This is a genomic window from Mesorhizobium sp. FG116, from assembly GCF_057809835.1.
In genome coordinates this window covers 285,219-342,889 of record NZ_JBMDKS010000002.1, presented here as the reverse complement: position 1 = coordinate 342,889, position 57,671 = coordinate 285,219, and the positions used below count along the sequence as shown (strand labels likewise).

Below are 57,671 nucleotides of genomic sequence, written 5' to 3'. Positions count from 1 at the left end.
ATCGTGCAGGCGCCGGATTTCGAAACGCATTTCCTCTCGCAGATTGGCGTCAAGATTGGACAATGGCTCATCGAGGAGCAGTATTTCAGGTTTGACGACCAGTGCCCGCGCCAACGAAACACGTTGCTGCTGGCCCCCTGAGAGTTCTCCAGGGTAGCGCCCCTCAAGCGGAGTAAGTTGTGTCGCGGCCAGAATTGTACGGACTCGCGCGGCCGTCTCGTCGCCAGGAACCTTACGCAGCTTCAGGCCATAGGCGACGTTCTGGAACACTGTCATGTGAGGCCAAAGCGCATAGCTCTGAAAAATCATGGACATGTTCCGGGCTTCAGGAGGAACTGTCGAATGCGCGGAGGATACCGTCTGTCCTCCAACCCGGATTTCCCCCTCATTTGCCGGAACAAAGCCTGCAATGAGCCGAAGAGTGGTGGTTTTGCCGCAGCCTGATGGCCCAAGCAGGCACACAAGTTTCCCTTTATCGACCGAGAGATTGACGTTTTTGACGACAGTCAGGGAGCCATAGCTCTTGGCCAAGCCATCCAGTTCGAGAAACGACATCACACCTCCCCGTGTGACGGAGTCCGATTAGGACTGCTCCGTCGTATTTTAAAAAGCCTATGGTTCAAATTGCAGATTGTCAACAGATTACCAATCACGAAAACTACCTGGCTGAAGGGTAGCCAACACTATCGCCCTCGGCCGACTCGCTACGATCCAGACGAATGTCGAATTGGATCGCGCGGCCCAGCCTGCGGGGCTGGCCGCAATGTTCAGTCGGCGCTTTGACCTGCGTCGTCAGGCCCCTGCGAAGGTGCGCGTCCCCTGAAGAAATTCCAGAGCGCTTCGTAAACCAGATCGGGCCTCTGCTCCTGAGGGTAGTGGCCGGTGGGCAACGCCCATCCTTGCAGAACACGTGCCCACGGCGCCCAGGCCTCCAGTGGTTGGAAATGCCGCCCGCAGTGGCTGTTGCTGCCCCAAAGCACAAGTACGGGGCAGTCAATCGTCCGCTTGCCGTAGTCGGCAGAATCCATCGCCAGATCAACGCTCACGGTTGCGCGGTAGTCTTCGCAAACGGCGTGAATCTGTTCAGGCGTAGCACAGCGCTTATATTCAGCCATCGCCTGCGCGCTGAAGATGTCGAGCCCGACCCCTTTCTTGTTTAGCTTGTAGTCCATGTAATAATTGAGATCGGCGCAAAGCAGTTTTTCCGGGAAAGGAGCTTTCTGGGCCATGAAGAACCAGTGATAAGCCTCAAGACCCCAGCCCAGGGTAACCGTCGTCAATGCGTGGTGTGTAGGCACAATGTCGAGAGCAGCCAGCCGCTCTATGCGGTCGGGAAAGTCGAGCGCCATGCGAAATCCAACACGCGCACCGCGATCGTGGCCCGCGACCTGAAACTGATCAAAGCCGAAATGCGACATGACCTCGGCGTTATCTTCGCCCATGGCCCGAAAAGAATAAGCTGAGTGATCCAATCCGCCCTCGGGCTTCGAGCTGTCGCCATAACCGCGCAAATCTGGCGCCACGACTGTAAAGCTCTTCATCAATGTCGGAGCAATCTTGTGCCAGCTCACATGAGTTAGGGGATTGCCGTGCAAGAGTAGAAGCGGTGGGCCCTCTCCACCGATCGCTACATTGATCTCCGCGCCTGTCGTGCGCACCCGCTCATAGCGGAAGCCATTCATCAGTCCACGATGATCATTGGGAAGCTGCGGCATCGTGAGCGACCCCTGCCCTACTGGCAATGACATCACGCCCTCCTTCACGCCAAACCTAGTTTGATGTCTCCATACATCGATCTAGCAGTCAAAATTGTCAACAGTTTTTAATTGACAATTTTTTGGCAATTGGACATCAGAGGTTCTGATCTGTGCAAATGATCGGAAAGGGGTCCATATGAAGAATTATCGGATCGCCGCCATTCCTGGTGATGGAATTGGCAAAGAGGTCATAGCGGCGGGCTTGCGCGCGCTCGCCGCCTCCCAGACACGCGACGGTGGTTTCAACCTCAAAGTGGAACACTTCGATTGGGGGTCCGACTACTACAAGGCACACGGCGCGATGATGCCCGCCGATGGTTCCGAACGTTTGAAATCATTCGACGCCATATTTTTCGGTGCTGTCGGTGCACCCGATATCGCCGATCATCTGACGTTGTGGGGACTGCGTCTGGCAATCTGCCAGCCCTTCGACCAATACGCGAATGTGCGCCCGATCCGCATCTTGCCCGGCATCGAAAGTCCCCTTCGGGACGTCACACGGCAAGATCTCGATTGGGTAATCGTACGCGAAAATTCCGAGGGCGAATACGCTGGCCAAGGCGGACGTTCCCACCGGGGATTGCCGGAGGAAGTCGCGACGGAGGTTTCGATTTTTACGCGTGTTGGCGCCGAACGCATCATGCGTTTTGCCTTCGACCTTGCCAATTCCCGCTCCCGCAAACTGCTGACCGTGGTCACCAAATCCAATGCCCAGCGCCACGGCATGGTGCTCTGGGATGACATTGCGAGCGAGGTAGCCACCGATTATCCGGATGTCACTTGGGACAGAATGCTGGTCGATGCGATGACTGTTCGAATGACGCTCGACCCCGCTTCGCTGGATACCATCGTCGCCACCAACCTGCATGCCGACATTCTATCTGATCTTGCGGCAGCCCTTGCAGGATCGATCGGCGTCGCCCCGACTGCCAATCTCAACCCGAGCAGGCGGTTTCCCTCCATGTTCGAGCCGATCCACGGTTCGGCCTTCGATATCACCGGCAAGGGCATCGCCAACCCCATCGGAACCTTCTGGTCCGCGGTAATGATGTTGGAACATCTCGGCGAAGCAGCGGCGGCGAAGCGACTGATGCGCGCCATCGAGCGCGTCACCGCTGACACCTCACTCCACACACCCGACCTTGGCGGCAGTGCGACCACAAAACAGGTCACAGAAGCAGTCTGCGCCGCAATTGCAGGCGACAACTTGTAGGGAGGACGTCACTTGACAGCCAGGCAACTCAGGATAGCGGTCATTCCCGGCGATGGGATAGGCAACGAAGTGGTGCCGGAAGGGGTTCGTGTCCTCAAAGCGGCAGCTACCAAATTCTGCCTCGATCTCCACTTCGATACCTTCGATTTTGCCTCCTGCGACTACTATTCGAAGCACGGTCGTATGATGCCGGAGGACTGGAAGGACCAGATCGGCGGTCATGAAGCCATCTATTTTGGTGCCGTAGGTTGGCCGCAAACGGTTCCCGACCACATCTCGCTTTGGGGCTCACTTCTGCAGTTCCGGCGTGAATTCGACCAGTACGTAAATCTTCGCCCTGTCCGCCTTATGCCCGGAGTGCGCTCGCCTCTGGCCGACCGGAAACCGGGCGATATCGACTTCTTGGTCGTTCGGGAAAACACCGAGGGCGAATATTCCTCGATTGGCGGCAAGATGTATCCGGGAACTGCTCGCGAGATCGTCGTGCAGGAAACGGTGATGAGCCGCGTAGGCATCGACCGAATCCTCAAATTCGCATTCGACCTGGCCCAAAAAAGCAGCAAGAAGCACCTTACTTCCGCGACGAAGTCGAATGGCATATCCATCACCATGCCCTACTGGGACGAGCGGGTGGAAGAGATGGCTACCGCCTACCCCGATGTGCGTTGGGACAAGTATCACATCGACATACTGTGCGCGCACTTCGTCCTCAACCCGGACCGTTTCAACGTCGTGGTCGCATCAAATCTGTTCGGCGACATCCTGTCCGACCTCGGCCCTGCCTGCACCGGTACGATCGGCATCGCCCCCTCCGCCAATCTCAACCCGGAACGCAATTTCCCGTCGCTGTTCGAGCCGGTGCATGGCTCGGCGCCCGATATTGCCGGTAAAGGCATCGCCAACCCGATCGGCCAAATCTGGGCCGGCGCCATGCTGCTCGACCATCTCGGGCACCCGCATGCAGCCGCGGCAATTGTCTCCGCCATAGAGGCTGTCTTGGCCGATCCGAAGTTGCGCACTCGCGATCTTGGCGGAAGCGCCGATACAGCGACATGTGGCAAGGCCGTCGTAGCAGCACTAGCCGCAGCATCCTCGCCAGAAACGGGCGCTAGGAGAACCAGATGAGCGCGCTCCCAATCATCGCTTTGACCCCTGGAGATGCGACCGGCATTGGCCCCGAACTGACGGCACGCGTGCTGCATGATCGCCGGATGACGAAAACTGCCAGGATTGCCGTCATCGGCGATGCTCGTGTCTTGGATCTTGGAATGAAACAAGCCGGTGTTTCGTTCGGCTATCGACGCTACGAGAACCCCGCCTCGATCGACTGGTCAGATTCGGCGGTACCGCTCATTGATCTCGCAAACACCGATCCGGGATTGTACGCACCAGGTGCCGCCAGTGCCGGGTCGGGTCGCGTCACTGGCGAAACTCTGTCGCGCGCCATCGAATTCGCTAAGGCCGGACAGGTCGACGCCGTCACTTTTGCTCCGCTCAACAAGCGCGCAATGTACGACGGCGGGTGGCAGTTTCCCGACGAGCACAAGATGTTCGCGCATCTTCTCGGACACACCGGCTATTTCAGCGAGATGAATGTGCTCGACAACCAGTGGATGTCTCGCGTCACATCGCATGTCTCGCTACGACAGGCGCTAGATCAAATCGACCGCCCCGCCATTGAAGCCGCAATTCTGCTGGCAACAACAATGATGGAAAAGGCAGGCATTGCCGTGCCTCGCCTGGCGGTCGCCGCACTCAACCCGCATGGTGGTGAAGGCGGTCTGTTCGGCATGGAAGAGATCGAAATTATCCGGCCGGCTGTAGAGGCAATGTCCGCCAAGGGCATCGTCTGCCGAGGACCATTCCCCTCAGACACGGTTTATCTGAAGGCCTTTGCGGGTGAGTACGATGGCGTGCTTTCAATGTATCATGACCAAGGTCAGATCGCGACGAAGATGCGCGGCTTCAATCGCGGCGTAACGGTCACGGCCGGCCTCGATATTGTTTTCACGACTCCGGCCCATGGCACGGCTTTTGATATCGTGGGCAACGGTGTTGCAAGCACAGGCGCGTTTGAGGCGGCAATCGTCCTGGCCAGCCGATTGGCGGTGAAATCGACGCACTAGAGCGTTTCGTGGTTAGATTGAACCATTCTGCCGGCGATGGTTTGGGACAAGGTCGAGGACTTCGGCAAGGAGCGCACTGGCGGTGCGGTCGAGACGAAGGCCGAAGGATTTGGCCCAAACCGGCCCGGCCCCTCGGGTTTGCCTGCGGCGGGCGCCCACTTTGTCGGCTTGCTCGACCGATGCACCACATCGACCTTCGCAAGCCTTCGCGTGGATCACCTCGCCGCACGACAAACAGAATGATTCCATCTAGCCATGAAGCGCTCTAGGGTCAGAACCTATCAGCCAGACTTCGGGTTGCCGGCTAACCAGCGAATAATCGGCGGCACCATCAAGTTGGTGAGCACCGATCGCGTCAATTGAAAGCCTGCAACCGTGGATGCAAGCAAGCCGAACGCGACAGCCGAAGCGATCATCTCACCGAGACCGCCCGGTGCAACAGCCAATATCGTTGATACGTGGTCGAGCGCTCCAAATCTCTGGACCGCAAAAGCGAGAACTTCAAAGGCAGCGGCGATCAGCAGAAATGCCGAAAGACAACCGCCTATCGCCACTCTCGGCAACCGTCGCAACCGATCAAGCCGAAAGCGCAGTCCGAGCGAAGTGCCGATCGCGATCTGTGCGGCGAGCAGGACTATGGTGGGAACCGGTGGCATCTGATGTCCAAGCAAGACGACGAGGACACTCATCAGCATAGGCGAGATGATCCAGGCGTTTATCACCTTGAAATAGGTTGCAACCGCCGCGACCACCCCCGCTGCAAACACGAACACAAGAATCTCACCCAGCCCGTCCAGCTTCGAAAACGGCTGAGCTGCAGGCGCGCCCATGGTCGTAAAACCAATCCAAAGCGGAATCAGCAACAACACCATTACGACCCGCAACGTATGAATAATCGCGACGGCCTGTTCGTCTGCGCCCAAGTCGCTGGCCAACGTTGCCATTTCCGCCATGCCTGCCGGCAACGAAGCCAGGATTGCGGTCAAACGGTCAACACCAGCGATCCTCGCCAGTGGAAACGCAAGCAACAGACCGAAGAGGTTGGACCCCACGGCAACGGCGAGCATGAGCGGAAGCAGGCGGACAAGTTCGGCAAGTACGCCGGGAGTAAGCACCGCACCGACCGAGGCACCAACGAAGAGCTGACCGGCGCGTCGAAGCTGGCGTCCGCCAGTCATCTCTCCAAACATGTTTGCAACAATCGCTGCCCCGAACATGGAACCAAGAATGGCGGCCAGCGGCAGATGCAACGCACGAAAAGCCAGCGCGCCAAGCGTTGCCACAGTGATAGTTGCCGCTGTCAGCAGCGGTGACGGCCTACCTGGCAACACCTACACCATGAGCGCGCCGCCATTCACATGGATTGTTTGTCCTGTGACATAGCGCATTGCTGGGCCCGCCAGGATCCGCACCATGCCGGCAACATCCTGCGTTGTCCCGTGATGTCCCAGCACATTCGAGCGGCTTGCATGATGCTTGGGGTCAGCGCCCGTACGTTTCGTTTCAATAAGCCCGGGCGCCACGCAGTTGACCGTAATGGCATCTTTTCCAAGATCGTGGGCGAGCGCCTTGGTCAACCCCACAAGTCCGGCCTTTGCCGCGATAACATGCGCCCTGTTTGCCGCACCGCTATGTCCGGTCAGGCCGCCGATCGTCACGATTGCCGCCTGCTCGCTGAGCCGCAGCGGCTTGATCGCGGCCTGCGTTAGCAGGAATACACTGTCGAGACACAGCGCCATTACGCTGCGCCAACTTTCATAACTCAATTCGTCGATCGTAGCCTCCGGTCGGACGGCCGCATTCGCCACCACAATGTCGAGTTTTCCAAACATGGCGAGTGCATTCTCTACCAGCCGGGCCGGAACTGCCGGATCTGCAAGGTCACCAAGCACGATCTCGGCTCTTCCTCCCGCAGCTTCCACGCTGCTCGCTGTTTGCTCTGCACTGTCCCTGTCGCGCTGTGCATGGACAAGCACATGTGCACCGCCTTCTCCAAGCGCCACGGCAATCGACCGTCCTATGTTGCGTGACGCTCCAGTGACGATGGCAACCCGGCCTTCAAGCTCACGAGCGCTCATTTTATCCCCTTCTTTTCTTCAATAACGAAGCCAGACATCGTGCTGGCAACATCATCACTACGAAACAGCCCACTGCTCAGATCGAGAAGTTTCTCGCCGCATTCGATTCCGCCATAGCGTACATTCGCCAAGAATTTCTCCGCCACTTCGTGCCTGTTCATCGGCTCGTCCACACCGCCGCGCATATGATCTTTGCGAGCTTCAAAAACGCGCCCGCCCTTGGTCTTGACCCTGACATGACCGGTAAAGCGGGACGGGTAAGGGTCGTTGGAATCAATCTCGTATGTGACAAGATTAGTTAGTCTCAAGAGCTTGGGATCTTGGATCGCGGCGTCGGAAAAATCCGCCAGCCCTGCACGCCCGCGTTCCAATCCAAGCGCGATCGCGAAGGGAACGCTGAACTTCGCGGCATAGTCGGTGGGCGGCTTGCGCTTGAGCGCCAGCGGTTCCCACAAGCGGTGCACGTAACCCTCGGAAGTACTGCATTCGATCGCCACAATCTCGCTCGTACGCATACCCTCCTCTCGCAACTGCAATGCGCAGTCGATGTATGGCTGGGCCATTGTACCGCAGGGATAGGGCTTGAAGCTGATCGTCTCGGCGACCCAAACTTTTCCGAGATCATCGAACAGCTTGCCAAACATTGGAGCTACGGAGGGTGCGAACGCCCTGAAAAATCCATGCTCACCTTCCAGGACCGCGCGAGGCCCCAGGAATCCTGCGCGACCCATCAGTGCAGCCCGAAGGCCCGCTTGTGCAGACCAACCCGCATGCATGCGCTTGGTCCAGCTTCCATCCCCAAGATACTCGATAATTCCAGACGCGGTCGAACCGGCAATACCGAGCGCGTTCTTCAAATCCTTTGCGCTTGCGCCAACCGCGACCCCAACTGCAAACGATGCGGCCAGCGATCCCAGCACAGCGGTTGGATGAAAGCCGGCCTTGTGAATCGCCTTGGGCGCGACAAGGCCCAGTCTGCAAAGAAGCTCCGTGCCGGCGGAAATGCCAAGCATGACACGTTCACCCGCCAAACCCTCGCGCTCGGCGATTGCAAGCACGGCTGGCACGATCACCGCTCCGGAATGAACCGGGCCACCCTCGAAGGTATCGTCGAAATCCTCTCCGTGAGCGGCGGTACCGTTGACAAGCGCTGCGTCCGCTGCTGTCAGTCGCGTCGAATGGCCAATCGCCACGTGGCGTCCGAGTTCCCCGGAGGCGACGATGCTTTCGACATAGTCCTTCTGGCGAGCGGCCAGGCACAGGCCACCGACATCAATAAGGATCGCCTCCGCCTTTTCGACCATGCTGGCCGGAATCGAGCCCGGCGTCAGTGCCGCTCCCCATTTCGCCAGTTGCATAGAAAACGTCATATCACTCATCGAATTCTCAACTACCTCTCCGGCGGTCGCACCCGGTTGCCTCGGCCAACATGAACTTTTGCTTTCAGGTTTCCCGGCTGCCCTAAGACAGACGCCGGGCCTTCATTTTCGCGAGAAGGGGTTTGCTGACGGAACCGACCACAAAAAGTGCCGCGACGGTTAGGAAACCGAGCGAGATCGGGTCAGTCAGGAAGACTGAATAGTCGCCACCCGAAACCACGAGTGCCCGGCGGTAGTTGCTTTCGACAAGGAAGCCGAGAACCAGGCCAAGCACGGTCGGCAGGAACGGAATGTTCAAAAGTCGCATGAAGAAGCCGACAACGCCTGCGGCGAGAACAAGACCCAGGTCAAAAAGACTCTGGTGGATCGAAAATACGCCTGAGAATATGAGCGCAAAGATGAACGCGTTGAGATAGGCGCGCGGGCGGTTAACCAGCCAAATGCACGGCCCCATCATTGCCATGCCGATAAAGAGTTGGGCGATGGAGGCAACGAACAGTCCGCCATAAAGGCCGTGCACCACAGAAGCCGATTTGACAAAAATCATCGGACCAACGGTGATGCCGTGGATCAAAAAGCCGCCGAGCAGAACCGCGGTCGAGTTCGAGCCCGGAATGCCAAAGGCAAGTAGTGGAATGATGGCCGTTGCCGAAACGGTATTGTTGGCGGTTTCCGGTGCCGCGATGCCCTCGGGCGATCCCTTGCCGAACTCCTCCTTGTGGCGTGACCAGCGCTTTGCCTCGTTGTAGGCGATGAACGAAGCAACCGTTCCGCCGGCACCCGGCATGATGCCCTCAAAAGTGCCGACCACATTTCCGATCATCTGCGAAGGCAACAAGCGCTTGGCCAGCTTCCACCCGGGGAACTGGATTCTGGCCTTGCTCTCCATGCGGATCGGCGCCTCTTTCTGCGCCGCCTGCACAAGGAGTTCGCTCACCGCGAACAGGCCGACCATAACGAGAACCGGTTCGATTCCGCCGAGCAGTTCGGCCGTGCCGAAGGTGAACCGGTTCCCGCCGGTCACGGGGTCAGTACCAATGGTCGCGACCATCAGGCCAAACACGCCCGCAATCATGCCTTTGACCAGCGAGCCGCCCGAAAGGGTGACGATCACGCTCAGGCCCAGAATGCCCAGCGCAAAATAGGACGAAGGACGGAAGGAAAGCGCGATGCGCGCCAGAGGTTCGCTGAGAACAACCAGCATCACAAGCCCGAACAGGCTGCCGATAACACCGGAGTAGAGCGAGATGCCGAGCGCGAGGCCGGCTTGCCCTTTCCGGTTCATCTCATATCCATCAATCACTGTGGCGGCCGCGGCATTGGTGCCGGGCGTGCGGATCAGGATCGCAGGTATCGAGCCACCATATTCTGCGCCGACATATGTCGAGGCCAGCAGTATGATTGCCGACGATGGGTCAAGCGCATAGGTAAATGGCAACAGGAGAGCCATCGTTATGGATGGCGACAGTCCTGGAAGCGCTCCACCAAGTATCCCCCAGGCAACCCCTATGCCGGCCATAAGGATGGCAGGCGTGGTGAACAGGACCTGGACGGACTGAACAAGCGTGTCCAAAGCGATAATCCTGAATTAGAAGAATGTAAAAAGCTCGCCAGCAGGCAACGGGATGGCGAGAACGACAACGAAAAGAAGATAGTAGAATGCGGCGCCGACCACGCCGATCGCAAAGACCCGCCACGTCAAAGCCGCGCCACCGTAGAGGGCCGCGACAACGATAAGCGCGGCAACAGCCGGCACATACCCTACCGTCCTGACGATCAGAAGGTAGGCAACGCCGATGGCAAGCAGTCCGCCCGCGCGTGCGATACCCGCCAATCCACCCCGCTGGATTTCCTCTGCTTCATCGTCATCGACAACCACGTCGGTAGCCATCGCGGTGTTTGACAATCGGCGTTTCTGTCGTTTCGACATAATCGCCTGGACGCAGAGAATAATGCCCAAGGCGATCATGGTTGCCCCAAGCACTTTGGGCAGCCCTGCCGGACCTATCGCATCGTCAAGCGAACTCGCCCTGATCTGAAGGGAAGTGGCGAAGTAGCCAACACCAAGCAGGGTCGCCAGAATCCCGCCTATCAAGTCCCGCGTCATCGAAATTTCATCCCTCTCGCGCAAAAGCTGGAACGGAATCCAGCCTTGGAAGCGAGCTTCGAAGCGACAGTCACTTGATGACGCCTGTCTGCTTCAGGAAGGCCTCGGTTTCAGCCGCGAAACTCTCGATGAACGGGCCGTATTCCGCATGAGGGATATAGTCCGGCCGAAGGTCGGATGCTGTGTAGGCCGCCTTGTATTCAGGATTCTCGAGAACTTCGGGGATAGCCTTCTCCCACGCAGCTATGACATCGGCCGGCAGACCCTTTGGGCCGGCGATTCCGCGGAATTTCCGCGCGACCACGTCATAACCAAGAGATTTGACGGTCGGCACATCAGGCAGGGTTTCAAGCTTTTCATCGCTGAAAGTCGCCAGGATGCGGATCTGCTTTGCTTCCAGTTGCGACTTCACCTCCTGCACTTCGCCTACACCGACATCAAGCGTCCCATTGAGGACGTTGATCATCATGTCGCCACCGCCTTCATGGGTAACGATCGCGGCGTTTTGGGCGCCGGCAACCGCTTTCAGGCGTTCCAGGAGTTGCCGCTCGAGCGAAGCCGGATTAGCTGCTCCCCAGGTACCGCGTTCTGCCTTGGCATGGTCTATGACCGCCTGCAGTGTTTCGTACGGACTATTGGCCGCCGTGTAGATCACCTCTGGATCGGTAAAAACATTCACCACCGGCTCCAGGTCCTTGTACGTCGCATCTGGATTGCTGAGGAGCGAGGTGTAAATGAATGTCGGTGTCGTCGCGTAGAAAATGGAACCGTCTGCGGGTGCCGATGCAAGGCGCGCCAAGGCGTTCGCGCCCGAGCCGCCTGTAACGTTTTCAACGATCACGTTGGCGCCCAACGCGGACGATAGATATTTCGACAACTCACGCAAGAACACGTCGCTGCCTCCACCCACACTGGAGTGTGTAACCAGCGTTACTGTGTCTTTCGGATAGTCTTGCGCGGTTGCAGGCAACGAAAATGAGACGGCGCCGAGCGCCAATGCGCCGGCTGCGAATAGGTATCCCCTCATGAAGCCCTCCCAGAGCTCACGTAAGCTTTTAGTCGGGTGAACGAAGAGCTTGCTGCACCTCATCTCCCAATAGCCGGACACTGATAGCCTATTTGTAAATTGTCAAGTGTCTACAATTCTCAGCACGATAACATTTTCTCGACCTCGCCCAAATTCGGCCTGCGAGAATTACCGACGAGCAACAAGGAGCGAGTCGACAATCGTTGGCGAACGTCCTGCCTTTGCGAACATCCACGACTGTTAACAAGGAAAGGAGACACTTAGTGGAGCTAAGATGCTGCATCTTCGCAACCGGCAATGCCATCGGCATGAAATGATATTATTTTGTGGGAGCACATCGGCAAAAGTGCCGACTGTATTGAAGGCACACACAAATGCCACCGCACCCAAAGTGCTGGTCAGCTCGCTACCTCAGATTTTCGTAATTCAAATCGCGCGGCGTTGCTTGCGATAGCGCGCGAACTCGGTCAGAGCCGTCTCGGTCAGCGGCCGGCACAGCGCAAAGCCTTGCAGCAGGTCACAACCCATGTCGCGCAACATCTGGGCGTGCTGCATTGTCTCGACGCCCTCCGCCACCACTTCAATGCCAAGAGACTTGCCGATGTCGATGATGGAAGCGACCACTTGGCGTTGCTTGGGCGACTCCACGATCGGCACGATAAGCTGGCGGGCGATCTTCAGGCGGCGCGGCTGAAGCCGAAGCAGGCTGACGATCGACGCATAGCCGGTGCCGAAATCGTCGATCTCGATGTCTATGCCGAGCTTCTTGATTTGCTCGACATTGCGCACGACGACTTCATCGTTTTCATCGAGAAAGATCGACTCGACGAGTTCGAATGAAACCGCCCCGGATGGAATGTCGAGCTTGTTGAGGCTCTTGATCAATTCCTCGTCGCGCAGGCGTCGTGCCGACACGTTGACGGATGTCCGCGGTATCGGCAGGCCCGACAGTTTCCACCGGGCAAAATTGGCCAGCGTCTGCTCGAGGATCACCTTGTCGATATCGGCAACGACGTTCAGTTCCTCGGCCACGCCAAGGAACGCGTCCGGCGTCAGCAGCCCTTCACGAGGATGGTTCCAGCGGGCCAATGCCTCGACGCCAGCTATTTCCAGGGTCCTTGCATCGAACTGAGGTTGGTAATGCGCGCAAAATTCATTGCGCTCGAGGCCGCCCAGGATTTCGTCAGCCACGCGTTTGGTTCTGACGATCTCGGCCTGCAGGGCTTTGCTGAAAAATTCGTGTCGGTTGCGCCCCATGCTTTTTGCACGGTAGAGCGCGATATCGGCATTCACCAAAAGCCGCCGCGAATCGGGCAGATCCGCATCCTCAAGCGCAATGCCGATGCTGACACCGAACCGGCATTGATGGCCATGATAGTAAACGGGCTGACGCACCTGAGAAATAATCTCGTCGGCCAGCACGCCAAGTTGGTCCGGATCGAAGCCCGAACGGCATAGGACGACAAACTCGTCTCCACCGATGCGGGCAACGAAATCTTCCGGCCTGACGACAGACTTCAGGATCGCAGCCACATGGATCAGCATGGCGTCGCCTGCCGCATGGCCAAGCGTATCGTTGATCTGCTTGAAGCGATCCAGATCGATATGCAGGATAGCGATCTTGCCGGATGCAAAAGAACCAGCGCGCTTGAGTTCGCTATCCAGATACCGCCGATTGGGCAGTCCGGTCAGGGAATCGTGCAGCGCATCATGCTCTATGCGCGATTGCGCCTCGACCAGTTCCATATTCCGGATTTCGGCAAGATTTTTCGCACCCTGCAGTTCGCGCGTCAGCGTGATATCGGCCGTAACATCCCATTCAGCGCCGACAAGTTTGGGCGTCTCGTCACCGTCCTGGTAGCGGACCGCACGCGCCCGGATATGCTTGATCTGTCCATTGGGCAAAAGCAGCCGGTATTCGGATGAGTAAAAGCCCTGGGCGACCCCACGCTCGAAGTCGATCCTGGCGCGCTCCCGATCATCGGGATGGACGGCATTCGCCCAATCTTCAAGGCGCCTTTGGGTTCCGTCTGCGGGCCTGCCGTAGATTTCGTTGAGGCGATCGTCCCACCAGACCACATTCGTCTGCAGGTCGAGTTCCCATACGCCAAGCTGCGACGCATCAAGCGCCAGTTCCAACCTTCGCGACAGCCTGCGCAGCCTTTGTTCGCTGTCGTGCAAGTCGCGATAGTGTTCCTGCCTTTCCCTGAACAACCTGCCGGCAACGGTAATCGGCCCGATGACCAGCAAGCCGCCGGCGAGCAGTATTGCCCTTAGCAGCCATGAGTTGGTGCGGGCGGAATCCCATCCGCCCACGGGAACCGCGTCGATTTGCCAAGACCCGGTTGGAAGAACAACCTGCGCTGTGACCGGCTTGTCATCGGTTATGCGAGCGTCGCCGTAGAAGCGGGCGCCCCTACCGCCTAGGGCGTCCTTTCCGGTCAATGCGATTTCAATCGGCAGGTTTTCATCGAGAAGGCCAGAGTCCTCATAAAGCTCGTGCATGTCGATGACTGCGGAGATCACACCCCAAAATGTCTCGTTGGGCTCACCCCGGTTGAGAAACACCGGAAACCGGCCGATAAACCCCTGCCCGCCCTGGCGCAGGTCGACCGGCCCAGCCAGTATCATTTGGTGTGTATCGCGGGCCCGGAGGGCCGCTTCGCGCTGCTTTTCGTCCTTGTTGTAGTCCAGCCCTACCGCTTTCTCGTTCCCTTCCAGCGGGTACATCAAGGTAATGACGAGGCCGGGCGCGCCGGCGATATTGCGAAGCTGGCTCTCTTCCTGGAACACATTCTTCGCAAGCTCGGCAAAGCGGTCCTGCTTCATATCCGGTTCAGTGACAATCGTTGCGACAAGGCCGCGGACAAGCTGGATATCAGCGTTGATGTGGCCTTCGAGCTTGGCGCGAATGAGATTGACGTGACTGGCAACTTCCGCCCGCAGCGACTGCTCTGACACGATCTTGTTCTGATAGTCGGCAAAAAACGCGGCCAGCAAAAGCACGGCCGTTGCGATCGCCGCGGGGATGTTCGACCATGTTGCTACGGCATGCCAAAGCCGACGAAATTTGACGATAGACAAACGCATCGTACCGCTGATGTTAAACGCACCTGTGGCGTCTCGCGGTCACCTTAAATGCAACTAACTTAAATTAGCCTTGCAGTGTTACGTACAAAACACTGAAAGGTCGTTCGGCTCTCGCCACTTCATCATGTGGCCCAAACGAGCGCCCGCAGTGGTCCCGAAAATCGATTTCAGCGCATCAGCAAAAAGTGTATCACCGCTTTCGCTACACGAAATTCCATTCGGTTAAGACATTGCATGATAGATTCTCGTTGTGTCATTGAGACCCCATCGAACCCGCTGAGATGTTGTAGCAGCCGATGAGCGAAGACAAAAACCCGGAATATGTCGAAGCGCTGGCGCGCGGCCTTGCCGTCATCGAAGCATTTGACGAATCGACGCCGGAAATGACGCTGACCGAGCTTGCCCGCAAGGTCGACATGTCGCCCGCCACGGTCAGGCGCAACCTGCATACGCTTGAGGCGCTGGGTTTCGTTCGTCGCAACCACAAGCATTTCCTGCTTGCGCCGCGCATCCTCACCCTGGGTTCAGCCTATCTGAAGGCAGTTCGCGTCGACGAAGCCATCATGCCCGAACTTCATCGCATCACCGAATTGTTCGGCGACGCCGCCAATGTCGGCGTGCTCGACGGTACCAACGTCCTCTACATAGCCCATGTGTCCGAAACCCGGGCAGCGCGCCGCATGGCCAGCATCGGCGTCACCTACCCCGCTTACGCGACGTCTATGGGACGCGTCCTGCTGGCGCATTTGCCGCCGGAAGACCTCGACGCCTATTTCCAGAAAACAGAGTTGCGCAAGCTCACCGACGTCACCGTCACCAATGAAAAAGAGATGCGCAAGATTCTCGCAGACGTCCGGGTCAACGGCTACTCGGTTACCGTTGACCAGCTCGACTACGGCATCACGGCGCTCGCCGTGCCGATCCGTGACAACGTCGGCAAGGTAGTGGCTGCCGTCAATACATCCGGCTATTCGCCGCGACTGAAACCGCAGGACCTTCTGGAGCAGCGGCTTGCCGAGTTGCAGGTGGCGGCTGCCCGCGTCTCCAACCTGCTCCTTCGCTACCCTGCCCTGCTTCACTCGCTCGGCATGCACTGAGGTATCGGGCCGACTGATGAGATCGGCCGTTTCGATAGCTGTCGTAAACAACCGAGGATAAGCAAACCAAGCCTTGCGCGCTCACAAAAGCACGGCAGGCCAGAGGGGCTTGCCTGCTCGCGTCTCACCGACCTCGCCCTCATTTCACTTATGTACAAAAACCGCCTTGCCACGCTTGACAACCACATGTCGGAATCTTCATAATCCGAAAATAATTTCGCCTGACGAATTTTTGAGTTGAGGACACGCTGCCAGGAGGGCGGCTCCTCGACTGGGGAGGCAAGGGGTTGGCACCGCTACGCGTTGCAGTTCTGATTGGAAGTTCGAGGCCCGGTTCCGTGAACCAGAGCCTTGCCAAGGCGATGATGCGCCTCGCGGGAACAGACATTACCTTCGACGTTCCCCAACTCGACGACTTGCCTCTGTTCAATCAAAGCCTCCTCGAGGCTGGCATGCCCTCGCCTGTCCTTCGCTTGCGAAAGTCGATCGAGGCTGCCGACGGCATTTTGATTGTGACGCCCGAGCACAATCGCTCGATCACCGCGCTCCTGAAGAACTCGCTCGATTGGTTGTCGCGGCCCGCCAATGCCAATTCCTGGACAGGCAAGCCGGTGGCAATCGCCGGCGCATCCCTCGGGCGACTGGGCACGGTCGCTGCGCAGCAGCATTTGCGCGCAATATTGGGTTACCTCGACATGCCCACCATGGGCCAGCCCGAGGTCTACCTGCAACTGACGCCAGGCATGATCACGGGCGACGGCGAGATCGCCGACGAATCCACCAAGGCATTCCTGCAGGGCTACATGCAAAAGTTCCACCGCTGGGTGCGCACCCACTCCCGGGTCGCAGAGCCGGTTCTCGGCTGACGGTTTGAGCGTGCGAGAAAAATCATGAAAATCGGCAAACAGACCTCACCCTTCCAGTCCATCTGCACGTCCAATCCCGAGACGATCATCGTGCGTGGTCACGATCTGGTCGAAAATCTCGTCGGGGAAATCTCATTCACGGACCACATCTGGCTTCTCATCACCGGCCAGATGCCGACGGATGCGCAGCGCCGTATTCTCGACGCGACGCTGGTTGCCATCGCCGAACACGGCATGGTGCCGAGCGTCCAGGTCAGCCGCATGACCCTTGCCGCCGCACCCGAGGCCCTGCAGGGAGCGGTCGCGGCGGGCCTCTTGGGCTGCGGCTCCGTCATCCTCGGCGCCTCCGAAGCTGCGGGCCGTCTTTATCAGGACATCGTCGACGAGCAGAAGACTGCTGCCGGCAGCATAGATGCGGCGACGGAAACCGTGCTTCGCCGCTATCGCGCTGAAAAGCGCGCCATTCCGGGCTACGGCCACCCCCTTCACAAGGGTCGGGACCCGCGCGCCGAAAAGCTCATTTCACTAGGTGAAAAAGTCAAGACCGCCGGCATTTATGCGCAGATCGCGCGAGCGGTCGAGCGTATCCTGCCCGAAATCATCGGCAAGCCCCTGATGATGAATGTCTCCGGCGGGATTCCTTGCGTGCTGCTCGATGCCGGCTATCCACTGCTGGCGTTGAAGGGCGTTCCGCTTCTGGCGCGCACCGCCAGCCTGGTCGCCCATTTGCTTGAAGAGCAGCAGCGCTCCATCGGCTTCATCATGTCCAGCGGCGCGGCAAGCGTCATCAGCTACGACGGTCCGGCTCCGGACGGCTTCGTAGCCAACGAGAATTAAGGCAAGCCATGACAAGCGTATTGAACGGAATTCGTATCGTCGAGCAAGGCACCTTCATCACCGGCCCCTGTGCCGGCATGATGCTGGCGGATCTCGGGGCAGATGTCATCAAGGTGGAATCGGCAGGCAACGGCGACCCTTACCGCGCCTTCAAGACAGGGTTCTACAGCGCCCATTTTCAGGCCTACAATCGTAACAAGCGCGCTATCGGGCTCGACCTGAAAGCCCCGGCCGACAGGGACGTTTTCTACCAGCTTATCGCCCAGTCCGATGTCTACATCCAGAACTTCCGCCCCGGCGCGGCCGCCCGCTTCGGCGCCGATTTCGACACTCTTATCAAGATCAATCCGAAGCTCATCTATTGCTCGATCAGCGGTTTCGGACCCGACGGTCCTTATGCGCAGCGGCCCGTATATGATTCCGTCGCCCAGGCGGTCAGCGGCTTCCTCAGCGTCGCCATCGATCCGAAACAGCCACGCTTCATCGGCCCCGCCTTGGCGGACGCGATTACCGGCATCTATGCCTCGCTGGGAATCTCGGCTGCATTGGTCGAACGCAACAGCACCGGCAAAGGCAAGCGCATCGACATCTCGATGCTGGAAGCGATGATGCACTTCGCGGTTGAGCCATTCATGGGCTACTTTGCACTTGGCGAAGAACCGAGCGGCACCGACCGGCCACGGCTGGCGCAGGCCTACATCATGCGTTGCAAGGACAACAAGCTTTTCGCCTTCCACCTCTCATCGTTGGAAAAGTTCTGGGACGCGTTGGTCGAGGCCATCGACGCACAGCACCTCAACGCCGACCCGCGCTTTGCCACGCGTCTCCTGCGCATCGAGAACTACGATGCACTGAATGCGGAACTGAACGCCATCTTCGCAACCCGCAACCGGAGCGAATGGAATGAACGCTTCTCGGCTTTCGACGTGCCGTTTGCCCCGATCAACTCGATCTCGGACGTGGTCAGCGATCCGCAGGCGCAGCACCTCGAAATGATCGTACCGGTCGCAAACCGTGTCGAGGGAGCGCACAAATCCGTGCGTCCGGCCTATTCGTTCGATGGCGAAAAGGCGCAGAGCGTCAGTGCGGCACCGGTCATCAACCAGCATGGCGACGCAATCCGCGAAGCGCTGGCACACTCGCCAAAGGCGTGGCCGCAGCGCGAAACAGAGACCAAAACGCCGGCAAGCAGCGCAGCGATAGCCTGAAGCAGGCCAACAGGAGGAGAACCTATGGCAAAGTTGGCAGCCGTGCTGGCCACGACACACCACCCCTTCTATCTGAAGGCGACGACCGCACCGGCGGATCAGCAGATTCCCGAAGCGCCTGAATGGAAACGCAAGGTCGAAGCCTATCGCGAAACCCTGACCAAGGCAGAGCCGGAACTTCTGGTCATGGTCGGCGCGGACCACTTCCACCAATTCTTCCTCGACAATTACCCGCAGTTCCTGATCGGTAAGTCGCCGCGGTATGACGCGACGTTCTATAATGAGGAGCGCGAATTCGGCATTCCGAAATATGTCCTGGAGGGCCATGAAGATCTGTCGAACTTCATGCACAAGGGTCTTCTGGCACGCGGTTTCGACTTCGCCTTCAGCAACGAACTGAAGCTCGACCACTCCATCATATGCCCGATCATCACCACCCGGCCGCAGGCTGACCTTCCCGTCGTGCCGATCTACACCAATATCTTTGCGCCGCCCCTGCCCTCGCCAAAGCGCTTCTGGGATCTGGGACGCGCCATCCGCGAGATCATCGACGAATATCCGTCCGACAAGCGCATTGCCGCGATTGGTAGCGGACATCTGTCACTTGAACTGGGTGGGCCGCGCCAATTCCGCGAAACCGGTCCCGATCCCGAGTTCGACAGGCAGGCCATCGAATGGCTTTCCACCGGCAACATCGACGCCATTCTCGAAAACGTCACGCATGAAAGCATGGCCCGGAGCGGCAACGCCACCCACGGCTTCATGGACCTTATCCTGATGATGGGTATCGCCGGCCCGATCCCGGCGGCTTATTCCGATAGCCTCAGCCTTTTCCACACGATGGAAGCCTACATCACCTGGTACCCGGAAGGAGCGGCGCAATGAGCAGATATTACGTCAACAAGTTCCTGTTCACGGTCGATCGGGACTCGGAACTGCTGCGCCGCTATAAGGAAGACCCGAGAAGCCTTGTCACGACCTGGGAACAGTCGATAGGCCCCAAGCTCAACGACGTGGAGCGCTCGACCGTCCACTCATTGACGGAGGCCGAACGTGACGCCCTGATCAACCACGATATCGTGGCGCTGTTCGAGATGGGCGCGCATTTCTTCCTGTCGTTGACGATATTCATCGCCATCTACGACGAAGACTGGATGCAGAAATACGGGCCGCTTTCCTTCCAGCGCGACTTCGCCAAGCGCCTCGCACATTGGGAAGGCCGCGACTATCCGCCCGTTGGCGAATAAGTTCGTTGCATCTCCAGCAGTGCCGGCACAACTTTTGGCCCTGCCTGAACGGGGTTGAGAGCAGTACGCCTCGCCAGTCCCAAAATGCCAGAAACTCCAGCCGTCTCGGTCTATCGCGACCCGGGCGGCTTTTGCGTTTTCGGGCATCAGGCAGGCAGCGACAGCAGCTCAACTTCTTTTTCAAAAAATCGACGTTGCGCGAAAAATATTTCGTTGACCGAAATTTCAGACGATGTTAGAGTTCTTGGTATTGGTGGGAGGACCAACGATGAGAAGCGCAAAAGCGCCAATCGTCCCTTTGGCCTTACCTCCGTCATTGCGAGCAAACGAGGTTTGGGGCGTATGGACGGCGTAAGACTTCAGATTTCCAACCTGCATAGCGGCTATGTGACGCCTGATCGCGGTTTGGTGCCGACGGTGGACGGCGTCGATCTGGCGCTGAACCGCAATGAATTCGTATCCATCATCGGCCCAAGCGGCTGCGGAAAGTCCACCCTCTTCAACGTCATCGCCGGTCTGCTAAACCCGACTTCCGGCGAAGTCGCGCTGGACGGCAAAGAAATCGTCGGGCGGCCGGGTCACGTCGCCTACATGATGCAGCGCGACCTCTTGCTGCCCTGGCGCACCATCCTCGATAACGTCGTACTCGGCCCCGAGCTTGCCGGCAAACCGATGGATGCCGCCCGTAATCGCGCAGCGGCACTCCTGCGCCGCTTCGGCCTTGAAGGCTACGAGAACTCATATCCGTCTTCGCTGTCGGGCGGCATGCGTCAGCGTGCAGCTCTGTTGCGCACCGTCCTGTGTGACCGTTCCGTGGTGCTTCTCGACGAGCCCTTCGGCGCACTGGACGCTTTGACCAGGGCAACCATGCACGAGTGGCTGCTCGGCATTCAGCGTGAATTCCAGCAGACCATGATCCTCATCACGCACGATCCCGATGAAGCAATCTATCTGTCGGACCGCGTCTATGTGGCGACACCGCGGCCGATGCGCTTTGCCGGCATCGTCCCGATCGAACTGCCGTACGACCGCGGCCGGGACGTGACCATGACCCCTCAGTTTGCCGACCACAAGCGGCAGGTCCTGGCCCTGCTGCGAGGCGACAAAGGCGCACTCGACGCCCTGCATTGAAAATTCGGCGCAACGACCCGCCGGACCAACAATTCGACGAAGGCACCGTAATGACCGCGCAGAAAAGCAGAAACGCTTCCCTCCTTTCGTATCTCGGCGATGCGGCGCTGCCGCTTGGCATCGTCGTGGCGCTGCTCGCCCTGTGGGAAGCCGCCGTCCATTTGTTGAAGATCCAGCCCTTCGTGCTGCCGGCGCCGACCGAGATTTTCAAAGAACTCCTCATCAGCGGCCCGACTGTGATCCTGCCCCAGTTGCACGTAACCCTGATTGAGACATTTGCAGGCTACTTCGCTGCGGTGATCATTTCGGCGATCCTCAGCGTGCTGATCCTTTATTCGTCCACGTTCCGCCGTGGCGTATTGCCCCTCATCGTCGCCTCGCAGACCATTCCGATCATCACCATGGCCCCGGTTCTGGTCATCTGGTTCGGCTACAACAGCCTGCCGCGCATCATCATCACCGCGATCGTCGCCTTCTTTCCGCTCACCATCGCCGCTGTGACCGGACTGAAAAGCCTCGAGCCGCAGTTCATCGACTTCTTCCGCTCGCTCAATGCGACGCCGGCGCAGATTTTCTTCAAGCTGCGCCTGCCGGTTGCGCTGCCCAGCATCTTCGGTGGCTTGAAGGTGGCCGCCACGCTCGCCATTATCGGCGCCACCATCAGTGAGTGGGTCGGTGCGAGCCAGGGCATCGGCTACCTCATCGCCCAGGACACCGCGCTTCTCAACACAACCCGCGTATTCGCATCGCTGACCGTGCTCGGCGTTGCCGGCATGGCGTTGTTCGGCCTTGTCGGGCTGATCGAACGCCTGTCCATGCCATGGATCTACGCCCGCCCGTCAATGGCGTGGTTGCGCGCCAGTCAAAACCCCAGAGCTCCCGCCGCGGCGGTCGCTCGCCCCCGGCAGTGACCGCCGCCAGATTGGAAGTTCTTCACCAGCCTAGAAACGAAAACCCAACCATAACAAAGACGTACAACCGTCGCATTCAAGGGGAAGCAAATATGACTGCCTTCAGACTGAAGCCGTGGACCATCGCCGTTGCCGCGCTCACTTCCACAATTGCGTTGACCAGTTCAGTGCTGGCGGCTGACCTCACCAAGTTCAGATACGCGCTGATCGCCAAGCCCGGCATTTGGGACGCAGCCGTCATCAACGGTATCGACAACAAGTTCTTCGCCGACGAAGGCCTGGAACTGGAGCTGATTTCGCCGACCTCGCCCGCCGACGGCCTGAAGCTTGTCGCCACCGGCGGCGCTGAACTCGCCACGGCCCACTCCACCGACGTCATCACGGCCCGCAGCAAGGGCCTGCCGGTGGTTTCGATCGGCGCCAACCACCAGACCGGCACGACCGGCATCCTTGTTCCCGCCGAAGCCGGTGTGAAGGACCTCAAGCAGCTTGAAGGCAAGAACGTCGGCATCACCGGCATTCCCTTCAACAAGGTCATGCTGGAGCACAGCCTGAAGGCGGGCGGTGCCGACCTTTCCAAGGTCAACATCGTCACCGTCGGCTTCACGCAGATGCCGCTTCTGCTCAGCCAACGCATCGACGCGCTGGGCGACGCCATCAGCTGGGACGAGCCGCCGATCTACAACGTCCAGATTAAGAAGCCTGCCGACGACAAGTCGACCTACACCTACTTCACCTTCACCGACTACGGCGTGCCGCGCTTCTACACCTTCGGTCTCGTTGGCGACGAGGAAGCGTTGAAGAAGAATCCCGACCTCTACAAGAAGTTCCTGCGCGCATGGTGCAAGAGCGTCGAGTGGATGATCGCCAACCAGTCTGCCGCCGCCGACGGTGTCATCAAGCAGATCCCGTCGATCAGCAAAGAAGAGGCAGTGGTTTCGCTTGCCGAGATCGCACGCATTTCGGTCAGCGCCGAAACGGAAGCAAACGGTATTGGCTGGCAGGACCCGGCCGTCTGGGAGAAGCAGGAGAAGTTCATGTTAGAGAACGGTCTGATTTCGGCCGATGTCGACGTCAACCAAGCCGTCACGAACGACTACCTGAAGTAATCTTCCAGGCGGCATCTGCCGCAGGCACGGTCGGGTTCCGGCAAGACACCCGACCGTGCCCTTTCATTGTCAGGGGGCGGCGAAAGCGCGAAAGCCGACCTCTCAAAACAAGCAGTTCACACGACAAGGACTTTCAGACATGACGGCTATCATCGACCAGGCAATTGGCAGCTATCTCATTCGCGGCGGGGCGGTAATCACCGTCGATCGCGCGATTGGCACGCTGCCGCGCGCAGATGTGCTGGTTCGCGATGGCCGCATCGAGAAGATCGCAGACGGCATCGAGGCCGCCGGGGTCGAAGTCATCGATGCCAGCAACATGATCGTCATGCCCGGCCTGATCGATTCCCACTACCATATGTGGAGCGCGCTTGGCCGCAACTTCATCTCCGATGGCGGTTATGAGTACTTCCCGGCCAAATGGGCCACCGCAGCACTTTACGATGCCGACGACTTCTACAACAGCGTCCGCCTCGGACTGGCCGAACTTGCCAATGGCGGCGTCACAACCGTGCACAACTGGTCGCACAACAACCGCTCACCGGCACACCTCGACGGCGAATTGCGGGCGCATCGGGATTCGGGTCTGCGTGCCCGCTACGCCATGGGCCACATCGACAAGCTGCCCGTCGATCAGGTCAACCGCTACGAAGACCTGCCTCGCGTCCAGAATGAATGGTTTGCCGATCCATCCAGACTGAAAGGCTTGGTGCATCTCGGCGTAAACCTTCGCGGCCCCATCCAGAGCAACATCGAAGTCTTCTACCAGGAAATGGAAATGATGCTGAAGCTCGGGCTTCCGGTCGCGATCCATGCCAGCCAGGCCGCGCCGAACAGCGACGATGCCGCCGATTACGAACGCCGCGGCTTCCTCGGCCCCAACTTCCTTTTCTGCCACTACATCGCGGCAACAGACAGTGACCGCGCCGCGATGGCCCGCACCGGCACACCGCTCAGCTACGCGACGCACTCTGAACTGCGCCTTGGCGAAACCGGCGACGCACGCCGCGCCCTGCTCAAGATGCGCGAAGCCGGCGTAATGATCTCGCTCTCCTCGGACGCCACCTCGCTTGCCCCGCCGAACATGCTCGAAAACATGCGCCTCACCTGGAACATGGGTGTGCCTTGGCAAGGCACGGACACCGCGCACTTGTCGCCGATCGGCCTCCATGAAGTCATCGAAATGGGCACCATCAATGGAGCGCGCGCGCTTGGCCTCGGTGATGTCACCGGCTCTCTGACCCCCGGCAAACAGGCAGACATCATCCTCATCCGCACGGACGACGTGAACATCGCCCCTCTGGCAAACATCGAGGCAACGGTCGTCATGTCGGCAACGCCGGCCAACATCGACACTGTCATGGTCGATGGCCGCATCCTCAAGCGTGGCGGCAAGCTCGTGGGCGCGGATGTGCCGGCTATTGTGGGCAATGCAGGCAAGTCCGCCATGCGTATCCGCACGGCCGCCGGTGGCATCCTCGCCCCTCAATGTCCGGGCTGTGCAGGAAATGCCGTCTATCGCGCAACGGCCTGCTAGTCGGAGCGGAAACCCGCTACTTTCCAAACTCAGAGGGGATGGGCGTGCTTGAACAGATAGTCGTGTGGTCGCTCGCACTCATCTTCGCCGGATCGGCCTATCTCAACCTCACTCGGCCGGATTTTGTGACGGAAGAGTTCGCCCATTGGGGCTATCCAACGTGGTTACCAATTGCGGTCGGCGTTGCGGAACTGCTTTCGGCAGGCGCGCTGCTCTTTGCATCGACGCGCGACTATGGCGCCCTGCTCTCTCTTGTGGTGCTGGCTGGAGTGGTCTTCTCGCTCAGCAAGACGCGGGAATGGCTGCGCATGCAGTTTCCACTCCTGATGGCCGCCCTGTCCTTCGGTCTTTTGCTGTAACGGCAGCAAACCGAACTGCTGCATGCCCGCAAACCTGATGCGAAATCAGTCCTGTCGAGCAACGCCCGACGGATAGCGGCTCGGTGCGCAAACGTCAGCGCGTGCAAGCATGTGCACCGCAAGCATAGGCTGCGTCTCAATGATCGCAGAAGCGCTGCGTCTGCTTGCGATTTTTCCACTCAATGAAAATCTCTTCCTCTGCCCCAAGTAAAATACTCGCGAGGCACACCCTCTCCCTCGCAAGTAGCATTGACAAGCATAAGTCCGCAGTTACTCTCCAATAACGAAAAAGATTTCGCTTAGCGAAATATATGGAGGAGCAAACTGTGATTACGAGACGGAATTTCAACAGGCTGGCAGCCGTAGCCGCTACCAGCATCGCCATGCCATCGGTATTGAGCGGCAGGGCTTTCGGACAGGACAAGCCAATTCGCTTCGGCGCCAGCATATCGCTCACCGGCCCGCTTTCCGGCACCAAGAACGGCCAGATCGGTTATGAACTTTGGCGCGATGACGTCAATGCGGCAGGCGGCTTGCTCGGAAGACAGGTCGAGCTCGTGCTACTCGATGACCAGAGCTCGGCGTCGAACATCCCGGCCATCTATTCCGCGCTCGCCGATGTCGAAAAATGCGACGTTCTGTTTGGACCTTACGGTGCCAGCCTCACGGCTCCCGTAATGCCCTTCATCAAGCAGCGCGACCTGTTCATGATCGGCATGTTCCCGCTTGCGGCTAACGAAAAGGCCCGCCACGACAAGTTCTTCCATAGCGCCGCATGGGGTCCGAATTCCGGAACGGATTGGGCGCGCGGTTTCTTCGACCTTGCCAAATCGGTCGGCGTAAAACGCGTCGCCATTCTCGCCAATGACCTTGAGTTCTCCAAGAACGCCGCGGTCGGCGGAGCCAAGGTCGCGGAAGAATATGGCATGGAGATCGTCTTCAACCAGAGCTACCCGCCGAATACCTCCGATTTCTCATCGATCCTGCGCAACATAAGTGCCGCCAATCCCGATGCGGTATTCGTCGGCTCATATCCCGCCGACAGCACGGCGATCATCCACGGTATTCGCGAGATCGGCCTTCCCGACAGCGTCCAGATATTCGGCGGCGCCATGATCGGCCCGCAATACGGGTCGCTTCTGAGTTCGCTTGGTCCGGAACTGAACGGAGTGGTGAACAGCCACTTGTTTGCCCCTGAGCCGACGATGCAAACGCCTGAGATCAAGAAATTCTTCGATCGTTACGTGCCTATCGCCGAGAAGCAGGGCGTCGATCCGCTCGGCTATTACGTGCCGCCGTTCTACTATGTCGCCGGCCAACTTGCGGCTGCCGCAATCACCGGCGCGGGTTCGCTCGATCAGGCCGCGATGGCCGCCTGGCTTCACGGCAATACCGTCGAAACCATTGTTGGCCCAGCCACATTCAACGACATCGGCGACTGGACGAAGCGCCGCGTCCTGATGGTTCAGATCCAGAATGTAAAGGGCAATGATCTCGCCCAGTTCCGCGAACCGGGCCACCAGGTCATCCTTGATCCTCCGGAACTAAAGTCCGGCGAGTTTATCCATCCCTACAACAAGGCTCGCGCCAGCTAGCCGCCACCACGCACGAGACGGCGAAGCCGGGCAAGCCAACGCCCGGCTTCGGACGAGGCGATATGACAACACTGGACATCCTTCTGAACGTGCTGGTTTCCGGCGTGCTCTTCGGCAGCATTTACGCCGTCGTCGCGCTCGGGCTGGCAATCACATTCGGCATCCTGCACATCCCGAACATCGCTCATCCTGCACTGGTCATCATGGGCGGATATTTCGTCGTTCAGGCGAACCGGTTCGGCATCGACCCGTTGATAGCGGCGGCCCTCGGCATCGTCCCTTTCTATCTGCTCGGTATGCTGCTATACACTTTCTATGCCAACACCTTTGAACGGCGCGGGCGCGCCGAGGTGTTGCAAAGCCTCACGCTCTTCTTCGGGCTGTCACTTGTCATAGAAATCTTTCTCGTTCTGGTCTTTGGGTCCGAACTGCAATCAGTCAGCGCGCCCTACATCGGAACCAGCCTGAAGCTCGGCCAGATCACCATTCCCGGTCGGCTGCTCGTCCCGGCCTTGCTTGGGCCTGTCACCATCGGCCTGCTCTGGCTCTATTTCAAATACACCAATTCCGGCACCGCCATCCGCGCGGTTGCCCATGACGAACGCGCGCTTTCCATCGCCGGACTGGACCCGGCTGCGGTCAAGCGCCGGGCCTTTGGGCTGGCCACGGCCACTGCCGTCATCGGTGGCGCAGCCCTTGTACTGATCGGGCCGATCGACCCGTTCGGTGGCCGTTTCCAGATCGGGCGCGTCTTCGCCATTGTCGTCCTTGCCGGGATGGGCTCAATCCCGGGCACGCTGGTCGTGGCGATAATGCTCGGCATCGCCGAGTCCCTCGTATCCTCTTACCTCAACCCAGCCTGGTCCCCCGGCGTTGCCTTCGCCATCCTGCTCGCGGCACTCGCATTGCGTCCCCAAGGGCTGTTTGGAGCAGCGCGATGACACGCAACAGCAAGATTTTTCTCGCAGCGGCACTGGCCGTCTTGCTCGTAGGCCTTCTCGCTCCGCATGTGCTGAAGAACCCTTTCTATTTCTTCGCCGGTTACGTCATCTTGCAATACGTCGTCATTGCCACAGGCTGGAACATCCTTGGAGGCTATGCCGGCTACATCAATTTCGGAGCTGCCGGGTTCTTCGGCGCAGGGGCCTACGCATCCGCGTTCCTGTTCAACACCTTCGACATTCCGTTGTGGGGCGGCCTCGTCGCCGCCTGCCTGATCGGCGCACTGCTGGGCGTCCTGATGGGCTACCTGACGCTGCGCATTCAGGGCGTTTACTTTGCCATCGCCACCTTGGGGCTGGTCATCATTCTTGAAACGATCATCCATAACATTCCCGCACTCGGCGGAGCCCGCGGAATAGTCGTCTACGGCCCTCCGCCACCTGCATGGGCGGCAGGCCCTTCGCAATACATGTTCTTCCTCATGTTGCTCATTGCCGTCGCCAGCGTGTCGTTGGCGCGCTGGATGCAGATATCCTGGGTCGGGCGCGGTCTGCGTGCCGTTCGCGCCAGCGAGAACGCAGCGGAATGCTCCGGCGTGCCGACATTGCGGCTGAAGCTGCTTGCCTGTGCCGCCAGCGGTGCGGTCCTGGCTGCAGCGGGTGCCCCCTATCCATTCTACACTTCCTTCGTCGAACCGGTCACGGTGTTCAGCCTGCTCATCGGCCTCAACGCCATTGCCATGCCGTTGATCGGCGGCACGCGAACCTGGCTCGGCCCTGTCATCGGCGCCCTGCTCCTGGCCTCCACCCAACAGATCGCCACCATCACAATATCGTCCGAACTGAACATACTTTTCGTCGGCATCGTCCTGATCGCGTTCGTCGCGCTGGCGCCGAATGGCATTCTGGGCCTTGTCGCTCGTCGTTCAAGGGAGACACCGCGATGAGCAGCCCGGTCCTTTCCATGCACGGCGTCGAAAAGTCCTTCGGCCTGTTCCGGGCGCTCGGGCCAGTCGATCTCGATCTCATGCCGCAAGAGCGGCTCGGCATCATCGGGCCAAACGGCGCCGGCAAGACCACGCTCATCAACTGCATCACCGGCGTCTTGAAGCCAGACAGCGGCTCGGTGAAATTCGAGGGTGCCGACATCACCGCCCAGCCCAGCTTCAAGCGCGCGCGCCTCGGCATCTCGCGTACCTTCCAGATTCCACAGCCATTCAGGGGCATGACGGTCACCGAAAACCTGCTCGTTCCGCTGGACTATCTTCACGGCACCACAAACAAGCATCGGCGCGCCGCCGAAGTGCTGGACTCGGTCGGATTGTCGGCCCGCGCCGCGCATCCTTCGGAAGACCTGTCCCAGCTCGAACTGCGCAAGCTCGAGCTGGCCCGGGCACTCGTCGGCAATCCCAAGGTGCTGATCGCCGACGAAGCGATGGCCGGCCTGTCGGAAGCCGAGATCGACGAGGTTCTGGCAATCCTGATGAGGCTCAACCAGCAAGGCGTCGCGGTCATCATGATCGAGCACATAATGCACGCCGTCATGCGCTTCTCCCAGCGCATCGTGTGCTTTGAAATGGGGCAGTTGATCGCTTCCGGCACGGCCGAGGAAGTGACCAGGGACCCCAAGGTGCAGAAGGTGTATTTCGGTGAACAGGCTCATCATTGAAAATCTGAGCGCCGGATATGGCGCGGTGTCTGTCCTCCACCAGGTGTCGATTGAAGTCTCCGAAGGGGAATTCGTCGCCCTGCTCGGCACCAACGGCAACGGCAAGAGCACGCTGCTCAACTGCATCATGGGCTTCATCAAACCCACCAGCGGCCGCATCGTGTTCGAGCGGGATGGCCACGCACTCGACCTAACAGCACTGCCTCCGCACGAAATCGTCCGTCGTGGTCTTTCGATGGTACCGGAAGGCCGCAGGCTCGTGCCCAGCCTCTCCGTCGAAGACAATCTGAAGCTGGCCGGCAGCAACCCGGTCGTGCGCGACCGTCTGAACGAAAATCTCGCCTACTGCTACCGCACTTTCCCGCTCCTGCTTGAGCGCAAGACACAACTGGCCGGCACGATGAGTGGTGGCCAGCAGCAATTGCTGGCAATCGCCCGCTCGCTGATGACCGTTCCGAAGATCGTCGTCGTCGATGAGCCGTCAGTCGGCCTCGCGCCAATCGTGGTCAGTCAGGTCATCGAAGCGATCCGGACCCTGCAGCGGGAGAGCAACCTGACCATATTGATGGCGGAGCAGAGCTTCCTGCAGACCATCGATGTCGCGTCGCGGGCCTACATTCTGGCCCATGGTCGCATTGCCCGTCACTTCGACAGAAATGCCGGTGCAATCGATCAGGAAGAGATACGCAGAGCGTTGCTCGGAGCAAGTTAGATCAAGTCATTATGTAGTAATATCAATATAATGAGCCAAGATCATAACATCTGAGTTCAGGAAATCGCCTGCCGCTTTAACGGTCCCAGATCAGCCGCAAAGCGCTCCGTCATCGCTAGCCCTGTTGCGTTGGGCCGCATGGCGGGCGCGCGGTCGCTGACAACGAGCCCACCGCGCAAGGCAAATAGCCGCTTGCCGTAGCAGATCAGGTTCTCGAGACCCTGCATGGTCGAAACGACCGCCGGCAGCATCTTGCGATAGATTTCCTGTGCGCCTTCTTCATCGCCCGCACGAAAGGCCTCGTAGGCTGCCACCGCATAGTCAATGCAGTCCGGCGCAAGGATCAGCCCGCGACAGCCAATGCGAAGATTGTCGAGCATTTCGAGACCGGCGCGGCCATTGAAAACCGGCAGGCGGTTATTCGTTGCCTCGATCAAGCCGGCAATCTCGACCACCGGTCCCTCGCCCTTCACCAGTTGGATATTGGGGTGTTGGCGCACTAGGTCGGCGATTTCGGCGGAAGTGAGCCCACGCCCCATGAACGCCGGGGCATTTTGTATTGCGACGGGCAGGCTGGTGGTTTCCGCCACGCGGCCGAAGAAGCGGATATATTCCGCCGCACCGAACTGGCCGACCATTGGCGGCTGCAGGATCAGCCAGTCCGCACCAACGCTTTCGGCATGGCGCACTTGCGCCACCTGCTCGGAGACCGACGAACCGTAGATGGTCGACGCCAGCGGCACCCGTCCGCCTGTATCTTCAGCGATCCAGTCCATCACCGTCCGCCGCTCGGCCTCGGTCAGCTTCGACACTTCCGTGGCAAGGCCAAGCGCTGCCATGCCGTGTACGCCGACAGAAATGCAAAGCTCGACCTGCCGGCGCATCGCCACGCGGTCGAGTTGTTCGCGTTCATCGAAAAGCGCGTAGAGAATGGCGTGAATGCCATGCAAGTCGGCCACGTTGAACCTCGAAGCCGCCCCGCTCATTAGTGGCTTTCGCGCGGAACTTCATGGCCGCGGCAACCGACAAGAAAGTCCAGGTCCGCACCACGGTCCGCCTGCATCACGCGCTCGACATAAAGGCTCTGGTAGCCACCCTGCACGGCAGCTTGCGGTGCACTCCAGCACGCACGGCGGCGAGCCAGTTCCTCATCCGACACGTCGAGATGGAGCCGGCGGTTCTCGACGTCCAGCTCGATCATGTCGCCGTCTTCGACCAGCGCCAGCGGACCGCCTATCGCCGCTTCGGGGGCCGCATGCAGCACGACCGTGCCGAAGGCCGTGCCGGACATGCGCGCGTCCGATATGCGCACCATGTCGCGCACGCCCTTTTGCAGCAGCTTCTGCGGCAGCGCCATATTGCCCACCTCGGCCATGCCGGGATACCCCTTGGGGCCGCTGTTCTTGAGCACCATCACGCATGTCTCGTCGATATCGAGATCCGGTTGATCGACCCGCGCCTTGTAGTGCTCGATGTTCTCGAACACCACGGCTCTTCCACGATGGCGCATCAGTTCCGGCGATGCAGCGGACGGCTTCAGGATCGCGCCGTCAGGCGCGAGATTGCCGCGCAGCACCGCAATGCCGCCTTGCTGCGTCAGCGCCTTGGCCCGCGGCAGGATCACTTCATCGTTGAAGTTCTCGGCACCGGCAATGTTCTCGCCAACCGTCTTGCCGGTAACGGTCAAGGCGTCGAGGTCGAGCAGGTCGGCGACTTCCTTCATAACCGCCGGAAGACCGCCGGCGTAGCAGAACTCTTCCATCAGGAATTTTCCGGAAGGCATCAGGTTGAGGATGGTCGGAATATCGCGCCCGAAATGATCCCAATCCTCCAGCGACAATTCGGTGCCGATACGCCCGGCAATCGCCAGCAGGTGCACCACCGCATTGGTCGAACCGCCAACCGCGCCATTGACGCGGATCGCATTGGCGAAGGCCTTGCGCGTGAGGATTTTCGAGAGGCGCAAATCCTCCTTCACCATCTCGACAATGCGCCGCCCCGACAACCTTGCCAGCCGTGCGCGGTGAGCATCGACTGCCGGATAAGCGGCGTTACCCGGCAGGGCCAACCCCAGCGCTTCCACCATGGAAGCCATGGTCGAGGCAGTGCCCATGGTCATGCAGTGCCCAGGCGAACGCGACATCGCACTTTCGGCTGCGGCAAATTCCTGTTCGCTCATGACGCCGGCGCGAACGTCCTCGGAGAACTTCCACACATCCGTGCCCGAGCCGATCGCCTTGCCGCGAAAGCGGCCGTTCAGCATCGGCCCACCTGAAACGACGATAGCCGGCACATCGCAGGACGCCGCGCCCATCACCAGCGAAGGCGTGGTCTTGTCGCATCCTGCCATCAGCACGACGCCATCCATCGGATTGCCGCGTATGGATTCCTCGACGTCCATCGAGGCAAGGTTGCGGAACAGCATGGCCGTGGGCCTCAAATTGGATTCGCCACACGAAAACACCGGAAACTCAAGCGGCAACCCACCTGCTTCCAGAACGCCCGCCTTCACATGTTCCACCAAGCCGCGGAAATGAGCGTTGCAGGGCGTGAGTTCGGAGAATGTGTTGCAGATGCCGATCACCGGACGCCCGTCAAAGGCATCATCCGGCAATCCATTGTTCTTCATCCAACTGCGGTGGATGAAGGCATCCTTGCCGATACCGCCGAACCAGGCTTGGGAACGCAATTTCCGTGTCACTTTGTCTATCCTGTTTTTAGTTCGTACGGCGGTGTCGCGCCGCCTTCAGTATTGGCCGGCTGGGCAATCAAACGGCATGCTGCAGCACACTCAGCCCGCCATCAACCACCAGGCAAGCGGCATTCATAAACGGGCATTCGTCCGAGATCATGAAGACAGCCGCTTTGGCAATCTCAGAAGGTTGAGCGATCCGCTTGCCCGGATGTAGCGCCAGCGTTTCGGCTTTCGCCTTTATCGGGTCGGGAAAGCTGTTCCAGTAGTCGATGTTCTTTTGCGTCTCCACATAGCCTGGCGCCAGCGCGTTCACCCGCACCCCGGCCGCCGCATATTCGAGCGCCAGCGACTTTGTCATGCCGAGCAGCGCATGCTTGGCCAGCGGATAGGGAAATGTGTGCGGGATGATCGTGAAAGAGTGCGTCGAGGCAATGTTGAGGATTGCACCGCCGCCGGCCGAAATCATCCCTGGAAGCGCCGCCTTGCAGCAGTTCCACGCGCCTTTCAGGTTGACGTCGAAGCAGCGCTGCCATTCTTCATCCGTCGTTTCCAGCGGCGCATTGAAGACATTGATGCCGGCATTGTTGATCAGCGCGTTGATCGGCCCGATGGTTTTTCCTGCCTCGGCCATCGCAGCGGCAATTGCCTGCGCATCGGATATGTCGGCTTGCGCCGAGGCCAGCGCGCCCTCGCCCGCTCCCAACCCCGCCACAGCCTCGCGCAGCATCGGCCCGTCACGGTCGATGACGAAAAGCCTCGCGCCCTCCTTCAGGCATTCCTCGGCAATGGCCAGCCCGATGCCTTGCGCCGCACCCGTCAGGAAAATCCGCTTGCCGGCCAGACGATCAGTCATTGCGCTTCACCGTGATTGAAGACCGAAATTGAAAAGCCGCCGAAAAGCGTTTCACCCGGCGCAAGCACATGAAGTCCTTCAGGACCGGCCATGGCGAGTGCATTGGGCGCATGCGACATCGGCTCCAGACAGAAGAATGTAGGATCATCGTCCGGAGCATAGAGCATATATCTGGAAAATACCGGATCGGCCGCGATCGTCACGCCAAGCCCTGTCTCCGGCCAAACGATCTCCGCCCTACCCGTCCAGCCTTCAAAACAGTTGTTCAACCGGTGGACAGGCAGTTCCCGCAGCCGCGAAAAATCAGCTGTCTCCGGAACGGGCTCGTGCACTTTCGGCAGATAGTCGGCACCCTCGGTCCACCACGAGGAGGCAGGAGCGGAAAGCTTCGTACCCGCGCTACGCGGAAAATAGGGATGGAAGCCGATCCCGAACGGCAGCGGCTCGGTCCCGCAATTCAGCACCGACAGCTCTGTGCGCAAGGTCGCGCCATCAAGCGTGATCGACTGCATAGCCCGGTAAACATGCGGCGACTGACCCGGCTGCTCCTGGACGAAAGACAACGTAATCCCCGCCCCGGATTTTTCCTCTACCTTCCATCGGCCAAGCCAGCCGTCACCATGAATATAGAAGGGTTCTTCGGTGTTCGGCTCGAAGCGGTAACGCCTCCCGCCCATGTCAAAGCCGTTTCCCTCGACACGGTTGCCAAGCGGTACGAGTGGAAAGCAGGCACATTGCAGAACATCGAAGGCATCTTCAGCACCACGATACGGTCGCAGGAACGGACGGCCATCGCTGGTATGGCCATCAACGACCGCCCCGCCCTGTTCGCTCACGCGCAGCGACAGGCGCTCATTGGCAAGTTTAAGGAGTTGCACCATCTCACGGCTCAGCGGCGTCCGAGCGCACTGGACCGCAGGTTGTCGAGCAGCACCGCCAGCAACAGGATCACGCCGCGCACGATGTACTGGTAGAAGGCCGGAATGTTGAGCAGGTTCATGACATTTTCCGCGATGCCCATAATCATCACACCGACGATCACGCCCGCCATGGTGGCGCGGCCACCGGCCAACGAGACGCCACCCAGAACACAGGCCGAGATGACCGAGAGTTCCAGCCCGACGGCTGCGTTTGGCTGGCCAGACGTAATGCGCGAGGCAAGCAATATGCCCGCAACACCGCAGACCAGCCCTTGCAACGCGAAGATCCAGATGCGGGTACGATCGACATTGACGCCGGCAAGACGCGACGCTTCGGGATTGCCGCCAATGGCCAGTGTGTTCTTGCCGAAGACGGTGCGGTTCAGCACGAAGCCGAAGATCAGGAACAGAACCGCGAGCACCCAGATCGGCGTTGGAATACCAACCAGCTTGGAGAGCGCAAGCTGATAGAAGTTCGGATCGTTGATGCCGACGGCGCGGCCATCCGACGAAATCAGCGCCAGTCCGCGCACGATCTGCATCGTCGCAAGCGTGGTGATCAGCGCGTTGATGCGAAACTTGGCGATGACCAGTCCATTGAACAGCCCGACAATCGAGCCGCAAAGCAGCGCGGCCAGCACACCGGCAAAAATCGACCCGGTGGCGTTGGATGCCATCACAGCCACCATGCCGGCAAAGGCAACGATTGAGCCGACCGACAGATCGAAGTCACGCGCTGCCAGGCAAAACATCATCGTGCAGGCAACGATGCCGACCGTCACAACCGATTGCAGCAGGCCAAGTATATTGCGTTCGGTCAGGAAATTCGGAACCAGAAGGGCGACCAGCGCAAAGGCCACCACGAAAATGACGACAAGGCCCTGATCGCCGAGCAGGATTCGCTTGAGCTGATTGGTCATGCCTGAAATCCTCAAGATGCGATTGCTGTTGGGGTCTTCTTGTCGGGTAAGGCCGCGGCCAGGATCGCCTGCTCCGCAAACTGGTCGCGCTTGAGCTCTCCGGAAATGCGCCCGCCGCACATGACGAGTATGCGGTCGCAAATCCCCATCACTTCCGGCAGCTCGCTGGAGACGACCACGATGGCCATGCCGTCTTCGGCCAGTTGATAGAGGATATCGTAGATCTCGGACTTGGCGCCGACGTCGATGCCGCGTGTTGGCTCATCCACGATCAGCACCCTGATCCCCTCTTCCGAAAGCCAGCGGCCAAGAATGACTTTTTGCTGGTTGCCGCCGGAGAGATTGACGATGTCCTGCTTGCGCGAAGGCGTTCGCACCTTCAGCTTCTTGATGAAGGTCTCGGCAACCTCGATCTCCTTTTGCGGGTTGAGGATGCCGAAGCGCGTATGGTGACGGCGCGAGGAAATGTTGATGTTCTCCTCCAGCGAACGCCCCTGGATGATGCCGTCGTGCTTGCGGTCTTCCGAACACAGCACGATGCCGGACCGGATCGCCTGATGCGGGTCGGCGCTGCGCACCGGCTTGCCATCCACCGTGATCTTGCCGGCATTGGCCGCGTCGGCGGCGTATACGAGGCGCATCAGCTCCGAACGCCCCGCTCCGATCAGCCCGAAGAAGCCGAGTATTTCGCCGGCATGAACGTCGAAGCTCGCCGGCTGCCTGAGCTTCTCGCCTGATATTCCGTCAACCTTGAGCCGAACCTCGCCCAACTTGCGCGGTCGCCATCCCCACACGTTGGAGATCTCGCGACCCACCATCTCCGCCACCACCTGCTCGCGGGTGACGTCCTTGAGGCTTGCATGATGAGCCGCAAGCTTGCCGTCGCGCAGTACAGTCAGGCTGTCGCAAAGCCGGAACACCTCGTCGAGGCGATGCGAGATATAGAGAATGACCTTACCCTCGGCGCGCAGGCGCTCGATCAGGGCAAAGAGGATTTCGCTTTCGCGCGAAGACAGCGATGACGTCGGCTCATCGAGCGCGATCACCCGCGCATCGAGCATGATCGCCTTGGCGATCTCGACCATCTGGCGCTCGCCGATGGAAAGCGTCTTGACCTTCCGTCGCGGATCGATGTCGATGCCGGCGGACTTCAGCTTCTCGCCAACTTCGGAAAACATCTGTCGGGCCTGGATGACACCCGCATTGGCAGGGAACCGGCCGAGCCGCAAATTCTCCGCCACCGTGAGTTCGGGGACGAGCTGCAGTTCCTGGTGGATGACGATCACGCCAGCATGAAAAGCGTCACGCGTGGACGCATATTTCTGCGCTTGGCCGTCTATGCTGATGTCGCCGCTATCGGCCTGCTGATCGCCGGAAAGCACGCGGATCAGAGTAGATTTGCCGGCCCCGTTTTCGCCCATCAAACCGTGGACTGCGCCCTTCTCGACGCTAAACGAGACATCGGACAGGGCTTTGACGCCGGGATATGTTTTGGAAATATGGGAAAATTCGAGAAACGACATCGACGGTCCTCCGACATATCCGGCAGCGGGAATTGGCAAACCCGCCGCCGGACACCGTTCAATGTAGAAGCTTACTCGATGCCGAGGTCTTTGCGCACCGCTTCGTAGTCGCCACGCTTCGCAAGGGCGCCGGCGGTCAGGATCAGCTTCTCCGGCTCCTTGTTGTTGGCGACCCAGTCATACATGTTGAGCGCGGTTTCGTAGCCGTGGCGCTTCGGCGAGATGATCACCGAACCGACGAAGCCGGTAGCGGTCGGCTTCTTGAATTCGTTGATCGCCGAGTCCGCACCACCGATGCCGACGCCGATCATGCCGTCTGCCGGAATGCCGACGCTTTCGGAAGCGCGCACTGCACCCAGCACAGCCTCGTCGTTAAGGCCGAACGCCACCCACTTCTTGATGTTGGCGTTCTTGTTGAGAACAACCGTCGCAGCGTTGAGTGCTGCTTCCGTGTCGGTCTTGGCCTGCGGAGCGTCGAAGATGTTCTCGGCCTTGAAGCCGTTTGCCTTCAGCACCGAAATCGCGCCCTCGACACGATCAACCGCCGTCGGCAGCTGGTCATAGGAAACGCGGATCGCGCCAACTTCGTCGGCATTCCAACCGCGCGCCTTCATCTCGTCGACAATCGCCTGACCCACCGCTTCGCCGATCTTGGTAGCGGAGATACCCATATGCGGCACTTCCTCGATCGGCTTGCCGTCCGCGCCGACCAGCCGGTCGTCAACGGTCATGAGCTTCAGGTTGTTGGCGGCAGCCTTGGCAACAATACCAGGTCCGAGTTTCACATCCGGCGTGCAGACAACGAAGCCCTGCGCACCCTGCGCGCCAAGGTTATCGATAGCCGACATCAGCTTTTCGCCATCCTCGGCGCCGATCTTCACCAGCGTGAAGCCCTTTTCCTTGGCCGCCTGGTCGGCAAACTTCCACTCGTCCTGGAACCACGGCTCTTCGGGCTGCTTCACGATGAAGCCGATCTTGGTCTCCTGCGCATAGGCAGAAGCGATGGTGGTGACGGACAGCACGGCAAGGGCGCCAGCAATGAGCGCCTTATTCAACAATCGCATGATTTCCTCCCAGAATGCGCCGGGCAGCTAGCCCAGTGTGACAATCCGTTAGTACCGTCTTTTATCATACCAGTCAATTGCACTTGTATGATAAATGAGCTAGTTTCCCCAAACAGAGGAGCGGGACGATGTCGGCCGTGATGGCCGAGACATTGCCCGGTGCACACAGCACGCATAAGAACGAGCAGAACAAGTTTGGGGGAGAACAAGGATGGCCAGCGATATGGCTAACGTCGGGACCGCGCCGAAATCGCGCCGCCCTCGCGTGATGCCCGACGTGGTTCGCGCCATTGCCGCCGACATCTTGTCCGGCCGTTATCCGCCCGCCGCCACCTTGCCCAGCGAAAACGATCTGGGCGGCGAATACGGCGTCAGCCGCACCGTCATCCGCGAAGCCTTGAAGATGCTCGCCGCCAAGGGTCTGGTTCTAAGCCGTCCGCGCATCGGCACTGTCGTCTGCGAGCGCGACAACTGGAACATCATCGATCCGCAAGTGCTCGAATGGCATGCGCCGAACACGCTCGATCCAAAGCTGTTCGATTCCATTCTCGAGACACGTCGTGCCATCGAGCCGCTGGTGGCCGAACTCGCCGCCACCCGCGCTTCCCTGCAAGAGATCGCCGATCTGGAAGCGGCATGGAAAGGCATGGCCGATGCCGGCAGCGACGTCAGCCGCTTTGCCCGTTCGGACGCCATCTTCCACCAGGTTCTCTATGGCGCATGCCACAATCCGATTTTCCGCCAGATCGGCGGCCTGATCGAAACGGCGTTGAACTTTGCCCTGGAGGCAACGGCGAATTCCGTCGATCGCCGGGACGAGGCCGTGAAGGCTCACTTCGGCGTCGTGGAGGCCCTGCGCATGCGTGATGGCGTCGCGGCGCGCAAAGCCTCCGTCGAGATCCTCGATCTGGCCGCCCGCGACCTTGCGCGGGCCAAAAGCCGCAAGCAGAGCTGAAGTTGCGGAGAAATACGATCAAATGAAGATCACCGCCCTCAAGACTTACATCGTCCCGCCGCGCTGGCTGTTCCTCAAGATCGAAACCGATGAAGGCGTCAGCGGCTGGGGCGAACCTGTTGTCGAAGGCCGCGCGCTGACCGTCGAGGCGGCCGTCCATGAATTCGCCGACTATCTCGTCGGCAAGGACCCTCGCCTCATCGAAGACCACTGGAACGTCATGTATCGTGGCGGCTTCTACCGCGGCGGCCCGATCCTGATGAGCGCCATCGCCGGCATCGATCAGGCGCTGTGGGACATCAAGGGCCGCGCATTGGGCGTGCCGGTGCATGAGCTGCTCGGGGGTCGTTGCCGCGATCGCATCAAGGTCTATTCGTGGATCGGTGGCGACCGCCCCTCCGAAGTCGCGGCGGGTGCCAAGGATGTCGTCGCGCGCGGTTTCTCCGCGCTCAAGATGAACGGCACGGAGGAACTCCAGATCGTCGACAGCTACGACAAGATCGATGCCGCCGTAGAGCGTGTCGCTACCGTGCGCGAAGCCGTCGGTCCGCATATCGGCATCGCCGTCGATTTCCATGGCCGCGTCCATCGGCCGATGGCCCGCATCCTCGTCAAGGAACTCGAACCTTATCGCCTGATGTTCATCGAAGAGCCGGTGCTCAGCGAAAGCCGCGAGGCGTTGAAGGAAATCGCAGCCTTTTCGCCGGTTCCGATTGCGCTTGGCGAACGCCTCTACAGCCGTTGGGATTTCAAGAGCGTGCTGGAAGAAGGCGTGGCCGACATCATCCAGCCTGACCTTTCGCACGCCGGCGGCATCACCGAATGCCGCAAGATCGCCGCGATGGCGGAAGCCTACGACGTGGCTGTTGCACCGCACTGCCCGCTTGGCCCCATCGCCCTTTCCGCCTGCCTGCAGCTCGATGCCGTCACCTACAACGCCTTCATCCAGGAACAGAGCCTCGGCATCCACTACAACAAGGGCAACGACCTCATCGACTACGCAAAGAACAAGGACGTGTTCCGCTATGAAGATGGCTTCGTTGCCATCCCGCAGGGGCCGGGCCTCGGCGTCGATGTCGACGAGGACTATGTCAAGGAACGCGCCAGGGAAGGCCACCGCTGGCGCAACCCGATATGGCGGCACGCCGACGGCTCGCTTGCCGAGTGGTAGCAGCCGTCCGGTAAATTCCCGACGCGACCAACAGCCCTATCCGCGAGCCCGGTTGCGAGCCATAATCGGACGATACCGCGCCTTTGCCACAAGCATAGGCGTCAGCGAATAGGTCAGGCGTCGCCCGACGCCGCCCCTCCTGAGCCTGTAGCTCAACCTTGCCTCTCCCATAGCATCGTGCGCATCCGCTATTTCAAGCACGAGCTTGCGGCGCAATGCCGTTCCGTAGTCCTCCAAACCTGTCGGCTCGATGACGAATGCGCCAGGACCGCCAATGACCTTCTCGGCAAAATAGCCGAAGAGGTCTTCCTTCACCCCATAGGTCCGTTCCGGGATCGCGATGGCGTTTATCGTATGGCCCTGATCGACCACTTCCTGCCGGCTGACTTCTACGGAAAGGCCGTCGTTGTTGGTGCCATTTGCGGAAATATCGATGACCTTGCGCGGCGCGGTTCCCGTGTAACGGTCGAGAATTATTCTGGCCGCGTCGATCGCGAAGGAGATCGACGTCGAGCATTTATGTTTGCAACCCAACCCCTGATAGCCGTTCTTGCGTATTTCGGCGGCAATGGGTTCGGCATCACCGGCGTTGCAAATGGTTGACCATGGCACGATGGTGCGCAACTCGCCGGGGCCTGACCACTCGAAATAAGTCACGGCAATGCAGCCGACAGGGTTGATCTCGATGGCAGCCATGGTTTCAGACGAACTCAGCGCCTCCGCATGCCCCTCGCGTTGCAAGTAGGCAGTCGCAGGTCCGACCGATGCCGAAACATCGACCGCAAACACGATGGCGACATCGACATTCCCAGCTTCAGCCGTCGAGCCAGCGGCAACAACAGATATTGCCGCCAACTTGACAAGGAATTTCGCGCGCATGGCGATCCCCTCTCAAATAGCGAAAGTAGTCACTATCTTCCCAAGCGTCTGAAGCGGCTTCAGGCGGCTTTGATCATGTTCGATTGCTAGTCCCGTCCGTAGAACGCAGCCCTCACGGAACGCCCGCAACTATACTGTATATTCGCAATCACTGATAGAGACGTTCATATTGATCGCGCTCAGCGATGCCACGCCCGGCTTCACTGTAGCCCAAGCCGAGGGATCAGCGAAAAGCGCTGGCGGTTGCCCGGTGATTTGCGTATCACTCCCGCGCCGAGTGAACGGAATCCACATTATGTTCGAAGACCTGCAAGCTGCTCCAGCCGACAAGATCCTGGCGTTGATCAGCGCCTATCGTGCCGACCCACGAACCGACAAGGTTGATCTGGGCGTTGGCGTCTACAAGGATCGCGATGGCGCAACGCCAGTCATGCGCGCTGTGCGCGAGGCTGAGAAGCGGCTGCTGAACGAGCAAAAATCAAAGACATATCTTGGGCTTGCAGGCGATGTCGAATTCGACGCTGCAATTGCGAAGTTGGTTTTCGGCGATCAGGCCGACTTTTCACGTATACGCGCCGCACAGGCACCGGGCGGTTCGGGCGCGCTGCGCCTCGTCGCGGAACTGCTGAAGCGCACCAAGGCGGACGCCACCGTTTGGATTTCGAATCCGACATGGCCGAACCACATCCCCATGATGCGTGGCGCAGGCCTGCAAATTCGCGAATACCCCTACTTCGACGCGGCCTCCGGCACCGTGCGCTTCGAGGCGATGCTGGAAGCGTTGGGGCAGGCAAACAGCGGCGACATCGTGCTGCTGCATGGGTGCTGCCACAACCCGACCGGCGCGAACCTTTCAGCCGCGCAATGGCAGTCGGTCGCGGATTTGCTGGTCAAGCGCAGCCTGCTGCCCTTTGTGGACATTGCCTATCAGGGCTTCGGAGAAGGCCTCGACGCCGATGCCGAAGGCTTGCGCATCCTTGCCGTCAAGGTGCCTGAAATGGTCGTCGCGGCAAGTTGCTCGAAGAATTTCGCCGTTTACCGCGACCGTGTCGGCGCAGCCATCGTCATGGGCAAGACCGGAGCCGAGGCAGACATTGCCATGAGCCAGGTGTTGTCTGCGGCCCGCACCATGTACTCCATGCCGCCGGACCACGGCGCTGCGGCCGTGCGCATCGTGGTTTCCGACCCTGAACTGCGTTCGGACTGGCAGGCAGAACTCGAGGAAATGCGCCTGCGCATGCTGCGGCTGCGCGTTGCTTTTTCCGAAGCGCTGCGCCGCCAGTCGAATTCGGACCGCTTCGACTTCGTCGCCAGCCATCGCGGCATGTTCTCGCGCCTCGGCCTGACCGAAGCCCAGGTCGACCGGCTGCGCACCGAGCACGGCGTCTATATGGTCGGCGACAGCCGCATCAACGTCGCCGGCCTGCCGGAAGACAAGCTGGACTGGTTGGCCAAGGCCATCGTGTCGGTACTGGATTAGACAAGGTCCTGGCGATGAAACCCTCGAAGGATATTTCCCGGCTTATCGAGATCATGGCCGCGCTTCGTGCGCCCAAGACCGGCTGTCCCTGGGATATCGAGCAGGATTTCAACACCATCGCACCCTACACCATCGAGGAAGCCTACGAGGTGGCTGACGCCATCCAGCGTGGCGATCTCGATGACCTGCGTGAGGAACTCGGCGACCTGTTGTTGCAGGTCGTCTATCACGCCCAAATGGCCGAGGAAGCCAACGAGTTCGCCTTTCCCGATGTCGTCGAGGCCATCACCACCAAGATGATCCGCCGCCATCCTCACGTCTTCGGCGACGAGAAGGCCCGCAGCGCCGGCATGGCCAAGGGCATGTGGGAAAAGATCAAGGCCGAGGAAAAGGCCGAAAAGCGCCAGGCGCGGCTTGCGCGCGGCTTCGATCCCGAAGATCACGGCAAAGGCTATCTCGACAGCGTGCCTGTCAACCTGCCCGCCCTGACCCGCGCCCTGAAGCTGCAGGAAAAGGCTTCGCGCGTCGGCTTCGACTGGGGCGAGGCAGCGCCGATCCTCGACAAGATCGAGGAAGAGATCGCAGAATTGCGCGAAGCGCTGGCCAGCGGGGACACAGCTTCGATCAAGGATGAATTCGGCGACACGCTGTTTGCGCTCGTCAACCTTGGCCGTCACCTGAAAATCGATTCGGAAGCGGCGCTCAGCGGCACCAATGACAAGTTCCGCCAGCGCTTTCATCACGTCGAGCAGGCGTTGAAGGACAACGGCCATTCCCTGGAAGCGGCGACGCTGGAGGAAATGGAAGCCCTTTGGCAGCAGGCCAAGGGCAAGGCCTGACCTACTGGTTCCTGGAACTGCCCTGGAGCAGCCGGTTCTGGATTTCGTCGCGAGCGCTCTTGGTCGCCCTCAGAGAAATCGTCACGCTGCCGTCCTCATTGTCCGTCCTCGCCGTCACTTCACCATTGCGGTAAAGCCAATCGACCATTCCGAACCGGCCTGGAGCTAGTGTAACGGTGAGCGACGCCAGTTCACCGGAGACCCGAGCTTCGATCGTTTCCTTGAGCGCCTCGAAGCCTTCGCCGGTGATGGCCGAGATCGCTATCGGCTTGGTGCCTTCGCGAACCTGCGCCTCTTCCAGAAGCCGCGAGCGGTTGCCTTCGTCCAGAAGGTCAATCTTGTTCCAGACCTCGATCACCCGCCGGTCGTCGTTCGCATCGACACCGAGATCGTCGAGAATGCGCTCGACGTCTTCCGCCTGCGCTGCCGTATCGGGATCGGAAATGTCGCGCAGGTGGATGACGAGGTCCGCTTCCACCACTTCTTCCAGCGTCGCCCGAAAAGCCGCGATGAGATGCGTCGGCAGGTCCGAGATGAAACCGACCGTATCGGATAGTATCACCGGCGTGCCGTGCGGTAGCCGCAAGCGCCGCAGCGTCGGGTCGAGCGTTGCAAATAGCATGTCCTCGGCAAGCACCCCTGCCCCGGTCAGCTTGTTGAACAGCGTTGACTTGCCGGCATTGGTGTAGCCGACGATGGCAACCACCGGAAACGGCACCTTCTTGCGCTTGGCGCGGTGCAGGTCGCGCGTGCGCCGCACCGTCTCCAGTTCGCGCTTCAGCTTTACGATCTTGTCCTGCAGCACGCGCCGGTCGGCCTCGATCTGCGTTTCGCCCGGACCGCCAAGGAAACCCGCGCCGCCGCGCTGCCGTTCAAGGTGGGTCCAGCTCCGCACCAACCGACCCTTCTGGTAGTTCAGGTGCGCCAGTTCGACCTGCAGCGTGCCTTCCTTGGTGCGCGCACGCTCGCCAAAAATCTCGAGGATAAGTCCGGTGCGGTCGAGCACCTTGACGTTCATTTCCTTCTCGAGATTGCGCTGCTGCACCGGCGTCAGCGGATGGTCGACGATGACCAGTTCCGCGTGCTTGTCCTTCACGATGTCGGCGAACTCGGCCACCTTGCCGCTGCCGAGCAATGTCGCCGGGCGCGGGTCGTTGACGGTGACCACAGCGGAATGAACCGGCTCAAGATCGATGGCCCGCGTCAGCCCAACTGCTTCGTCGTGACGGGCCTCCGGCGATCTGCTCAAGCGTGGCCGGCCGCCGTCGTCCGCGGTAGCGCGGGTGACCACGGGCACAATGACAACGGCGCGGGTTGGCGCCTTCTTGCCATCCCCGCCATTGCTGTCAGGTCGCGTTCCGGATTTGCCCGCCGCGTCGTCAGTACGTGCCAATCAGCCGCCCTGGCTTTCCTCGCCATCGAACATCTGAACCGGCTGGCTCGGCATGATCGTGGAAATGGCGTGCTTGTAAACGAGCTGGGAGTGACCGTCGCGCCGCAGAAGGACGCAGAAATTGTCGAACGAGGTCACCACACCGGTCAGCTTCACGCCGTTTATCAGGAAAATGGTAAGTGGGTTTTTGCTCTTGCGAACAGAATTCAGGAACAGGTCCTGGAGATTTTGCGAACGTTCCGCCATTGTTCTTATCTTCCCGCCGGATCCCCTTCCATTTGCAAGTCAGTGCGCCAAAATAAGAAGCGCATGTCAAGCTCGCAAACGCCCTTGCCGTCTGGGACGACAAGCAGAACGAGATATATTTCTGTTGTTTCCACCTTTGCGGTTATCAGGCCGGACTTTTTTCCGCAATGTCAAAAAATGCCTGCCGCAATGAAAGTGTTATAGTGCCAGGATGGCCATTCGCAACCGGTTGGCCGTCGATTTCAACTATCGGCATCGCAATTGTGGTGGCTGAAGACAGGAACACCTCACGCGCAGCTTTGGCCTCGGCCACGCTAAATCCGCGTTCTTCTATCTTGTAGCCAAGCTTGGTTGCGACATCGAAAAGCGTCGTGCGCGTGATGCCACGCAAAATGCCATGATCGGCCGGCCGGGTCACAAGCACGCCATCCTTGGTAACAATCCAGGCGTTGGACGAGCCGCCTTCTTTCACCTTGCCCTCGGTATCGACGAACCAGGCTTCCTGGCATCCGGCTTCCTTGGCCTTCTGCTTGGCAAGCACGTTGGGCAACAGCCCGGTGGATTTGATATCGACACGGTCCCAGCGATTCTCCGGCACGGTAATGACCTTGAGGCCGTTCTCGACCTTCTTCGCAACAGTGGCCACGTCCACATTGCGCGCGATCACCACCAGCGAAGGCTGCAGGTCAGACGGCGGGAAAACAAAGTCGCGGCCCGCAACGCCGCGCGTCACCTGCACATAGACAAGGCCGTTCACCACACGGTTGCGCCGAATGACCTCGCGTATGACGACCGTGAGCGCGTTCCGCGTCATCGGCCAGGCGATGGAAAGCTCAGTCAGCGAGCGGTTCAGCCGGTCGAGATGCCGGGTCATGTCGACGATGAAACCCCGCGAAATCTCGCAGACTTCGTAGACGCCGTCGCCGAACTGATAGCCGCGATCCTCGATATGCACCGAAGCGTCTCTATGGGCGACATAGCGCCCGTTCACGTAGGAAATGCGTGGCATGTCGGTCTCGCGGAGGGTTTTGCCCCTCATTACGTGATTCCGCGCACCACGTAACGCAGAAACCACATTCCGCGGTGGCTGGCTCAGCGACCGGGCTTGCGTGATGCAGCCACTCCAAGGGTCAGAAACAAAAAAGCGGAGCAAACGCCCCGCTTCCTCGTCTGTCGAGGTCTGCCGCCGGTCCATCCGCGGTCGGCATCCAGTCGACACCTGCGTTCTACCGAAGCAATGTTACGGCAATACGACAGGCAATGTCATACTGGGACCGCGATGGTTAACGATTCGTTTCCTCGCACCCTCAGTCCATCAGCGCATCCAGTCCGCGCACCAGTCCCTTGATGCTGCCGACGCGCCGGATGGCGAGCAGCGTGCCCGCCACATAAGGCGCAGCCGACGAACCGGCATCGTGGCGGATCGTCAGCCGCTCATCCGGGAGGCCGAACAGCGCTTCGCAGGAAAGGATGTAGGACGGCAGCCTCAGCGCATGTACCTGCACGCCCTCGCTGGCGCCTACCGTACCGCCGCGCGTTTCCGGTACGCCGGACACTTCCGACTTGGGCCGCGCGGATGATTTTCCGCGAACCTCGGCCAATGCCTCGGCCAATTCGCGTGCCGTGCCGGAAGGAGCATCCGGCTTCTTGGCGCTGGCATAGTCGATCACCTCGACATCGGGCACATATTTCGCCGCCATCAAGGCAAACCGCTTCATCAGCGTGGCGGTAATCGAGAAATTGCCGGCCGCCAGCACGCCGACGCCGTTGGCGCGTGCCGCCGCATCGATCTCCGCGTAATCCGACGCCCCCAATCCTGAGGTGCCGATCACCACATGCCGGCCCCTTGAAATCGCCAGCATGGTATTTGCCTTCACGACGTTCGGCTTGGTGTAGTCGACCACCACATCGGAAGGAGCGGCAAGCGCTTCGTCAAGCGAAGCAGCCACGACGACGCCGTTTGCGTCTATTCCCACTGCGCTGCCCGCATCCTGGCCCGCGGCGCTGCGTGAGACAGCCCCGGCTAGCGTAAAGTCCTTTTGCGCAATGATGGCGGGAATAAGCGCCTTGCCGACCCACCCCGTCGCTCCAGCCATGACCACCCGGATCGTCATTCCCGTTCCTTTCGTTTCCTGCGAATTTGCCGGAACGGGAAACCAATAGGGCCCGGCTAGTCAAGCCGGGCCCATGGTAGATTATTGTGCCAGAAAGAATGCTCTGTCAGCGCAGGAAGCTGTCGATGCGCCGCAAGGTCACGCGGCGGTTGCGCCAGTTTTCGTTCTGCGTCGGCACCAGCAGGAATTCCTCGCCGTATCCGACCGTCTCCAGCGACCTCGATGGAACACCGAACTCGCGAACCAGCACACGCTTCAGCGAGTCGGCGCGGCGCTCGGAAAGCACCTGGTTGGAGGCGAATGAGCCCACCGCATCCGTATGCCCCTCGATCAATATCGTTGCGCGCCGGTCGCGCCGCAGAATGCGGTTCAGCCCATCCGCGATATTCTCGACCTTGCGGTATTGGGAAAACGGAATTTCCGCCGAACCGAATTCGAAATTGATCGACTGGATGTCGATTGAAGGTGCCGCGCGCCGCAGGTCCGGGCGGCGCTTGAACTCGCGCACCGTCACCCGCTTATTGGGCTGCAACTGGATGCGCGGCGCTACTTCGAGCTGGCGTTCGATCTGCGTCGCAGAAGGCGTGGTCGCCTGCGCAAAGGCAAAGCCCGGCATCATCAGCGCAGCAAGCAGTCCAGTCGCAACGGTACGGCGATTCAGCATGATGTTCTCCTTCTCGTCACCCCGGCACCCCGCCGGTTCGTTCATGCGGACAACATTGCAAAGCAAATCTGAAACAGGAATGAACGGCTCGTTCAGGGTCGCATCACGCTTGCCGAGCGCTCGGCAAAGGGCATCGGATGCACAATCTCCTTCTTCTGCCCCACCGGCTTGAACCCCAGCTTCTGGTAGAGTGGTAGCGCGGCTGGATGGTCCAGCGTGCACGTCTGCACCGTCACCCGCTTCGGCCCCAGCGCCCAGCAGGCGGAGATCGCGGTGCCAAGAAACCAACGCCCCAGTCCTTGTCCGGTCGCATGGTCCATCATGCCGAAATAGGCAAGCTCCACCTCGTCGGGCAGATGCGGCTTGAGGTCGAAGAATCCGGCCGGCGATCCGTCGAGGTAAAGTACGCTGATCTCGCGGTCTTCATGGTGAATGCCGGCGGCCAGTTCCTCGTCGCTCATGCGCAGGATATTCACCCAGTGCCATTTCCTGCCCACCCGGTCCGCCAGGTAGCGATAGAAATGCAGCGGCATCTCCTTTGCCTTCAGCAAGGCGATCTGCCTGTTGTAGGGCAGCGATGGCGGGTACGCCGGCGGAGCATCCATTTCAAGGAACGTAACCGTCACTTCGATGCTGTCAGGAACGCCTTCATCCATGAAGATCAATCCTTGCCGGTTGCGACTGGCGTATCTGCCAACCCGCCCCATTCGGTCCAGGAACCGTCGTAGAGACGATTGTCGGTGTGGCCGAGCGTCTCCAGCGCAAGGGTGATCGCCGCCGCCGTTACACCGGAACCGCACGACGTCACGACCGGTTTCGAAAGGTCGATGCCGGCTCCCTCGAATATCTCGCGCAGGCGCGCCTTGGGCAGCAATTGGCCGTTCTCCGACAGCACCGACACCGGAACATTGCGCGCACCCGGCATATGGCCGGAGCGTATGCCGGCCCGCGGCTCCGGCTCGGTGCCGGCAAAACGCCCCGCCCCGCGCGCGTCGGCGATCTGGCTTTCCTTGGTCTCGACGATGCGGCGCATGTCGGCAAGGCTGGCAACACGGGCCTCGTCGAATTCGGCGTGGAAGATGCAAGGCGCGATCTTGGTGATGTCTGCGGTGACTGGCCGCCCCGAAGCTTTCCAGCCGTCGAACCCGCCGTCCAGCACATAGACCTGGAACACGCCCATCACCCTGAACATCCACCATGCCCGAGGTGCTGAAAAGAAACCGGGTCCGTCATAGACGACGATGGTGTCGTCCGCCGAAATGCCCAGCGTGCCGACGAAGCGGGCGAAGTCCTGCGGCGAAGGCAGCGTATGCGGCAGGTTGGACGAATTGTCCGACACCGCATCCTGGTCGAAGAACACCGCGCCCGGAATGTGCCCGGCTTCATATTCGCCACGCGCATTGCGCTTTTGAGCCGGCAAGTACCACGAGGCATCGACAATGGTTATGCCGGGCTCGCCAAGCCGCTCCTGCAACCAATCGGCGTCAACGGTGAACGGGCTGTCCTCGGCCATGTGGTCTCCTCTTGTCGCAAGAAACTGTGCGCGGAATGGGTTTGTGGTCAAGTAGCAGGCTGCGGCCCGAAACGGATGCGGAAACGCCGGTTCTCACGGCCCTTCTTTTCGATCTTGCCGATGTGGATCTCGCCCACTTCCGCCGTGCTTTTGACATGCGTACCGCCGCAAGGCTGGCTGTCGATGGCGCCGTCCTTGCCTATGCACACCAGTCTTATCCTGCCCGTCCCGCTCGGCGGCCTGACGTTCTTCGACTTCACCAGTCCCGGATTGGCCGCCAGTTCTTCGTCGCTGATCTCCCGGATGAAAACCGGATGATCGGCATGAACCAGTTCCATCAGCTTGGCCGTCACGTGTTCCTTGCTGAACCCCGTGTCCGGAATATCGAAATCGACGCGGGAATCATCCTCCGACACCGCAGCGCCAGTGATCGGATAGGGACAGACAACAGTAAGCAGATGGCAGGCCGTGTGCATCCGCATCAGCAAATGCCGTCGCGGCCAGTCGATAACCAGTTTCAGCCGCTCACCGATCGTCGCCAGCGGCTGTTCCGGCGCTGGAACATGGATGATTTCGTCCTTGGTCTCACCGGTGATTGTCGCGGCAATCGCGATACGGCTGCCGTCTGCCCGTTCGAGATAGCCGGTATCGCCCGGCTGCCCGCCCGAAGTCGCATAGAAAATCGTCTTGTCGAGAATGATGCCGCCACGTTCGTTGACGGCTACAACGCTGGCTGCGGCCTCGGTTAGATAGGAATCGGCTCGAAACAGCGTCTCGGTCTTACGCCCCATCATGCGACCTGTTCATACGGCACGCTGATGTCGCTTTTTCCTTCCATCCAACCGGGCACAGGAAGGTTCTTGCCGCGCAGGAATTCCGGATTGAACAGCTTCGACTGGTAGCGCGTACCGAAGTCCGCGAGGATTGTTACAATCGTGTGCCCCGGACCCATTTCCTTCGCCAACCGGATCGCACCCGCAATATTGATGCCGGTCGAGCCACCCACGCACAGGCCCTCTTCCTGGATAAGGTCGAAGACGATCGGCAGCGCCTCCTCATCAGGAATCTGATAGGAGAGATCGGGCGCAAAGCCTTCCAGGTTGGCGGTAATGCGGCCCTGCCCGATACCCTCCGTGATAGAACTGCCTTCCGACTTCAACACGCCGTCGGTGTAGTACGAATAAAGTGCTGCGCCCAGCGGATCGGCCAGCGCGATCTTCACGTTCTTGCCGCGCTTCCTCAAGCCCTCGGCGATGCCCGCCAGCGTGCCGCCCGAGCCCACGGCCGAAACGAACCCATCCACCTTGCCGCCGGTCTGCTCCCAGATTTCCTTGGCGGTCGTAACGACATGCCCGTCACGGTTGGCAACGTTGTCGAACTGGTTTGCCCAGATCGCACCGTTCGCTTCCGTCTTTGCCACCTGTTCGGCCAGCCGCCCCGAAAGCTTCACGTAGTTGTTGGGGTTCTTGTAGGGTACTGCCGGCACTTCGATCAGTTCGGCGCCGAGCAGGCGGATCGTATCCTTCTTTTCCTGGCTTTGCGTTTCGGGGATCACGATCACCGTGCGATAGCCAAGCGCCTTGGCCACCAGCGTAAGGCCAATACCTGTGTTACCAGCCGTCCCCTCGACGATCACGCCACCCGGCTGGAGCAGTCCGCGCTTTTCCGCATCGCGGATGATGAACAGGCCGGCACGGTCCTTGACCGACTGGCCGGGATTCATGAACTCGGCCTTGCCCAGGATTTCGCAACCCGTCTCCTCGGAGGCGCGCCTCAGCTTTATCAAGGGAGTGTTGCCGATAGCCTCGATCACCGAACGGTGCATTGGAATTCCTCATTGTCTGCGTGCGGCCAAACCCTAGAAATGTGAACGCCACGTTTCAAGGCACGATTTTGCCTGGACCAGTCGCATTCCGGCTTTGCCGGCGTCCAGTAGCCAAAAGTCGATACCGTGATCGGGATTTCCCGCGTCGCGCCCTTCCCTTTCCACATTCGCCTGTTTAGACCTTCGCCCAGCAAGCAACGGGAAGTTGAATGAAACTTTATCGGGCCAGCTCCCAGGACGGCGTCGCCTGGATTACCGGCGGCAGTTCAGGAATAGGCAGGGCTCTCGCCAAGGAACTCGCCAGCGCAGGCTACACCGTCGCGGTCACAGCACGCGAGGGCGACCCCATCGACATGCTGATCGCCGAGGCGGCACAATTGCCGGGCAAGATCCTCTCTTTCCCTTGCGACGTTGCCGATGAAGTCCGCATGGCCGACACAGTGGCCGCCATCGAAGGCCGCGTCGGCCCGATCACGCTCGCCATCTTCAACGCGGGCGCCTACATCCCGATGGCTGGCGAAAACATGTCGGTGCGCAAGTTCCGCCGCACGTTTGAAGTCAATGTGCTGGGCGTGGTCAACGGCCTCGTTCCCACGGTCCGGGCCATGCAGGCGCGCGGAAAGGGCCACGTGCTCCTCGTCGGCTCGATCAGTTCGTGGTTCGGCTGGCCGACCACTGCCGCCTACGGTGCCTCCAAGGCAGCGCTCAACGTCATGGCGCAGGCGCTGAAATACGACTTCGACAAGATCAACATCCGCATCCAGGTCGCCAATCCCGGCTTTGTCGACACGCCGCTGCTCAAGCAGACCGCCCCCTCGCTGCCTGCCATGATGCCTGCCGGAGAAGCGGCACGCCGCCTGTTCAAGGGCATCAACTCGGGCGGTTTCGAGATCGCCTTTCCGCGCCGGCTGGTATGGGGATTGAAATCTGCCAGCATCATGCCGCAGCCTGTGAGGCACTGGCTGATTTCCACGCTGACAGGCTGGAAGTCACGCCCCTTGAGCTTCGGCCGCAAAGTCCCTCGCAAAAAAGCTGAGACCGCTGATCGCTAGCAGGCCCGCGCCTTTCGCAGATTGCAATGCGCCGGGATTGAGGTCAGCGCGTGCCGAGAATGGTGCCTTCCGAGAACCGGAGCGCAGTGTACACAAAAGTACACGAGTACCGGAAGCGCAGGAAGGTGCCGTTCGCAGGCCGCGATCATCTGAATCCTAAAGTGGAATGTTGTCGTGCTTCTTCCAGGGGTTGCTCAGATCCTTGTTGCGAAGCATTCTCAGCGCTCGCGCCACGCGTCGGCGGGTCGAGTGCGGCATGATCACCTCGTCCACATATCCGCGCTCGGCCGCAACGAACGGCGACAGGAAGCGGTCCTCGTAGGCCGCCGTATGCGCCGCGATCTTGTCGGCATCGCCAATATCCTTGCGGTAGATGATCTCGACCGCACCCTTTGCACCCATCACCGCAATCTGAGCCGTCGGCCAGGCGTAGTTCATGTCGCCGCGCAGATGCTTCGAGGCCATCACGTCATAGGCCCCGCCATAGGCCTTGCGCGTAATGACGGTGATCTTCGGCACGGTTGCCTCGGCATAGGCGAACAAGAGCTTGGCGCCATGCTTGATCAAGCCGCCATATTCCTGCGCCGTACCCGGCAGGAACCCCGGCACATCGACGAAAGTGACGATCGGAATATTGAAACAGTCGCAGAAGCGCACGAACCGCGCCGCCTTGCGGCTGGCATCCGAATCGAGCACGCCGGCCAGCACCATCGGCTGGTTGGCGACGAAGCCGACCGTGCGCCCTTCCACCCGCCCAAAGCCGGTCACGATGTTCTTCGCAAAGCTCGGCTGGATTTCGAAGAAATCGCCCTCATCGATCGTCTTCAGGATCAGTTCCTTGATGTCGTAGGGCTTGTTCGCATTGTCCGGGATGAGCCGGTCGAGCGACAAATCATGCTCCGTCACCGACTGGAAGCATTCGATCTCCGGCGTCTCGGCGGTGTTGGAGGCGGGCAATAGGTCGATCAGCCGGCGCATCTGCAACAGCGCCTCGACATCGTTGTCATAGGCGCCGTCGGCAATCGACGACTTGGTGGTGTGCACCGAAGCACCACCAAGTTCCTCCGCCGTTACCGTCTCGTTGGTCACCGTCTTGACCACGTCAGGCCCGGTCACGAACATGTAGGAAGTGTCGCGCACCATGAAGATGAAGTCGGTCATCGCCGGCGAATAGACGTCGCCGCCCGCGCACGGCCCCATGATCACCGAAATCTGCGGAATCACCCCCGATGCCAGCACGTTGCGCTGGAAGATTTCAGCGTAACCGCCAAGTGCTGCCACGCCCTCCTGGATGCGCGCGCCGCCCGCATCGTAAAGTCCGATGATCGGCGCGCGGTTGCGCAGCGCCATTTCCTGCACCTTCACCACCTTTTCGGCATGCGCTTCGGAAAGCGAGCCGCCGAACACGGTGAAATCCTTGGCGAACAGATAGACCGGGCGGCCGTTGATCGTGCCCCAGCCCGTCACCACGCCGTCGCCGGCAACCTTCGACTTCTCCATGCCGAAATCGGTCGAGCGATGCTCGACATACATGTCGAACTCCTCGAACGAGCCTTCATCGAGAAAAATCTCAATGCGCTCGCGTGCCGTCAGCTTGCCCTTCTTGTGCTGCGCCTCGATGCGTGCCGGCCCACCGCCTGCGCGCGCAATCTCGCGGCGGCGTTCAAGTTCCTTCAGCACATCCTTCATCGCGGCACTCCCTTCGGCAAATCTGCCGTGTTGGTATCGGTGCCGCCGTCCAAGCGCAAGCGTGGCTTTGGTCGAGTACCGACCCTGCCCTTTGAGCGGTTTTGTTGCACTGCAACATGAAAGCCCTTGCATTTTGAGGCGAACTCCTCCATATGCGCTGCCATAGGCGCTTGGGCCGGATACGCCGGCTTTCTCCTCGAATGAGACTGGTTGCGTCTGTTTCTCCCTTTTCCGGCTTTCGGCAAAGCGGCGAAAAGCCCCGCGAGACAACACTTGCGGGCACGACAGCGCAGCCGCGCGGACGGTCACGTCCGCCGCCTTGTCGTTCCACGAAGATTCTACCGGCGACAGGTTGCGCCCTGTCGCCAAACCCTTTGCGGCCAATGCGCCGCGTGAAAGAAGATTGTTTTGACCATTGAAAACACTGCGGAGCTTACCGGCTTCGCCAAACTCGGAATTTCCGGCCAGCTTTTGAAGGCCACCCACGGCGCCGGCTTCACCGATCCGAAGCCGATCCAGGAGCAGGCCATTCCCGCCCAGCTCGAAGGCCGCGACATCCTCGGCATCGCCCAGACCGGCTCCGGCAAGACCGCGGCCTTTGCCCTGCCGATCCTCTCCAAGATCATTGCGCTCGGCACCAAGCGCCGGCCGAAGACGGCGCGTGCGCTGATCCTCGCCCCGACGCGCGAACTCGCCGTCCAGATCGAGGACACCATCAAGCTGCTCGCCAAGGGCGCGCATGTTTCGACAGCGCTGGTTCTCGGCGGCGTCTCCCGCTTCAGCCAGGTCAAGAAGATCGGGCCCGGCGTCGACGTTCTGGTTGCAACTCCCGGCCGCCTCACCGATCTGGTGCGCGAAGGCGATCTCAACCTCGCCGACACCAAATGGCTGGTGCTCGATGAAGGCGACCGTATGCTCGACATGGGCTTCATCAACGACGTCAAGCGCATTGCCAAGGCAACCGCGCCGGACCGCCAGACTGCCCTGTTCTCCGCCACCATGCCGGACGAAATCGCCGATCTGGCGAAGGGCCTCTTGAAGAACCCGGTTCGGGTCGAAGTCGCCCCGCAAAGCACCGCTGCCGCGGAAATCGTGCAGGGCGTCGTCTTTGCCCGCACCAAGCAGAAGCGGCAGGTCCTTTCCAAGATGCTGGCCGACGATGCGATGCGCTCCGTCATCGTGTTCGCCCGCACCAAGCATGGCGCCGATCGCGTCGTGCGCGATCTGGAGCGCGACGGCTTCAACGCTGCCGTCATCCACGGCAACAAGAGCCAGAACGCCCGCCAGAAGGCGCTCAACGAGTTTCGTGCCGGCTCGGTGCGCATCCTCGTTGCCACCGACATCGCCGCGCGCGGCATTGACGTTCCCGGCATCAGCCACGTTGTCAATTTCGACCTGCCGGACGAGGCCGAAAGCTACGTCCACCGCATCGGCCGCACCGGCCGCAACGGTCAGGACGGCGTCGCCGTCACACTGGTCGACCCCTCGGAGAACGCCAAGCTGCGTCAGGTCGAACGCATCATCCGCACCAAGCTGCCGGTGATCGCCGATCATCTGGACAGCCCCGATCCGCAGCGCGACCCGCGCGAGAAGAACGAACGCACCTTCGAACCGGCCAATGACCGCAACGAGAACAGGCGGCCGGGTGGGGCCAAGCCGAACAACGGCTTCGGCAAGAAGCGTTTCGGCGGCAAGCCAGCCGGTGCCAAGTCGTTCGGCGACAAGCCATTTGCCGGCAAGCCGAACGGCGAGCGCAAGCCTGAAGGCGCAAAGCCGTTCAAGGGCAACAACAAGCGCCGTTTCGGTGGCAAGCGTCCGGCAGCCCGCGCTGCCTGACGAGCCATCCACGCCAAGCAGGCAAACCTGAAACATGAAGAGCCGGAAGCTGAAACGAGTTTCCGGCTCTTTTTGCTGAAATTTTAAGTTATGCAGGGCCTGCTTCCCATTGGTTCGCCCGGCCCTCTAAAACCTCGCCAGCCACCCAAAAGAACTACGGTCCAATATCCCGCCATCCGCTGATTGGTGGGCTTGGCTTGCCCGGACTCTTTGTGGGACGTTGGATCGTTGCGGCGTGCGTCTGTACTCTTGGAGGAGAAGGATGGCCTTTGCTCGCGCGGTTCTTGCGACAAGTCTTCTTGGGCTATGCTTGACGTTTGCTGAGGCCGCTCCTCCAGCGACTTTCAAGGACTGCGAACACTGTCCGGAAATGGTTGTCCTTCCGCCGGGCAAATTCCTGATGGGGGCAAGCCAGAAAGAAGTTCGAGCCCTCAAATATGTCGATGCTTCACTGCCCCAACACGAGGTGGACATTGCTTACTCCTTCGCCATCGGGCGGGTTGAGGTCACAGTCGAAGAGTTCGACTCCTATGTAAAGGAGACCGGTGCAAAGGTCGGCGGCGCTTGTGGAATACGCTTGGCTGAGCAAGGCGACCTTGCGTTCAAGTACACGGGAACACTTCACCCCAACAGCGGCAAGGATGCCGAAAGTCCTCTAATGGTGTTCATTACGGATGGCTCCTATGCCCAACCCGGCCTGCCGGTCGACCTCAAACAGCCGGCTGTCTGCGTCTCTCGACATGAAATGAGCGGCTATCTCGATTGGCTGGGCACAAAAACCGGCAAACACTACCGATTTCCAACGGAAGCAGAGTGGGAATATGCTTACCGGGCCAACACCGACACAATGTCGTTTTGGGGAGACAGTTTCAAGAAGACCTGCGAATACGCCAATTTCGGCGACCGCAAGTCAGGTTATCAGGCGGGTATGGCTGCCCCCTGCTCCGAAAAGATTCGGCCTCTGTGGAGTGCTGATGCCGGCAGCTACAAGGCCAATCCATGGGGCCTCTACGACATGGCCGGGAATGTTCAGGAACTGGTCGAAGACTGTATGCATGATAGCTATAATGGTGCGCCATCGGACGGCTCTCCGTGGGCCGAAGACGGTTGCCTGACATTCGTCACACGCGGCGGCGACTATGAATTGATGCACTTCAACATGCGCGCTTCGGATCGCCTGTTCATGGGCCACGTGGAAGGTCCCGGAAACGATGACCTCATATGGCCGAAGGAACAGTCACTGGACGTGCGCGAGAACATAGTCGGCTTTCGTGTCGCCGTATCCATGGACAATACCGCGTGGGATCGAAAATGATCCCACCCTCTGCAGTCTTGGCTTAAACCAGCCGGCTCTGCTCCACCGCCGCCTCGATGAACGAAGCAAAAAGCGGATGCGGCTCAAGCGGACGGCTCTTCAGCTCAGGGTGATACTGCACGCCGATGAACCACGGATGGTCCGGATATTCGACGGTTTCCGGCAGCACGCCATCCGGTGACATGCCGGCGAACACCAGCCCGCAATCTTCCAGCCGCTGCTTGTAGTCGATGTTGACCTCGTAGCGGTGGCGGTGGCGCTCTGAAATCTCGCTGCTGCCATAGATCGCCGCAATCTTGGATTCCGGTGCCAGCCGGGCGTCATAGGCGCCCAGCCGCATCGTGCCGCCGAGATCCTCGGTTTCCTTGCGTTTTTCCAGCATGTTGCCCTTCAGCCATTCCGTCATCAGGCCGACGACCGGCTCCTTGGTCGGGCCGAACTCCGTCGAGGACGCGTGTTCCACGCCGGCCAACGAACGGGCTGCCTCGATGCAAGCCATCTGCATGCCGAAGCAGATGCCGAAATAAGGCACCTTGCGTTCGCGTGCGAACTTCGCGGCCATGATCTTGCCTTCCGAACCGCGTTCGCCGAAGCCGCCGGGCACCAGAATGCCGTGCACCTTTTCCAGCCAAGGCGAAGGGTCTTCCTTCTCGAAAATCTCGCTCTCGATCCAGTCCAGCTTAACCTTGACGCGATTGGCGAGGCCGCCATGCGACAGCGCCTCGATCA

At 60.0% G+C, this 57,671-nt stretch carries 54 protein-coding genes (2 of these 54 cut by a window edge); 26 read left to right on the top strand and 28 right to left on the bottom strand.

The window, feature by feature from the left end; genetic code table 11:
• Together ACODTY_RS03595 and ACODTY_RS03590 are read right to left on the bottom strand one after the other, a co-directional pair.
• Positions 1-555: the 5' portion of an ABC transporter ATP-binding protein gene (locus ACODTY_RS03595; RefSeq protein ID WP_488992905.1), read on the bottom strand. Its footprint begins 513 nt before the window's first position; the window shows 555 of its 1,068 coding nt (coding positions 1-555); its start codon is at positions 553-555; its stop codon lies off the left edge, out of view.
• A gap of 212 nt (positions 556-767) precedes the next feature.
• Positions 768-1,748, bottom strand: coding sequence for an alpha/beta fold hydrolase (locus tag ACODTY_RS03590; RefSeq protein WP_488992904.1), 981 nt, complete (start codon positions 1,746-1,748; stop codon positions 768-770).
• A gap of 145 nt (positions 1,749-1,893) precedes the next feature.
• Between ACODTY_RS03590 and ACODTY_RS03585 the strand changes: the two genes are divergently transcribed.
• From ACODTY_RS03585 to ACODTY_RS03575, 3 genes are all read left to right on the top strand, one after another.
• Complete coding sequence (locus ACODTY_RS03585) at positions 1,894-2,970, top strand: tartrate dehydrogenase (RefSeq protein WP_488992903.1); 1,077 nt, start codon at positions 1,894-1,896, stop codon at positions 2,968-2,970.
• Positions 2,971-2,982: 12 nt separating this feature from the next.
• Positions 2,983-4,095, top strand: a complete 1,113-nt coding sequence (locus ACODTY_RS03580; RefSeq protein ID WP_488992902.1) for a tartrate dehydrogenase — start codon at positions 2,983-2,985, stop codon at positions 4,093-4,095.
• Between the two features lie 86 nt (positions 4,096-4,181).
• Positions 4,182-5,096: a PdxA family dehydrogenase gene (locus tag ACODTY_RS03575; RefSeq protein ID WP_488992901.1), complete on the top strand. Its 915-nt coding sequence runs from the start codon at positions 4,182-4,184 to the stop codon at positions 5,094-5,096.
• Positions 5,097-5,377: 281 nt separating this feature from the next.
• On the opposite strand, the gene ACODTY_RS03570 is transcribed toward ACODTY_RS03575, so the two are convergent.
• The 7 genes from ACODTY_RS03570 to ACODTY_RS03540 all read right to left on the bottom strand — a co-directional run bounded on the left by ACODTY_RS03570 (position 5,378) and on the right by ACODTY_RS03540 (position 14,777).
• The gene (locus ACODTY_RS03570) at positions 5,378-6,427 is read right to left on the bottom strand and encodes an AbrB family transcriptional regulator (protein WP_488992900.1); all 1,050 of its coding nucleotides are present in this window, start codon (positions 6,425-6,427) and stop codon (positions 5,378-5,380) included.
• Positions 6,428-7,174 (bottom strand): SDR family oxidoreductase, encoded by a 747-nt coding sequence (locus tag ACODTY_RS03565; protein WP_488992899.1) that lies wholly within the window; start codon positions 7,172-7,174, stop codon positions 6,428-6,430.
• Positions 7,171-8,532 carry an MmgE/PrpD family protein gene (locus tag ACODTY_RS03560; protein ID WP_488992930.1) on the bottom strand — a complete coding sequence of 454 codons (1,362 nt, stop codon included), beginning with the start codon at positions 8,530-8,532 and terminating at the stop codon, positions 7,171-7,173. Before ACODTY_RS03560 ends, ACODTY_RS03565 begins: the two co-directional genes overlap by 4 nt.
• A gap of 103 nt (positions 8,533-8,635) precedes the next feature.
• Complete coding sequence (locus ACODTY_RS03555) at positions 8,636-10,126, bottom strand: tripartite tricarboxylate transporter permease (RefSeq protein WP_488992898.1); 1,491 nt, start codon at positions 10,124-10,126, stop codon at positions 8,636-8,638.
• A gap of 15 nt (positions 10,127-10,141) precedes the next feature.
• Positions 10,142-10,660, bottom strand: a complete 519-nt coding sequence (locus ACODTY_RS03550) for a tripartite tricarboxylate transporter TctB family protein (RefSeq protein WP_488992897.1) — start codon at positions 10,658-10,660, stop codon at positions 10,142-10,144.
• Positions 10,661-10,730: 70 nt separating this feature from the next.
• Complete coding sequence (locus tag ACODTY_RS03545) at positions 10,731-11,657, bottom strand: Bug family tripartite tricarboxylate transporter substrate binding protein (RefSeq protein WP_488992896.1); 927 nt, start codon at positions 11,655-11,657, stop codon at positions 10,731-10,733.
• A 456-nt stretch (positions 11,658-12,113) separates the two neighbouring features.
• Positions 12,114-14,777: a bifunctional diguanylate cyclase/phosphodiesterase gene (locus ACODTY_RS03540; RefSeq protein WP_488992895.1), complete on the bottom strand. Its 2,664-nt coding sequence runs from the start codon at positions 14,775-14,777 to the stop codon at positions 12,114-12,116.
• Between the two features lie 296 nt (positions 14,778-15,073).
• On the opposite strand from ACODTY_RS03540, the gene ACODTY_RS03535 reads away from it, so the two are divergent.
• The 16 genes from ACODTY_RS03535 to ACODTY_RS03460 all read left to right on the top strand — a co-directional run bounded on the left by ACODTY_RS03535 (position 15,074) and on the right by ACODTY_RS03460 (position 29,996).
• On the top strand, positions 15,074-15,874 hold the full coding sequence (locus tag ACODTY_RS03535) for an IclR family transcriptional regulator (RefSeq protein ID WP_488992894.1): 801 nt from the start codon (positions 15,074-15,076) through the stop codon (positions 15,872-15,874).
• Positions 15,875-16,161: 287 nt separating this feature from the next.
• On the top strand, positions 16,162-16,740 hold the full coding sequence (locus ACODTY_RS03530; RefSeq protein WP_488992893.1) for an NADPH-dependent FMN reductase: 579 nt from the start codon (positions 16,162-16,164) through the stop codon (positions 16,738-16,740).
• A gap of 24 nt (positions 16,741-16,764) precedes the next feature.
• Positions 16,765-17,577 (top strand): citryl-CoA lyase, encoded by an 813-nt coding sequence (locus ACODTY_RS03525; protein ID WP_488992892.1) that lies wholly within the window; start codon positions 16,765-16,767, stop codon positions 17,575-17,577.
• Between the two features lie 8 nt (positions 17,578-17,585).
• The gene (locus ACODTY_RS03520; protein ID WP_488992891.1) at positions 17,586-18,785 is read left to right on the top strand and encodes a CaiB/BaiF CoA transferase family protein; all 1,200 of its coding nucleotides are present in this window, start codon (positions 17,586-17,588) and stop codon (positions 18,783-18,785) included.
• 24 nt (positions 18,786-18,809) lie between these two features.
• On the top strand, positions 18,810-19,670 hold the full coding sequence (locus ACODTY_RS03515) for a DODA-type extradiol aromatic ring-opening family dioxygenase (RefSeq protein WP_488992890.1): 861 nt from the start codon (positions 18,810-18,812) through the stop codon (positions 19,668-19,670).
• Positions 19,667-20,032, top strand: coding sequence for a hypothetical protein (locus ACODTY_RS03510; RefSeq protein WP_488992889.1), 366 nt, complete (start codon positions 19,667-19,669; stop codon positions 20,030-20,032). Before ACODTY_RS03515 ends, ACODTY_RS03510 begins: the two co-directional genes overlap by 4 nt.
• A 342-nt stretch (positions 20,033-20,374) precedes the next feature.
• Positions 20,375-21,163, top strand: a complete 789-nt coding sequence (locus ACODTY_RS03505; RefSeq protein WP_488992888.1) for an ABC transporter ATP-binding protein — start codon at positions 20,375-20,377, stop codon at positions 21,161-21,163.
• Between the two features lie 125 nt (positions 21,164-21,288).
• Positions 21,289-22,074: an ABC transporter permease gene (locus tag ACODTY_RS03500; protein ID WP_488992887.1), complete on the top strand. Its 786-nt coding sequence runs from the start codon at positions 21,289-21,291 to the stop codon at positions 22,072-22,074.
• A 92-nt stretch (positions 22,075-22,166) separates the two neighbouring features.
• Positions 22,167-23,183 (top strand): ABC transporter substrate-binding protein, encoded by a 1,017-nt coding sequence (locus tag ACODTY_RS03495; RefSeq protein ID WP_488992886.1) that lies wholly within the window; start codon positions 22,167-22,169, stop codon positions 23,181-23,183.
• A gap of 139 nt (positions 23,184-23,322) precedes the next feature.
• On the top strand, positions 23,323-24,720 hold the full coding sequence (locus ACODTY_RS03490; protein ID WP_488992885.1) for an amidohydrolase family protein: 1,398 nt from the start codon (positions 23,323-23,325) through the stop codon (positions 24,718-24,720).
• Between the two features lie 44 nt (positions 24,721-24,764).
• Positions 24,765-25,079: a DoxX family protein gene (locus ACODTY_RS03485; RefSeq protein ID WP_488992884.1), complete on the top strand. Its 315-nt coding sequence runs from the start codon at positions 24,765-24,767 to the stop codon at positions 25,077-25,079.
• Between the two features lie 326 nt (positions 25,080-25,405).
• Positions 25,406-26,674: an amino acid ABC transporter substrate-binding protein gene (locus ACODTY_RS03480; protein ID WP_488992883.1), complete on the top strand. Its 1,269-nt coding sequence runs from the start codon at positions 25,406-25,408 to the stop codon at positions 26,672-26,674.
• 62 nt (positions 26,675-26,736) lie between these two features.
• A complete protein-coding gene (locus tag ACODTY_RS03475; RefSeq protein WP_488992882.1) occupies positions 26,737-27,615 on the top strand; it encodes a branched-chain amino acid ABC transporter permease in 879 nt (292 codons plus the stop codon).
• Entirely contained in the window at positions 27,612-28,562 is a 951-nt protein-coding gene (locus tag ACODTY_RS03470) for a branched-chain amino acid ABC transporter permease (protein ID WP_488992881.1), read from the top strand. The genes ACODTY_RS03475 and ACODTY_RS03470 overlap by 4 nt, the downstream gene beginning before the upstream one ends.
• Entirely contained in the window at positions 28,559-29,284 is a 726-nt protein-coding gene (locus tag ACODTY_RS03465) for an ABC transporter ATP-binding protein (protein ID WP_488992880.1), read from the top strand. Before ACODTY_RS03470 ends, ACODTY_RS03465 begins: the two co-directional genes overlap by 4 nt.
• Positions 29,265-29,996: an ABC transporter ATP-binding protein gene (locus ACODTY_RS03460; RefSeq protein WP_488992879.1), complete on the top strand. Its 732-nt coding sequence runs from the start codon at positions 29,265-29,267 to the stop codon at positions 29,994-29,996. The genes ACODTY_RS03465 and ACODTY_RS03460 overlap by 20 nt, the downstream gene beginning before the upstream one ends.
• A gap of 56 nt (positions 29,997-30,052) precedes the next feature.
• Here the strand turns inward: ACODTY_RS03460 and ACODTY_RS03455 are convergent, their stop codons facing one another.
• The 7 genes from ACODTY_RS03455 to ACODTY_RS03425 all read right to left on the bottom strand — a co-directional run bounded on the left by ACODTY_RS03455 (position 30,053) and on the right by ACODTY_RS03425 (position 37,971).
• Positions 30,053-30,955 (bottom strand): dihydrodipicolinate synthase family protein, encoded by a 903-nt coding sequence (locus ACODTY_RS03455; protein WP_488992878.1) that lies wholly within the window; start codon positions 30,953-30,955, stop codon positions 30,053-30,055.
• Between the two features lie 26 nt (positions 30,956-30,981).
• Positions 30,982-32,706 (bottom strand): L-arabinonate dehydratase, encoded by a 1,725-nt coding sequence (araD, locus tag ACODTY_RS03450; protein WP_488992929.1) that lies wholly within the window; start codon positions 32,704-32,706, stop codon positions 30,982-30,984.
• 58 nt (positions 32,707-32,764) lie between these two features.
• Entirely contained in the window at positions 32,765-33,544 is a 780-nt protein-coding gene (locus ACODTY_RS03445) for an SDR family oxidoreductase (RefSeq protein WP_488992877.1), read from the bottom strand.
• Entirely contained in the window at positions 33,541-34,425 is an 885-nt protein-coding gene (locus ACODTY_RS03440) for an aldose 1-epimerase (RefSeq protein WP_488992876.1), read from the bottom strand. Before ACODTY_RS03440 ends, ACODTY_RS03445 begins: the two co-directional genes overlap by 4 nt.
• Before the next feature lie 8 nt (positions 34,426-34,433).
• Positions 34,434-35,384, bottom strand: coding sequence for an L-arabinose ABC transporter permease AraH (araH, locus tag ACODTY_RS03435; RefSeq protein ID WP_488992875.1), 951 nt, complete (start codon positions 35,382-35,384; stop codon positions 34,434-34,436).
• A gap of 11 nt (positions 35,385-35,395) precedes the next feature.
• The gene (araG, locus tag ACODTY_RS03430) at positions 35,396-36,907 is read right to left on the bottom strand and encodes an L-arabinose ABC transporter ATP-binding protein AraG (RefSeq protein WP_488992874.1); all 1,512 of its coding nucleotides are present in this window, start codon (positions 36,905-36,907) and stop codon (positions 35,396-35,398) included.
• 71 nt (positions 36,908-36,978) lie between these two features.
• Positions 36,979-37,971 (bottom strand): arabinose ABC transporter substrate-binding protein, encoded by a 993-nt coding sequence (locus ACODTY_RS03425; RefSeq protein ID WP_056242575.1) that lies wholly within the window; start codon positions 37,969-37,971, stop codon positions 36,979-36,981.
• Positions 37,972-38,182: 211 nt separating this feature from the next.
• On the opposite strand from ACODTY_RS03425, the gene ACODTY_RS03420 reads away from it, so the two are divergent.
• On the top strand, positions 38,183-38,926 hold the full coding sequence (locus ACODTY_RS03420) for a FadR/GntR family transcriptional regulator (RefSeq protein WP_488992873.1): 744 nt from the start codon (positions 38,183-38,185) through the stop codon (positions 38,924-38,926).
• A 22-nt stretch (positions 38,927-38,948) separates the two neighbouring features.
• Entirely contained in the window at positions 38,949-40,097 is a 1,149-nt protein-coding gene (gene dgoD / locus ACODTY_RS03415; protein WP_488992872.1) for a galactonate dehydratase, read from the top strand.
• A gap of 36 nt (positions 40,098-40,133) precedes the next feature.
• Here dgoD and ACODTY_RS03410 read toward each other — a convergent pair whose 3' ends face one another.
• Entirely contained in the window at positions 40,134-40,976 is an 843-nt protein-coding gene (locus ACODTY_RS03410) for a DUF1194 domain-containing protein (RefSeq protein ID WP_488992871.1), read from the bottom strand.
• 295 nt (positions 40,977-41,271) lie between these two features.
• Here ACODTY_RS03410 and ACODTY_RS03405 point away from each other — a divergent pair, with 295 nt between their 5' ends.
• Together ACODTY_RS03405 and mazG are read left to right on the top strand one after the other, a co-directional pair.
• Entirely contained in the window at positions 41,272-42,456 is a 1,185-nt protein-coding gene (locus ACODTY_RS03405) for an amino acid aminotransferase (protein WP_488992870.1), read from the top strand.
• A 14-nt stretch (positions 42,457-42,470) separates the two neighbouring features.
• Positions 42,471-43,295, top strand: coding sequence for a nucleoside triphosphate pyrophosphohydrolase (gene mazG, locus ACODTY_RS03400; RefSeq protein ID WP_488992869.1), 825 nt, complete (start codon positions 42,471-42,473; stop codon positions 43,293-43,295).
• Between the two features lies 1 nt (position 43,296).
• On the opposite strand, the gene hflX is transcribed toward mazG, so the two are convergent.
• From hflX to ACODTY_RS03355, 9 genes are all read right to left on the bottom strand, one after another.
• Positions 43,297-44,688, bottom strand: coding sequence for a GTPase HflX (gene hflX, locus ACODTY_RS03395; RefSeq protein WP_488992868.1), 1,392 nt, complete (start codon positions 44,686-44,688; stop codon positions 43,297-43,299).
• Positions 44,689-44,934 carry an RNA chaperone Hfq gene (gene hfq, locus ACODTY_RS03390; RefSeq protein WP_018428055.1) on the bottom strand — a complete coding sequence of 82 codons (246 nt, stop codon included), beginning with the start codon at positions 44,932-44,934 and terminating at the stop codon, positions 44,689-44,691.
• Positions 44,935-45,079: 145 nt separating this feature from the next.
• The gene (locus ACODTY_RS03385; protein WP_488992867.1) at positions 45,080-45,943 is read right to left on the bottom strand and encodes a D-amino-acid transaminase; all 864 of its coding nucleotides are present in this window, start codon (positions 45,941-45,943) and stop codon (positions 45,080-45,082) included.
• Positions 45,944-46,241: 298 nt separating this feature from the next.
• Positions 46,242-47,048: a 4-hydroxy-tetrahydrodipicolinate reductase gene (gene dapB / locus ACODTY_RS03380; protein WP_488992866.1), complete on the bottom strand. Its 807-nt coding sequence runs from the start codon at positions 47,046-47,048 to the stop codon at positions 46,242-46,244.
• 106 nt (positions 47,049-47,154) lie between these two features.
• Complete coding sequence (locus tag ACODTY_RS03375; RefSeq protein ID WP_488992865.1) at positions 47,155-47,712, bottom strand: OmpA family protein; 558 nt, start codon at positions 47,710-47,712, stop codon at positions 47,155-47,157.
• Between the two features lie 92 nt (positions 47,713-47,804).
• Positions 47,805-48,368 carry a GNAT family N-acetyltransferase gene (locus ACODTY_RS03370; RefSeq protein ID WP_488992864.1) on the bottom strand — a complete coding sequence of 188 codons (564 nt, stop codon included), beginning with the start codon at positions 48,366-48,368 and terminating at the stop codon, positions 47,805-47,807.
• A gap of 5 nt (positions 48,369-48,373) precedes the next feature.
• The gene (gene sseA, locus ACODTY_RS03365) at positions 48,374-49,225 is read right to left on the bottom strand and encodes a 3-mercaptopyruvate sulfurtransferase (RefSeq protein WP_488992863.1); all 852 of its coding nucleotides are present in this window, start codon (positions 49,223-49,225) and stop codon (positions 48,374-48,376) included.
• Positions 49,226-49,272: 47 nt separating this feature from the next.
• A complete protein-coding gene (locus ACODTY_RS03360; protein ID WP_488992928.1) occupies positions 49,273-50,016 on the bottom strand; it encodes an alanyl-tRNA editing protein in 744 nt (247 codons plus the stop codon).
• Positions 50,016-51,050, bottom strand: a complete 1,035-nt coding sequence (locus ACODTY_RS03355; protein ID WP_488992862.1) for a cysteine synthase A — start codon at positions 51,048-51,050, stop codon at positions 50,016-50,018. The genes ACODTY_RS03360 and ACODTY_RS03355 overlap by 1 nt, the downstream gene beginning before the upstream one ends.
• 209 nt (positions 51,051-51,259) lie before the next feature.
• On the opposite strand from ACODTY_RS03355, the gene ACODTY_RS03350 reads away from it, so the two are divergent.
• On the top strand, positions 51,260-52,102 hold the full coding sequence (locus ACODTY_RS03350) for an SDR family NAD(P)-dependent oxidoreductase (protein WP_488992861.1): 843 nt from the start codon (positions 51,260-51,262) through the stop codon (positions 52,100-52,102).
• Between the two features lie 156 nt (positions 52,103-52,258).
• Here the strand turns inward: ACODTY_RS03350 and ACODTY_RS03345 are convergent, their stop codons facing one another.
• Positions 52,259-53,791 (bottom strand): acyl-CoA carboxylase subunit beta, encoded by a 1,533-nt coding sequence (locus tag ACODTY_RS03345; RefSeq protein ID WP_488992860.1) that lies wholly within the window; start codon positions 53,789-53,791, stop codon positions 52,259-52,261.
• A 408-nt stretch (positions 53,792-54,199) separates the two neighbouring features.
• On the opposite strand from ACODTY_RS03345, the gene ACODTY_RS03340 reads away from it, so the two are divergent.
• A complete protein-coding gene (locus ACODTY_RS03340) occupies positions 54,200-55,627 on the top strand; it encodes a DEAD/DEAH box helicase (RefSeq protein WP_488992859.1) in 1,428 nt (475 codons plus the stop codon).
• Positions 55,628-55,889: 262 nt separating this feature from the next.
• Complete coding sequence (locus ACODTY_RS03335) at positions 55,890-56,942, top strand: formylglycine-generating enzyme family protein (protein WP_488992858.1); 1,053 nt, start codon at positions 55,890-55,892, stop codon at positions 56,940-56,942.
• 22 nt (positions 56,943-56,964) lie between these two features.
• On the opposite strand, the gene pyrG is transcribed toward ACODTY_RS03335, so the two are convergent.
• Positions 56,965-57,671: the 3' portion of a CTP synthase gene (gene pyrG, locus ACODTY_RS03330; protein WP_488992857.1), read on the bottom strand. It continues 922 nt past the right edge of the window; the window shows 707 of its 1,629 coding nt (coding positions 923-1,629); its start codon lies off the right edge, out of view; its stop codon occupies positions 56,965-56,967.

Coding starts and splice junctions, on each gene's coding strand:
- ACODTY_RS03375 (WP_488992865.1), bottom strand. CDS start 47,712: ATGCTGAATCGCCGTACCGTTGCGACTGGACTGCTTGCTGCGCTGATG.
- ACODTY_RS03535 (WP_488992894.1), top strand. CDS start 15,074: ATGAGCGAAGACAAAAACCCGGAATATGTCGAAGCGCTGGCGCGCGGC.
- ACODTY_RS03560 (WP_488992930.1), bottom strand. CDS start 8,532: ATGCAACTGGCGAAATGGGGAGCGGCACTGACGCCGGGCTCGATTCCG.
- ACODTY_RS03565 (WP_488992899.1), bottom strand. CDS start 7,174: ATGAGCGCTCGTGAGCTTGAAGGCCGGGTTGCCATCGTCACTGGAGCG.
- ACODTY_RS03410 (WP_488992871.1), bottom strand. CDS start 40,976: ATGCGCGCGAAATTCCTTGTCAAGTTGGCGGCAATATCTGTTGTTGCC.
- ACODTY_RS03470 (WP_488992881.1), top strand. CDS start 27,612: ATGACACGCAACAGCAAGATTTTTCTCGCAGCGGCACTGGCCGTCTTG.
- araG (WP_488992874.1), bottom strand. CDS start 36,907: ATGTCGTTTCTCGAATTTTCCCATATTTCCAAAACATATCCCGGCGTC.
- ACODTY_RS03355 (WP_488992862.1), bottom strand. CDS start 51,050: ATGCACCGTTCGGTGATCGAGGCTATCGGCAACACTCCCTTGATAAAG.
- ACODTY_RS03405 (WP_488992870.1), top strand. CDS start 41,272: ATGTTCGAAGACCTGCAAGCTGCTCCAGCCGACAAGATCCTGGCGTTG.
- ACODTY_RS03425 (WP_056242575.1), bottom strand. CDS start 37,971: ATGCGATTGTTGAATAAGGCGCTCATTGCTGGCGCCCTTGCCGTGCTG.
- hfq (WP_018428055.1), bottom strand. CDS start 44,934: ATGGCGGAACGTTCGCAAAATCTCCAGGACCTGTTCCTGAATTCTGTT.
- ACODTY_RS03525 (WP_488992892.1), top strand. CDS start 16,765: ATGAAAATCGGCAAACAGACCTCACCCTTCCAGTCCATCTGCACGTCC.
- dgoD (WP_488992872.1), top strand. CDS start 38,949: ATGAAGATCACCGCCCTCAAGACTTACATCGTCCCGCCGCGCTGGCTG.
- ACODTY_RS03465 (WP_488992880.1), top strand. CDS start 28,559: ATGAGCAGCCCGGTCCTTTCCATGCACGGCGTCGAAAAGTCCTTCGGC.
- ACODTY_RS03510 (WP_488992889.1), top strand. CDS start 19,667: ATGAGCAGATATTACGTCAACAAGTTCCTGTTCACGGTCGATCGGGAC.
- ACODTY_RS03585 (WP_488992903.1), top strand. CDS start 1,894: ATGAAGAATTATCGGATCGCCGCCATTCCTGGTGATGGAATTGGCAAA.
- ACODTY_RS03350 (WP_488992861.1), top strand. CDS start 51,260: ATGAAACTTTATCGGGCCAGCTCCCAGGACGGCGTCGCCTGGATTACC.
- ACODTY_RS03445 (WP_488992877.1), bottom strand. CDS start 33,544: ATGACTGATCGTCTGGCCGGCAAGCGGATTTTCCTGACGGGTGCGGCG.
- ACODTY_RS03360 (WP_488992928.1), bottom strand. CDS start 50,016: ATGGGGCGTAAGACCGAGACGCTGTTTCGAGCCGATTCCTATCTAACC.
- ACODTY_RS03540 (WP_488992895.1), bottom strand. CDS start 14,777: ATGCGTTTGTCTATCGTCAAATTTCGTCGGCTTTGGCATGCCGTAGCA.
- ACODTY_RS03420 (WP_488992873.1), top strand. CDS start 38,183: ATGGCCAGCGATATGGCTAACGTCGGGACCGCGCCGAAATCGCGCCGC.
- ACODTY_RS03590 (WP_488992904.1), bottom strand. CDS start 1,748: ATGTCATTGCCAGTAGGGCAGGGGTCGCTCACGATGCCGCAGCTTCCC.
- araH (WP_488992875.1), bottom strand. CDS start 35,384: ATGACCAATCAGCTCAAGCGAATCCTGCTCGGCGATCAGGGCCTTGTC.
- ACODTY_RS03475 (WP_488992882.1), top strand. CDS start 26,737: ATGACAACACTGGACATCCTTCTGAACGTGCTGGTTTCCGGCGTGCTC.
- ACODTY_RS03440 (WP_488992876.1), bottom strand. CDS start 34,425: ATGGTGCAACTCCTTAAACTTGCCAATGAGCGCCTGTCGCTGCGCGTG.
- sseA (WP_488992863.1), bottom strand. CDS start 49,225: ATGGCCGAGGACAGCCCGTTCACCGTTGACGCCGATTGGTTGCAGGAG.
- ACODTY_RS03335 (WP_488992858.1), top strand. CDS start 55,890: ATGGCCTTTGCTCGCGCGGTTCTTGCGACAAGTCTTCTTGGGCTATGC.
- ACODTY_RS03370 (WP_488992864.1), bottom strand. CDS start 48,368: ATGGATGAAGGCGTTCCTGACAGCATCGAAGTGACGGTTACGTTCCTT.
- ACODTY_RS03495 (WP_488992886.1), top strand. CDS start 22,167: ATGACTGCCTTCAGACTGAAGCCGTGGACCATCGCCGTTGCCGCGCTC.
- ACODTY_RS03505 (WP_488992888.1), top strand. CDS start 20,375: ATGGACGGCGTAAGACTTCAGATTTCCAACCTGCATAGCGGCTATGTG.
- mazG (WP_488992869.1), top strand. CDS start 42,471: ATGAAACCCTCGAAGGATATTTCCCGGCTTATCGAGATCATGGCCGCG.
- ACODTY_RS03520 (WP_488992891.1), top strand. CDS start 17,586: ATGACAAGCGTATTGAACGGAATTCGTATCGTCGAGCAAGGCACCTTC.
- ACODTY_RS03345 (WP_488992860.1), bottom strand. CDS start 53,791: ATGAAGGATGTGCTGAAGGAACTTGAACGCCGCCGCGAGATTGCGCGC.
- ACODTY_RS03550 (WP_488992897.1), bottom strand. CDS start 10,660: ATGACGCGGGACTTGATAGGCGGGATTCTGGCGACCCTGCTTGGTGTT.
- dapB (WP_488992866.1), bottom strand. CDS start 47,048: ATGACGATCCGGGTGGTCATGGCTGGAGCGACGGGGTGGGTCGGCAAG.
- ACODTY_RS03515 (WP_488992890.1), top strand. CDS start 18,810: ATGGCAAAGTTGGCAGCCGTGCTGGCCACGACACACCACCCCTTCTAT.
- ACODTY_RS03575 (WP_488992901.1), top strand. CDS start 4,182: ATGACGAAAACTGCCAGGATTGCCGTCATCGGCGATGCTCGTGTCTTG.
- ACODTY_RS03490 (WP_488992885.1), top strand. CDS start 23,323: ATGACGGCTATCATCGACCAGGCAATTGGCAGCTATCTCATTCGCGGC.
- ACODTY_RS03385 (WP_488992867.1), bottom strand. CDS start 45,943: ATGCCACGCATTTCCTACGTGAACGGGCGCTATGTCGCCCATAGAGAC.